General features: G+C 65.1%; 60 protein-coding genes, 3 pseudogenes and 1 riboswitch (1 of these 64 only partly in view). Of the genes and pseudogenes, 31 read left to right on the forward strand and 32 right to left on the reverse strand.

From position 1 onward, the window contains the following. Positions 1-259: 259 nt before the first annotated feature. The 4 genes from J7I92_RS02925 to J7I92_RS02940 all read right to left on the reverse strand — a co-directional run bounded on the left by J7I92_RS02925 (position 260) and on the right by J7I92_RS02940 (position 2,720). A complete protein-coding gene (locus tag J7I92_RS02925; protein WP_214837127.1) occupies positions 260-532 on the reverse strand; it encodes a DNA gyrase subunit A in 273 nt (90 codons plus the stop codon). Positions 533-1,012: 480 nt separating this feature from the next. Further along, on the reverse strand, positions 1,013-1,597 hold the full coding sequence (locus J7I92_RS02930; RefSeq protein ID WP_214837130.1) for a hypothetical protein: 585 nt from the start codon (positions 1,595-1,597) through the stop codon (positions 1,013-1,015). Between the two features lie 267 nt (positions 1,598-1,864). Next, entirely contained in the window at positions 1,865-2,068 is a 204-nt protein-coding gene (locus J7I92_RS02935) for a hypothetical protein (RefSeq protein WP_214837133.1), read from the reverse strand. 457 nt (positions 2,069-2,525) lie between these two features. Further along, complete coding sequence (locus tag J7I92_RS02940) at positions 2,526-2,720, reverse strand: hypothetical protein (protein ID WP_214837135.1); 195 nt, start codon at positions 2,718-2,720, stop codon at positions 2,526-2,528. 2 nt (positions 2,721-2,722) lie between these two features. Between J7I92_RS02940 and J7I92_RS02945 the strand changes: the two genes are divergently transcribed. Both J7I92_RS02945 and J7I92_RS02950 read left to right on the forward strand, forming a co-directional pair. Then, positions 2,723-2,863, forward strand: coding sequence for a DUF4235 domain-containing protein (locus J7I92_RS02945; protein ID WP_214838116.1), 141 nt, complete (start codon positions 2,723-2,725; stop codon positions 2,861-2,863). A gap of 298 nt (positions 2,864-3,161) precedes the next feature. Then, positions 3,162-3,392: a hypothetical protein gene (locus J7I92_RS02950; RefSeq protein WP_214837138.1), complete on the forward strand. Its 231-nt coding sequence runs from the start codon at positions 3,162-3,164 to the stop codon at positions 3,390-3,392. Between the two features lie 877 nt (positions 3,393-4,269). On the opposite strand, the gene J7I92_RS02955 is transcribed toward J7I92_RS02950, so the two are convergent. Then, positions 4,270-5,082, reverse strand: a complete 813-nt coding sequence (locus J7I92_RS02955) for a DUF2382 domain-containing protein (protein ID WP_214837141.1) — start codon at positions 5,080-5,082, stop codon at positions 4,270-4,272. A gap of 328 nt (positions 5,083-5,410) precedes the next feature. On the opposite strand from J7I92_RS02955, the gene J7I92_RS02960 reads away from it, so the two are divergent. Further along, entirely contained in the window at positions 5,411-5,587 is a 177-nt protein-coding gene (locus J7I92_RS02960) for a CsbD family protein (RefSeq protein WP_214837144.1), read from the forward strand. Positions 5,588-5,776: 189 nt separating this feature from the next. On the opposite strand, the gene J7I92_RS02965 is transcribed toward J7I92_RS02960, so the two are convergent. From J7I92_RS02965 to J7I92_RS23700, 4 genes are all read right to left on the reverse strand, one after another. Continuing rightward, positions 5,777-6,874: a YihY/virulence factor BrkB family protein gene (locus J7I92_RS02965; protein ID WP_214837148.1), complete on the reverse strand. Its 1,098-nt coding sequence runs from the start codon at positions 6,872-6,874 to the stop codon at positions 5,777-5,779. A 69-nt stretch (positions 6,875-6,943) separates the two neighbouring features. Continuing rightward, a complete protein-coding gene (locus tag J7I92_RS02970; protein WP_214837151.1) occupies positions 6,944-7,579 on the reverse strand; it encodes a DUF3618 domain-containing protein in 636 nt (211 codons plus the stop codon). Next, positions 7,576-8,007 carry a phage holin family protein gene (locus tag J7I92_RS02975; RefSeq protein WP_214837154.1) on the reverse strand — a complete coding sequence of 144 codons (432 nt, stop codon included), beginning with the start codon at positions 8,005-8,007 and terminating at the stop codon, positions 7,576-7,578. Before J7I92_RS02975 ends, J7I92_RS02970 begins: the two co-directional genes overlap by 4 nt. After that, positions 8,004-8,807 carry a hypothetical protein gene (locus J7I92_RS23700; RefSeq protein WP_251039395.1) on the reverse strand — a complete coding sequence of 268 codons (804 nt, stop codon included), beginning with the start codon at positions 8,805-8,807 and terminating at the stop codon, positions 8,004-8,006. The genes J7I92_RS02975 and J7I92_RS23700 overlap by 4 nt, the downstream gene beginning before the upstream one ends. Before the next feature lie 375 nt (positions 8,808-9,182). Here J7I92_RS23700 and J7I92_RS02985 point away from each other — a divergent pair, with 375 nt between their 5' ends. After that, positions 9,183-9,767, forward strand: a complete 585-nt coding sequence (locus J7I92_RS02985; RefSeq protein WP_251039396.1) for a MarR family winged helix-turn-helix transcriptional regulator — start codon at positions 9,183-9,185, stop codon at positions 9,765-9,767. A 297-nt stretch (positions 9,768-10,064) separates the two neighbouring features. Further along, on the forward strand, positions 10,065-10,505 hold the full coding sequence (locus tag J7I92_RS02990) for a phosphatase PAP2 family protein (protein ID WP_311380057.1): 441 nt from the start codon (positions 10,065-10,067) through the stop codon (positions 10,503-10,505). Between the two features lie 372 nt (positions 10,506-10,877). On the opposite strand, the gene J7I92_RS02995 is transcribed toward J7I92_RS02990, so the two are convergent. The 3 genes from J7I92_RS02995 to J7I92_RS03005 form a co-directional block, all read right to left on the reverse strand. Beyond that, on the reverse strand, positions 10,878-11,084 hold the full coding sequence (locus J7I92_RS02995) for a hypothetical protein (RefSeq protein ID WP_214837160.1): 207 nt from the start codon (positions 11,082-11,084) through the stop codon (positions 10,878-10,880). Between the two features lie 267 nt (positions 11,085-11,351). Then, the gene (locus J7I92_RS03000) at positions 11,352-11,789 is read right to left on the reverse strand and encodes a VOC family protein (RefSeq protein WP_214837162.1); all 438 of its coding nucleotides are present in this window, start codon (positions 11,787-11,789) and stop codon (positions 11,352-11,354) included. A gap of 609 nt (positions 11,790-12,398) precedes the next feature. Beyond that, positions 12,399-12,782: a DUF1801 domain-containing protein gene (locus J7I92_RS03005; protein ID WP_251039397.1), complete on the reverse strand. Its 384-nt coding sequence runs from the start codon at positions 12,780-12,782 to the stop codon at positions 12,399-12,401. A gap of 779 nt (positions 12,783-13,561) precedes the next feature. On the opposite strand from J7I92_RS03005, the gene J7I92_RS03010 reads away from it, so the two are divergent. After that, positions 13,562-14,377, forward strand: a complete 816-nt coding sequence (locus tag J7I92_RS03010; protein WP_214837165.1) for an MBL fold metallo-hydrolase — start codon at positions 13,562-13,564, stop codon at positions 14,375-14,377. Between the two features lie 784 nt (positions 14,378-15,161). Here the strand turns inward: J7I92_RS03010 and J7I92_RS03015 are convergent. Genes J7I92_RS03015 through J7I92_RS03025 form a run of 3 tightly spaced genes read right to left on the reverse strand, consistent with a single transcriptional unit; the run spans position 15,162 to position 17,856 of the window. Beyond that, on the reverse strand, positions 15,162-16,217 hold the full coding sequence (locus tag J7I92_RS03015; protein WP_214838125.1) for a DNA polymerase IV: 1,056 nt from the start codon (positions 16,215-16,217) through the stop codon (positions 15,162-15,164). A 32-nt stretch (positions 16,218-16,249) separates the two neighbouring features. Further along, on the reverse strand, positions 16,250-17,266 hold the full coding sequence (locus J7I92_RS03020) for a hypothetical protein (RefSeq protein WP_214837168.1): 1,017 nt from the start codon (positions 17,264-17,266) through the stop codon (positions 16,250-16,252). Continuing rightward, positions 17,263-17,856 carry a DUF2867 domain-containing protein gene (locus J7I92_RS03025; protein ID WP_251039398.1) on the reverse strand — a complete coding sequence of 198 codons (594 nt, stop codon included), beginning with the start codon at positions 17,854-17,856 and terminating at the stop codon, positions 17,263-17,265. The genes J7I92_RS03020 and J7I92_RS03025 overlap by 4 nt, the downstream gene beginning before the upstream one ends. Positions 17,857-17,940: 84 nt before the next feature. On the opposite strand from J7I92_RS03025, the gene J7I92_RS03030 reads away from it, so the two are divergent. Then, positions 17,941-18,507 carry a TetR/AcrR family transcriptional regulator gene (locus J7I92_RS03030; protein WP_214837170.1) on the forward strand — a complete coding sequence of 189 codons (567 nt, stop codon included), beginning with the start codon at positions 17,941-17,943 and terminating at the stop codon, positions 18,505-18,507. A 331-nt stretch (positions 18,508-18,838) separates the two neighbouring features. Here the strand turns inward: J7I92_RS03030 and J7I92_RS24490 are convergent, their stop codons facing one another. Next, entirely contained in the window at positions 18,839-19,291 is a 453-nt protein-coding gene (locus tag J7I92_RS24490) for a nucleotidyltransferase domain-containing protein (protein ID WP_396020345.1), read from the reverse strand. Positions 19,292-19,788: 497 nt separating this feature from the next. Here J7I92_RS24490 and J7I92_RS03035 point away from each other — a divergent pair, with 497 nt between their 5' ends. From J7I92_RS03035 to J7I92_RS03045, 3 genes and pseudogenes are all read left to right on the forward strand, one after another. Next, entirely contained in the window at positions 19,789-20,145 is a 357-nt protein-coding gene (locus J7I92_RS03035; protein ID WP_214837173.1) for an FAD-dependent monooxygenase, read from the forward strand. Positions 20,146-20,163: 18 nt separating this feature from the next. Beyond that, positions 20,164-21,021, forward strand: a pseudogene (locus J7I92_RS03040) (FAD-dependent oxidoreductase); the annotation flags it as partial. An 81-nt stretch (positions 21,022-21,102) separates the two neighbouring features. Further along, positions 21,103-21,862, forward strand: a pseudogene (locus J7I92_RS03045) (class I SAM-dependent DNA methyltransferase). Positions 21,863-21,899: 37 nt separating this feature from the next. On the opposite strand, the gene J7I92_RS03050 reads toward J7I92_RS03045, so the two are convergent. Continuing rightward, entirely contained in the window at positions 21,900-22,826 is a 927-nt protein-coding gene (locus tag J7I92_RS03050; RefSeq protein ID WP_214837179.1) for an AraC family transcriptional regulator, read from the reverse strand. Between the two features lie 274 nt (positions 22,827-23,100). Between J7I92_RS03050 and J7I92_RS03055 the strand changes: the two genes are divergently transcribed. From J7I92_RS03055 to J7I92_RS03085, 8 genes and pseudogenes are all read left to right on the forward strand, one after another. After that, entirely contained in the window at positions 23,101-24,450 is a 1,350-nt protein-coding gene (locus J7I92_RS03055) for a sugar ABC transporter substrate-binding protein (RefSeq protein ID WP_214837181.1), read from the forward strand. A 62-nt stretch (positions 24,451-24,512) separates the two neighbouring features. Next, the gene (locus J7I92_RS03060) at positions 24,513-25,481 is read left to right on the forward strand and encodes a carbohydrate ABC transporter permease (protein WP_214837183.1); all 969 of its coding nucleotides are present in this window, start codon (positions 24,513-24,515) and stop codon (positions 25,479-25,481) included. After that, positions 25,478-26,395 carry a carbohydrate ABC transporter permease gene (locus tag J7I92_RS03065; protein WP_214837185.1) on the forward strand — a complete coding sequence of 306 codons (918 nt, stop codon included), beginning with the start codon at positions 25,478-25,480 and terminating at the stop codon, positions 26,393-26,395. The genes J7I92_RS03060 and J7I92_RS03065 overlap by 4 nt, the downstream gene beginning before the upstream one ends. Before the next feature lie 39 nt (positions 26,396-26,434). Continuing rightward, positions 26,435-27,496, forward strand: a complete 1,062-nt coding sequence (locus J7I92_RS03070) for an NAD(P)-dependent alcohol dehydrogenase (protein ID WP_214837187.1) — start codon at positions 26,435-26,437, stop codon at positions 27,494-27,496. Between the two features lie 66 nt (positions 27,497-27,562). Beyond that, positions 27,563-27,766, forward strand: a pseudogene (locus J7I92_RS24330) (carbohydrate kinase); the annotation flags it as partial. Positions 27,767-27,794: 28 nt separating this feature from the next. After that, the gene (locus tag J7I92_RS03075) at positions 27,795-28,571 is read left to right on the forward strand and encodes a PfkB family carbohydrate kinase (protein ID WP_311380058.1); all 777 of its coding nucleotides are present in this window, start codon (positions 27,795-27,797) and stop codon (positions 28,569-28,571) included. Positions 28,572-28,980: 409 nt separating this feature from the next. Next, positions 28,981-29,340 (forward strand): antibiotic biosynthesis monooxygenase family protein, encoded by a 360-nt coding sequence (locus tag J7I92_RS03080; RefSeq protein ID WP_214837189.1) that lies wholly within the window; start codon positions 28,981-28,983, stop codon positions 29,338-29,340. Between the two features lie 89 nt (positions 29,341-29,429). Then, complete coding sequence (locus J7I92_RS03085; RefSeq protein WP_251039400.1) at positions 29,430-29,744, forward strand: dihydrofolate reductase family protein; 315 nt, start codon at positions 29,430-29,432, stop codon at positions 29,742-29,744. A gap of 22 nt (positions 29,745-29,766) precedes the next feature. Here J7I92_RS03085 and J7I92_RS23705 read toward each other — a convergent pair whose 3' ends face one another. Further along, on the reverse strand, positions 29,767-30,450 hold the full coding sequence (locus tag J7I92_RS23705) for a hypothetical protein (protein WP_251039401.1): 684 nt from the start codon (positions 30,448-30,450) through the stop codon (positions 29,767-29,769). Positions 30,451-30,592: 142 nt separating this feature from the next. Between J7I92_RS23705 and J7I92_RS03095 the strand changes: the two genes are divergently transcribed. Next, complete coding sequence (locus J7I92_RS03095; protein WP_214837197.1) at positions 30,593-30,769, forward strand: hypothetical protein; 177 nt, start codon at positions 30,593-30,595, stop codon at positions 30,767-30,769. Positions 30,770-30,777: 8 nt separating this feature from the next. Here J7I92_RS03095 and J7I92_RS03100 read toward each other — a convergent pair whose 3' ends face one another. Together J7I92_RS03100 and moeB are read right to left on the reverse strand one after the other, a co-directional pair. After that, the gene (locus J7I92_RS03100; RefSeq protein ID WP_214837200.1) at positions 30,778-31,227 is read right to left on the reverse strand and encodes a hypothetical protein; all 450 of its coding nucleotides are present in this window, start codon (positions 31,225-31,227) and stop codon (positions 30,778-30,780) included. Positions 31,228-31,939: 712 nt separating this feature from the next. Next, positions 31,940-33,139, reverse strand: a complete 1,200-nt coding sequence (gene moeB / locus J7I92_RS03105; RefSeq protein WP_214837203.1) for a molybdopterin-synthase adenylyltransferase MoeB — start codon at positions 33,137-33,139, stop codon at positions 31,940-31,942. Positions 33,140-33,223: 84 nt separating this feature from the next. On the opposite strand from moeB, the gene J7I92_RS03110 reads away from it, so the two are divergent. The 3 genes from J7I92_RS03110 to J7I92_RS03120 are packed head-to-tail and all read left to right on the forward strand — an operon-like array spanning position 33,224 to position 34,518. Next, positions 33,224-33,892: a TetR/AcrR family transcriptional regulator gene (locus J7I92_RS03110; protein ID WP_214837206.1), complete on the forward strand. Its 669-nt coding sequence runs from the start codon at positions 33,224-33,226 to the stop codon at positions 33,890-33,892. Between the two features lie 51 nt (positions 33,893-33,943). Further along, positions 33,944-34,168, forward strand: a complete 225-nt coding sequence (locus tag J7I92_RS03115) for a DUF3107 domain-containing protein (protein WP_214837209.1) — start codon at positions 33,944-33,946, stop codon at positions 34,166-34,168. 47 nt (positions 34,169-34,215) lie between these two features. Then, positions 34,216-34,518, forward strand: a complete 303-nt coding sequence (locus J7I92_RS03120) for a hypothetical protein (protein ID WP_214837212.1) — start codon at positions 34,216-34,218, stop codon at positions 34,516-34,518. 66 nt (positions 34,519-34,584) lie between these two features. Here the strand turns inward: J7I92_RS03120 and J7I92_RS03125 are convergent, their stop codons facing one another. From J7I92_RS03125 to J7I92_RS03140, 4 genes are all read right to left on the reverse strand, one after another. Continuing rightward, a complete protein-coding gene (locus J7I92_RS03125) occupies positions 34,585-35,250 on the reverse strand; it encodes a 4a-hydroxytetrahydrobiopterin dehydratase (protein ID WP_214837217.1) in 666 nt (221 codons plus the stop codon). 91 nt (positions 35,251-35,341) lie between these two features. Continuing rightward, entirely contained in the window at positions 35,342-36,163 is an 822-nt protein-coding gene (locus J7I92_RS03130; RefSeq protein WP_285290055.1) for a thiazole synthase, read from the reverse strand. Between the two features lie 5 nt (positions 36,164-36,168). Then, positions 36,169-36,405, reverse strand: coding sequence for a sulfur carrier protein ThiS (gene thiS / locus J7I92_RS03135; RefSeq protein ID WP_214837220.1), 237 nt, complete (start codon positions 36,403-36,405; stop codon positions 36,169-36,171). After that, positions 36,402-37,769 (reverse strand): FAD-dependent oxidoreductase, encoded by a 1,368-nt coding sequence (locus tag J7I92_RS03140; RefSeq protein ID WP_214837224.1) that lies wholly within the window; start codon positions 37,767-37,769, stop codon positions 36,402-36,404. Before J7I92_RS03140 ends, thiS begins: the two co-directional genes overlap by 4 nt. Next, positions 37,756-37,875, reverse strand: a riboswitch (TPP riboswitch). (Overlaps the previous gene by 14 nt.) 26 nt (positions 37,876-37,901) lie before the next feature. On the opposite strand from J7I92_RS03140, the gene thiE reads away from it, so the two are divergent. The 4 genes from thiE to J7I92_RS03160 all read left to right on the forward strand — a co-directional run bounded on the left by thiE (position 37,902) and on the right by J7I92_RS03160 (position 43,116). Further along, positions 37,902-38,582 (forward strand): thiamine phosphate synthase, encoded by a 681-nt coding sequence (gene thiE / locus J7I92_RS03145; protein ID WP_214837227.1) that lies wholly within the window; start codon positions 37,902-37,904, stop codon positions 38,580-38,582. A gap of 65 nt (positions 38,583-38,647) precedes the next feature. Beyond that, positions 38,648-40,135, forward strand: a complete 1,488-nt coding sequence (locus J7I92_RS03150; RefSeq protein WP_214837229.1) for an RNB domain-containing ribonuclease — start codon at positions 38,648-38,650, stop codon at positions 40,133-40,135. A gap of 321 nt (positions 40,136-40,456) precedes the next feature. After that, on the forward strand, positions 40,457-42,235 hold the full coding sequence (locus J7I92_RS03155; RefSeq protein ID WP_214837231.1) for a DEAD/DEAH box helicase: 1,779 nt from the start codon (positions 40,457-40,459) through the stop codon (positions 42,233-42,235). Between the two features lie 8 nt (positions 42,236-42,243). After that, the gene (locus J7I92_RS03160) at positions 42,244-43,116 is read left to right on the forward strand and encodes a site-specific DNA-methyltransferase (protein ID WP_214837233.1); all 873 of its coding nucleotides are present in this window, start codon (positions 42,244-42,246) and stop codon (positions 43,114-43,116) included. A 13-nt stretch (positions 43,117-43,129) separates the two neighbouring features. On the opposite strand, the gene J7I92_RS03165 is transcribed toward J7I92_RS03160, so the two are convergent. Then, positions 43,130-43,978: a PHP domain-containing protein gene (locus tag J7I92_RS03165; protein ID WP_214837235.1), complete on the reverse strand. Its 849-nt coding sequence runs from the start codon at positions 43,976-43,978 to the stop codon at positions 43,130-43,132. A 96-nt stretch (positions 43,979-44,074) separates the two neighbouring features. Between J7I92_RS03165 and J7I92_RS03170 the strand changes: the two genes are divergently transcribed. Further along, complete coding sequence (locus tag J7I92_RS03170; protein ID WP_214837237.1) at positions 44,075-45,664, forward strand: aminopeptidase P family protein; 1,590 nt, start codon at positions 44,075-44,077, stop codon at positions 45,662-45,664. A gap of 93 nt (positions 45,665-45,757) precedes the next feature. Here the strand turns inward: J7I92_RS03170 and J7I92_RS03175 are convergent, their stop codons facing one another. Beyond that, the gene (locus tag J7I92_RS03175; RefSeq protein WP_214837240.1) at positions 45,758-46,654 is read right to left on the reverse strand and encodes a general stress protein; all 897 of its coding nucleotides are present in this window, start codon (positions 46,652-46,654) and stop codon (positions 45,758-45,760) included. A 76-nt stretch (positions 46,655-46,730) separates the two neighbouring features. Between J7I92_RS03175 and J7I92_RS03180 the strand changes: the two genes are divergently transcribed. The 3 genes from J7I92_RS03180 to J7I92_RS03190 are packed head-to-tail and all read left to right on the forward strand — an operon-like array spanning position 46,731 to position 49,850. Beyond that, the gene (locus tag J7I92_RS03180) at positions 46,731-48,014 is read left to right on the forward strand and encodes a magnesium transporter MgtE N-terminal domain-containing protein (protein WP_214837243.1); all 1,284 of its coding nucleotides are present in this window, start codon (positions 46,731-46,733) and stop codon (positions 48,012-48,014) included. Further along, positions 47,995-48,711, forward strand: coding sequence for a DUF1003 domain-containing protein (locus J7I92_RS03185; RefSeq protein ID WP_214837246.1), 717 nt, complete (start codon positions 47,995-47,997; stop codon positions 48,709-48,711). Before J7I92_RS03180 ends, J7I92_RS03185 begins: the two co-directional genes overlap by 20 nt. 11 nt (positions 48,712-48,722) lie before the next feature. Beyond that, entirely contained in the window at positions 48,723-49,850 is a 1,128-nt protein-coding gene (locus tag J7I92_RS03190; protein ID WP_214837249.1) for an Mrp/NBP35 family ATP-binding protein, read from the forward strand. 69 nt (positions 49,851-49,919) lie between these two features. Here the strand turns inward: J7I92_RS03190 and J7I92_RS03195 are convergent, their stop codons facing one another. From J7I92_RS03195 to sigE, 3 genes are all read right to left on the reverse strand, one after another. After that, entirely contained in the window at positions 49,920-50,321 is a 402-nt protein-coding gene (locus J7I92_RS03195; RefSeq protein ID WP_214837252.1) for a Sec-independent protein translocase TatB, read from the reverse strand. Between the two features lie 81 nt (positions 50,322-50,402). Further along, positions 50,403-51,362, reverse strand: a complete 960-nt coding sequence (locus tag J7I92_RS03200; protein WP_214837254.1) for a hypothetical protein — start codon at positions 51,360-51,362, stop codon at positions 50,403-50,405. A 161-nt stretch (positions 51,363-51,523) separates the two neighbouring features. After that, positions 51,524-52,153, reverse strand: coding sequence for an RNA polymerase sigma factor SigE (gene sigE, locus J7I92_RS03205; RefSeq protein ID WP_214837257.1), 630 nt, complete (start codon positions 52,151-52,153; stop codon positions 51,524-51,526). Positions 52,154-52,454: 301 nt separating this feature from the next. On the opposite strand from sigE, the gene J7I92_RS03210 reads away from it, so the two are divergent. After that, positions 52,455-53,087, forward strand: coding sequence for an O-methyltransferase (locus tag J7I92_RS03210; RefSeq protein WP_214837260.1), 633 nt, complete (start codon positions 52,455-52,457; stop codon positions 53,085-53,087). A gap of 46 nt (positions 53,088-53,133) precedes the next feature. Here the strand turns inward: J7I92_RS03210 and J7I92_RS03215 are convergent, their stop codons facing one another. From J7I92_RS03215 to J7I92_RS03225, 3 genes are all read right to left on the reverse strand, one after another. Beyond that, positions 53,134-53,301 carry a DUF3117 domain-containing protein gene (locus J7I92_RS03215; RefSeq protein WP_083435355.1) on the reverse strand — a complete coding sequence of 56 codons (168 nt, stop codon included), beginning with the start codon at positions 53,299-53,301 and terminating at the stop codon, positions 53,134-53,136. A 263-nt stretch (positions 53,302-53,564) separates the two neighbouring features. Then, positions 53,565-54,797: a hypothetical protein gene (locus J7I92_RS03220; protein WP_214838136.1), complete on the reverse strand. Its 1,233-nt coding sequence runs from the start codon at positions 54,795-54,797 to the stop codon at positions 53,565-53,567. Between the two features lie 50 nt (positions 54,798-54,847). Continuing rightward, positions 54,848-54,954, reverse strand: partial view of a DivIVA domain-containing protein gene (locus J7I92_RS03225; protein WP_214837263.1) — the end only. Its footprint extends 253 nt past the window's final position; 107 of the gene's 360 nt are visible here — the last part of the coding sequence; its start codon lies off the right edge, out of view — the gene reads right to left on this strand; its stop codon occupies positions 54,848-54,850.

A 54,954-nucleotide genomic window follows, 5' to 3' on the forward strand; every position in this document is an offset into this window, starting at 1 on the left:
GACGATCCGTCCGGATAGGGATCCCTCAACGGACACTTTGGGGGCGGGTCTAGCACGCCAGGGCTGCCATGGTCCGTGGCCCAACAGTGAGAGGGACTTGGCAGTGGCGCGTAGGTGCTGCGCGGGTAGTCGTGTCGAGCGTGCGTCGTGCCGGACGCGGACTAATCGCCGCCACGGAGTTCATAATGCACTTCATGGCGCTGAAAGCTGGGGAGCGAGACCAGGACGATCAACCGTAAGCGGATCGCACGCGACAAGTTCAGCGCCCATCGGGCAACTTTGATCTAAGTTCTTCTGCATAGGAAGCGATGGCCTGACGCTGGCCTCGGGTGAATCTTCTGGCCTGCAGGTCGAGGACTGCCCGGCTGCGCACTTCTCCCACGCCCAACAGTTGACCCACGCGACGGATTGCTTCGTCCAGGTCCTCTGAATCCTCAATCACCTGGAAGACCTCGTCCCGCCGATCCATCGCCTGCACCAGAGCCTCGTGGATCATCAATTGTTTCCTCGTCTGCCGCTCATCCTCATCCATGCCGCGATTCTTGCACGACCGGCAGTCTTGGGGCATTTCCGTCCAGTTTGGGGATCCTCAGGCGGGACAACACTGAGTACAGCGAATCTGTCCCGCTCAACGCGTTCCACAAAGGGGGACCCCGCTATTGGGACGGTTTCAAGCGTCTATACGGACGCCCCTTACCGGACGTTGGCAATGAAACCGACCACCACTCTGGGCCGGTTTGCGGGATCTCCTTGTGGTCAATCTGGGAGTACTCTCATCCCGTAAGAGGCCGTGGGAGGACGCTCGATGAAAAAATGGCAGCCGCCTATCATCACACTCCTTTTCGTCGCGGCAGTTGTCATTCTCTATTTCAACGGGCTTTTAGGAAACACGGCGGTCCCCTAATCCGCACCTACCCGTTCCGTTTGCCCCGATGAGGTCCTTTCCCTATGCGAGCACTGGCGCAGGCTGCGCTATTGACGCCCGATTCAGGCTATCGGCTAACTGGTCTCGTTACTCGGGCGGGGAATCCCGGGTTATCAGTCGTGGTTCGGCGTGGGCGGTGGCAGTGGGCGGTCCCTGCCACATCTTGATGAAACGTGGCAGGCCTTTGCCTCGCTCTGATTCGGAGGACAGGACAGACACCGGTGATGGCGGTTCCTTCCAGAACTGGACCAGGTGCCGCTCGGCCGGCGATTCCACGACCTCGTCAAAGGCTGTGTCCCGGCCGGTGGCATGAAGCCGGGCACGGTAGCTGCCCTTCTCATCGCCCATAACCGTGCCGATATCCTTCGTCTCCCAGCCTGTGGGCTCATTGAAGTAGGCCCGCCCCTCGGGGAACATCAGGGACACCTCGTGGATGTCTTCCCATCCGGACGCGGGTACCTCCGGTTTCGCACCGAGGATCTCCACCGTCAAGTCGATCGGCCCTGAATACACGCCGGTGGAAACCAACGGAATCCTCAGCGACAAGTCCTGCCTCTCGCCACGCATCGACGCTTGCAGGGCAGCTACAGGGTCTGCCGGAGGAAAAGGCTCCACCACGAAATCCACGACATGGTGCCATGCCCTGATCACGAAAGCTGCCGATTCGATCACAGGCCCTGCCTTTCAAGCAGTATGGACACGGAACGTGCCTGCTTCAATTACCCGCATTGGAACATAAAGGACGCTGGCCAGTACAGAGCAAGTTCCGAGCGTCTCAGGTTCCAAGAAGGTGACAAGACTGGACCTAGCGTTGCATCTGAGGGCCGTGAACGGTCGGATCAGGATGCACCCAGGAGATGGCGGCAGCCAAAACCGTCCCCTTCAGCGTTCCCCTTTTCGGGACATCTCTTCGTAGGACCTCGGCATGGCGGTTGTCTGCTACTGACCGGCAAGTTCCAGCGCGGCCCGTATCCTGATGCTGTGGAGCGGGTGCTGTTGGACCGAATTGTCGAGACCGACTACGGACAGCTCGATCTCGTGTGGAGTCCAAGCGGTGGTTTCGATGGAAACTTCGACCGCTTCTTCGCTGGTCAGGTCAATGGTTTGGTCGGCGCTTCCGACCCCGATGGGGTGTACATCCATCTCGCCCGCCGGTCAGGTGGGTCGCCCCTACGCATAGTTCTATTGGGCGCGCCACCCACGGGCGACGATGTCTCTTGGGAGGACGTCGTCGAGGTATCGTTCATCCTCCCCGAAGGACCCCAAATGCGGTGGAATACCTGGGCGGGCGAGAGCTGGGGAATACTGGGCGGCCTCCCACACGGCAGCTACCGATTGCGAGTCAGCGCCAAGGGACGAGATCAGGGGCACGCCGGTGAGTTTTCCGAACACCCGGTCGATGCCTATCTCCTCCAGATGTGGCCCGCACCTCCACAGTCAGACGCCGTTTTGCGCACTGGGAGCGAGGACGGGCGATACTGGCACAGCGAGGTAGGTAATCGTCGATAACCAAACGCCCCACCAGAAATTGGAAACGAATGACGGCCCCAAGTGGCCAATTTTTTTGTTCGTCCTACTGGCAGTCGCCTTCCTGGTAGTGCTAGAACAGCAATTCGACGTCGAACTCGTCGGACGGGTCACCGGTAAGCTCCCACGCCGCGTCCCGGACGACGTCTTGGATTTCTTCGGCGGTAGTGACTGTGCGCAGGCTGGTCGACCCGCTGGCGACACTGCCCAGTGTGACGGTGGCGACCGTTCGGGGGACGCCGCTGACCCTAACGGTGTCGGCGGTCATCCCTGTCCACCGGCTACGCCTTAAAAGAGATCCTGATCGCCGCCGCCATCCAGGGCGCTATCTTCGCCGTGGTTAAGACGGTCCTGGACCGCGGCGGCGCGCGGCTCTTCGAGCGCTGGACCGGAGAACGGCCCGGCGAGTGAACGCCGGCTTCCGCCAGGACCGAGGCTGCAACAGGGCGGGTCGACTGACGCCTGCTGACCTCCATGAACCCGGAGGCGACGGTTGAGAACGTGAAGCGCGATATTAATGAAGTCACGACCACAGACACCCATGAGCACTCTGATCACCCCCGACCTCGGAACGGCCCAAGGATGCCCGGCCTGAGGAAATTCAGCAGGATATTGAGCGTACCCGTGAGGAGTAGGGAGAAACCGTAGGGGTCCTGGCCTGGCCTCCAAGCTCGACTTCAAGGCACAGGCCAGGAACAAAGCTGATGCCGTGAAGGCACGCGCCGGGAGCGCCGCTGCCGCTGCCCGAAAGCGGGTATCGGACACTGCAGCCTTGGCAAGCGGGCGGTTCAGCGAGATATCGCGCAAGGAATCAGAATACGCACCCAAGAACGGCGGGCAACGGGCACAGCTGATGATTGCCGCCACCGGTGTTGCCGCAGCGGCGATCGTCGCCTTGATATGGCGCGCCTGCACGCGGTCCTCAAGACCATCCAAGTGATCGGCGGCCAATAGGCTCCGCCGGGCACCGGCGGCCGCAAGAACGCCAGCAAGTCCACTGGTGTTCTTGCTGCTCTTCAAGGCCTGGTGTTCGGGTTGCGGCGCGTGGAGAACCTGTCTGGGACATTTCGTCCATCATCCAGGTCTGTGTCTGCGCGGATAATGATGTGGTTCTCTTAGATGGCGGACTGGGTGGCGGCTGGATCGTTGGGGATCGCCCCGTTTCCAATCGCCCCGTTCTCAGGTGTCTGTTCCATTGGAGGCTCGACTGGGGCTTCCCCGACTGGGCGAAGGGCGCGCCAGAGGCTGGCGCCACAAAGCGCAGCGGCTGCCGCGATTCCGGTAATCAACCACGGCTTCCGAGACGGCTTTTCAGACCGGGCCAACTCCGCGCCCAGGTCCGGCGCGGAAGAGTTAGCCTTCGCTGTGATCCGGGTTATCCGCTCATGGACCCGGGGAGTCACGGCCCCCACTCCCCCGGCGAGTTCGTCGGCAATCGTGCGCAGGCTAGCTTGAATCCGCGGAGAAGCTGCCTCGAGGCCGCTGTCGATCCCGGTCAGTGCCCGGTGTAAGGCGGCTTCGATTCCGGGTGTTGCCCACTCCCTGCCCTTGGCCAGCTGGGTAAGGAGATTTTCTTGGAGATGGTGGGCGCGAGCGGTGGGGACGGAATTTTGTGATGTATGCACGGTTGCCTCCATGGGGTGGGTGTCAACGGAAAAAGCTGATGTTTCCCTACAAACAGTCTTGTTTTGCAGGAATGCGCGAGGCGGATCGCCGAACGTTTGCAGCGCCTAGATGGCCGCTGGGAGGGGTCTACTGGGGGCACACCGGGGTCATGGGCAGAGGCCCTGGCCCCGGTGCCTGCGCCGTCGGGGGTGCTATCTGCGGGTTTCGCCAGTGTCGGTATCGGTGTCGATGTTTTCCTTGCGGACTTCCTCCTGGACGGTGACGTCATCGGTCACGGTGTCCTTGTCGAGGCGGACCCGTTCGACCGGGACGGTTTCCTTCTCCACGACGGGGCGTTCCTCGTGCAGGGTGACCTCGTGTTCGTCCTCGGTGAGGTCCGGGCCGGACATCGCGGCGCCGCGGTTTTCCTCGGTGATCGGTTCGCGTTCGAGCCGGGCTTCCTCACGTTCCACCGGAACGGTCTGGGTGACGTTTTCGGTGGTGACGTACTTGCGCAGCCGCGCCCTGCCCGTGGCCTGCTTCTCGGTGCCGACCCGGAGGCGTTCCTCCGAGCGGGTCATCGCATCATCGGTCCCGCCGGCAGAGGTGTCCCTCCCCATCGTTCCGGTCGTTTCCCTGGACGCGTACGTGTCGGTGCCGGTGTCGGTCCTGCCGGTGTCGCGGGTGGTGTCGGTGTAGGTGGTGCCTCCGCCGAGACCGTAGTGCCCGTAAAGGCGGTCTTCCTCGCCCGGCTCCAGGTGGCCGTCCTCGGCGACCCTGGGTGCGTCTTTGACTTGGTCCTTGGTGTACGGGACGAGGATGTCGTTGCCTTCGATGCGTGCGCCTTCGAGCGGGACGAACGATTCGGACGTGCCGAACAGCCCGGTCTTGACCGTCACGAAGGTGGGTTCGCCGCTGTTGTCGTCGGCGTAGACCTGGCCGATGGAGCCGATCTTGTCCCCGTCGGTGGTCAGGACGTTACCGCCGGCGTTGAGCACACCGTCAATGTTTTCCCTGGTGAACATGATGTCTCCCTTGGATCTTGTTTCGGTTCGTTGAACTTGGCTACCGGGTTTCTTTGTATAAGGATCCCGTGCGGTGGTGACTGCTCCGTACCGGTGCGGGTTGTCACCACCGGGGGTGTGATGTGAGGGCATTCTGGACTCGGTGAAAGAGGGGCGGCCGGCAGGACCCGCGGCGGAAGCTCTCTGACCGGCCTTTCCATACTTATCCCATAAGCATACTTACTATTGGGCTGGCGGGCACAGGAGAATTTTCGGTTGTGGTCGCTAGGAAGGAACAGTCAGCCGCCGGCGGCAGGCCGGCGGGGCGCGAACCGTAGGGAGAAACGCCATGGGTTTGGATGACAAGATTAAGAACGCCGCAGACAAGCTGAGCGGCAAGGGCAAAGAAGCCGCAGGCGAAGCGACCGGCGATGAGAGCCTCAGGGCCGAGGGTAAGGGCGACCAGGCCAAGTCGGATCTGAAGCAGGCCGGTGAAAAGATCAAGGACGTCTTCAAGAAGGACTGACTGCGACAGCCGCTGAGATAAGTGAACGACACTCTGCATAAATGAGTGGGTGTAGCCTCGCCAGGGAGCTGCACCCATTTTCCTCATCCTTCCCGGACGGTTTTCCCGAAGCCGTGGACCACACTGCCGTCCACGGGATAGGGACGTCCAGCCGGGACGGTCGGGGGGACCCCACGGTGCCGTGCGTGATCACTGTCGCCGGTTCCGGCCGTCAGGCCTGTCTTTGTCCTGGCTGTGCTGCTCGCGCAGTTCCCGGCCGCGCTGGATGTCTTCCTCTTCCTGCTCGTGAAGTTTGTCGCTCTTCTTCGTGCCGCGTGGCGGCAGCTGAAGGGTTTCCTCCGCCTCGATGCCCCCCTGCAACTCCCGGCCGCGCTCCATCTCGGCGTCGAGCTCCGCACCGAACAGCAGCGACATGTTCAGGATCCAGAGCCACAGAAGCATGACGATCACGCCGCCGATCGCGCCGTAGGTCTTGTTGTAGTTGCCGAAGTTGGCAACGTAGAATCCAAATCCCAGCGAGGCCAGCACGAAGATCATCAACGCGATGAAGGAGCCGACGCTCATCCAGCGGAACTTGGGCTGTTGGACGTTGGGGGTGGCGTAGTAAAGGATCGCTATGACCACGATGACCAGCAGGATAATGACCGGCCACTTGGCAATGTTCCAGACCGTCAGGAACACCCCGCCCAGTCCCAGGACGCCTCCGACTGCTTCGGCAACAGGGCCGCTGATCACCAGCATGGCCGCGAGCAGCGCAACGATGACCACGGACAGCACCGTCACACCGAGCATGGTTCCGCGGAGCTTGACGAAGCCGCGGCCTTCATCGATTTCATAAACCCGGTTCATGGCACGGCCGAACGCGCCCACGTAGCCCGAAGCGGACCAAAGGGCCGTTGCGAGGCCGATGACCAGGGTGAAGCCGGCCGCCGGTGACGTGGTGAGTTCTTCGATGGGCTGGCGGATCACATCCACTGTGGAACCAGGTGCAATGCCGCGCACAATATCCAGGAGTGCTGCCGTCGTTTTGTCCGCCTGGCCAAAGATGCCGAGCAGGGACACCAGGGCGAGCAGCGCCGGGAAAAGGGAGAGGACAGCGTAGTAGGTCAGGGCCGCGGCGAGGTCGGGGCATTGATCCTGGCTGAACTCCCGAAGGGTTTTCTTGGCGATGTATTTCCAGGACGGCTTGGTGACATCCGTGGGGCTGTCGGGTTTGCGTTCGTCATCGGGCGCGGGCGCGGTGTCCGCCTTGGCTGTGCTGGATTCCGGGGCTTCATTCGTGGCCATGGGACCACCCTCCTCACTGGGGCCATGATGGGCAGGCCAATCCTCGGCTGGCACGCCCGTGATGCAGCGTCAGGTGTTCTGGACGTGGTCCTTCGCCTCCGCCGCACTGTCCTTGACGTCGGAAACGGCCACTTGGCCTTCTCCCTTGACGGTTTCGGCGGCTTCGGTGGCAGTTTCCTTGACGTTCTCCATGGCTTCCTGGGCTGGTTCCTTCAGGCCCTGGGCCATGTCCTTTGCGGTTTCGGTCAGCTGGGTCGTGACCGGCTCCGCAGCGGACTTCAGGCTCTCCGCGGCTTCGCGTTCCTTCTCGCTCGGCGGGATCAGGGACGAGACGAGCAGGCCGGCGCCGAAAGCGATCAGCCCGGCAGCGAGCGGGTTGCCCTGGGTTTTGGCCGCGGCCTTATGCGGGGCTTCGGAGATGGCTTCGCCGGCGTCGTGCATGGTGGAGCTGACGGCGGAGCCTGCATCGCTGATGGCGGATCCGGCAGTGCCGGTGGTCGAGTGGACCTTGGAGGTGGCGCGGCCCGCGGTGCCCATGACTTTCTCCTTCACTCCGAAGACGGCGTCCCTGACCTTGTCCTTGACCTTGTCGGTCTGGCGGTGGACGACGTTGGACGGTGTCACTTTGTCGGCCACGGCGTCCACGTTGGTTCCGAGGCGTGCCCGGGTTTCTTCGATGTCGGCGCGGATGGCGTTTTCACTCATCGGTTCTCTCCATTGGGTTTCAGGGTGGGCGGGATTTCCTGGATTGTCTCGGCGGTCTGGGGCATGCCCTTGATCTTCTTGAGTTCCTTCCGGCCGACCGAGGCGAGGATGGCGGCGATGATGCCCCAGATGACGGCAACGACGACGGCGGACCAGCCCAGGCCCATCAGCCCGCCCAGGGCGTACCAGAGGGCGATGGAGAGGAACAGGAGAACGAAGTGCCCGGCGACGCCGGCGCCGGCGAGCATGCCGCCGCCCTTGCCGGCTCTCGTTGCGGACTGTTTCGCTTCGACCTTGGCGAGCTCCAGTTCCTGACGCATCAGCGTGGAAAGATCCCGGGTGAGATCACCCAAGAGCTCCCCGAGGGAATTGGTGTCCGCCTTGGCATGCGCGGCTGTCGGAGGTGTCTCCGGTATCTGGCTGCTCACAGCTGGCGTCCTTCACCTTCAACATACGGGTCATCGGGATCGCGCAGCGGAACGCCCGCTGACCCAGGAGCGGCGAATCCGCGCCGTGCTGGCTCCCCATAGACGGTCTCGCCGTAAGCGGGAGCGTTGATCGTGGCTTCGTCGTAGAACGGCTCACCGGTTCCCGCTGCAAGGGTGCTTTCCGCCGCCAGCGGGGACTGGACGGGCTGCGCGGGGACGGTTGTGCCGGTTGCCGAAGTGGCGGCCGGGGCGCCTGCCTGAAGACTGCGGCCCAGCCGGCCGGCCAGTACGCCGGCGCCGGCTGCGAGGAGCAGGAACGTGCCGGGACGTTGACGCGCGAAGGTCTTGACCTCGTCCAGCAGCGAGCCCGGATCCCTGTTCTCCAGCCAGGATGCGACGGACTGGGAGCGGTCCGCTGCCTGGCGGATCAGGTCGGAGGCGACACCTTGCTGGTCGGGTGCTTCCGCCATCGTGCGCAGCTGTGAGGAGATGCTGCGGATCCCTCCGGCGGCCTTCTGCTGCTGAGCGCCTGCCTGGCTTGTCAGGTCGGATTTTGCCTGATGAAGAAGATCCCGGGCGTTGGTTTTTACCTCGGAAGCGACGTTGGCAGCCTCGGCCTTGGCCGTCCCGGCCACGTTCTGCGCGGCGCCGGCGGCCTGGCCAGCCACATTCGCCGCTTCTTCCTTGGCGACGTCCTTTTGGGAACTCTCGGGCTCAACGGAGAGTCCCGGCGTTCCGGCGCTCCGGTACTGGTCACTGGTGGTCGGCGGTGCAGCCTCGGGCCATTGGTTCTCAGTCATCGTTGCTCTCTTTCAGGAGGGGGTCAGCTGGCGAAAGAACCAGCACGGCCGGGTTCGATTAGTAAGCAGGGTTACTAACTGAATCGTACGCACACTTGCTATCTGGTGCGCAAGGGCAAATTGGGGGAATTGCTGCCGCGGTTCTCGCCAGGAGTTTCGGGAGGTGTCCTCGGGGCAGTTTCCGAGTCACCGGGCTAGCGTTCATTCCCTCGACGCTTCGAGTTCAGGAGGCGAGCCGGCAATGTCCCCCCGCGGGGCTGCGGCCGGGCTCGGATTAGTAAGCGTGCTTGCTAGCGCGATGCTAAGCAGGTTTATCGTAGTGGGAAGCAATGTCCGTCAGGGAGGCATTGTCCCGCGAGAGCGAACCGATCGCGGATGCCAACCGCGGAGCGGGATGACCGACGAAGTGACGTTGATGAAGAAGTCGAAAAGGAACCCATCGAGACCGGTTGGGTCGAGGACAGGCTGCCGATGACCACCGAGCCTCAGCCGGACCTCCGGGCCAGCTACCGGCTGCTGTCTCTGGCAGCCCGTCTGGTCCAGCGCCGCCAGGACGACGCCTTGGCACCGCTTGGCCTGACGCGGGCCGCCGTCATAGCTCTCGATGGAATCGCTACCGGCCCGCGGAACCAGGAACAGCTTGCCGCCATAGTGGACGTGAAAAGCCAGACGCTCGGGAAGGTCCTGACCCGGCTCCAGGACCGAGGACTCCTCACAAGGACACGGCACCCTTCGGACCGGCGCCAACTCATTGTCGAGTTAACCGGTGCAGGGGAGGCGGCCTTGGCTGCTGCCCGCAAGGCAGAGATCGACGCCTTTCCGGCTGACATGGACCCTGAAGACTGGAGAATACTTCAGGAAGAACTCGCCAAGTTCGTCGCCTCACTTCACGCTCCGCAACGGGGCTCCGAAACATCCCCGGAGCCAACCCGCCTAGTGCCGGGAACTGGGACACCGTGAAAGCGCGCCGCGTCGTAGTCTTACAGGGAAAGAGCGTGTGACAACACACGACATCAGACTCATTAGCCGCCTGCGCCGGTGACCCGAGGTCAATCGGTGAGGCGGGCCGTGGTGAAACGTAAGTAGGCTGGTCACGTGGCGGGAACCCTCCAGGAAGCCGGGAAAACTGTTGGGCCGCTGGACAGGGCCCTGGTCGACCGTGTCAGTCGTCTCCCCGCCGGCGCCGCCGACGATGCGTTTCAGAGGTTGTCTTGGGCCGCAAATTACAGAAAGCTCTGGTTTGCGGCAGCAGGGGCGATGGCCCTGCGAAACGGCCGGCCACGGCGGGCTGCTGCCCATGGCCTGATCGCGCTTGCTCTGGCTTCGGGCACGAACGCGGTATTCAAGGCGCTGCCGCCTTCGCGGCCGCGACCCGAGCAGCTGTCTTTCCTGCGATTCGGGCCTCCGGAATCCGGCAGTTCTTCCCTGCCGTCGGGGCATTCGGCGTCCGCGGCGGCTTTTGCCACCGGTGTCGCCCTGGTGAGTCCAGGACTGGGCGCCGCCGTCATTCCCGTCGCCGCGGCCGTCGGATATTCCCGCGTGCACACCGGCGCGCACTGGCCCTCCGATGTCGTCCTTGGGTCTGCACTGGGAATCGGCGCAGCGCTGCTGACCAAAAATTGTGGCCAGGCCTCCCAGGCCTTGCCCGCGTGCCGCCGATTGATGCTTTTTGGCGGCAGCGGCTCCTGGACCTTTTAGAGGTTGACCGGCCAGAACTCCTGCTGCAGCCTCACCGTCGGAAGCGTGCGGTGGGACGTCCCTAATGGCCCGAATGTCGGACCCGGAACTGCTGGTCGGGGCCGGGCAACGCTCGGGCACCAGGCCGGGTGCGGTGTTATCTGCCACGCCCCTTGCCCAGGCCGGCCGCCTGCCCGGGCGGGGGCGTGTTCCGGAGCCGGTAAGATTCCCTGCATCACATACGTTTCCAGGGCGGCCCCCTTGGCCCGGGCACGGGCGGAGTGTTCGCCTTGGGTGGGGGTGCTGCCACCGCAGGGAAAGGTGGGCAGCATCAGCGGGGTGGTCAGTGCGTCTGGTGGTCTCGGCGGCATGACACCTCCACTACTGGTCCGGCTAGAGCCCGAGTCCCCCGAGCTTGTCGCCGAATCCGCCGGGAAGCTTGCCCAGGAGGCCTGTGGGGTCGATGCCGAGCTTGGACAGCAGTCCCGCGTGCTGGTCGGTATCGACTTGGTCCGGCAGTTCCGTTTCGGCTTGTGCGGCCTTGTCATTGTCGCCCTTGGACCTAAGGAACTCGAGGATCTGGGACTTATCGATCTGCATGGTGTTCTCCTTTGCCGGTTTCCAGAGCTACTAAGTGCACTTACTACCTTTCCGGAAAAAGGCCTCCTGAACAAGTACATGCGAGGCCTGAACAAGTACGCGCTGGGCCCAGTTCCTGTCTAGCGCTCTTTGGCTTGGCGGGCATTGTGTCACCGCCCGATGAAGGAGCACTTTCAGTGCTTCGAAGTGTCCCGCTCAGGGTTCCTTTGCCGGACGGTCTCTCGACCCTGGGCCTAACAATGCGGGCCGATTGGGCCGATTCGGGCGTCAGTCTTTCTTCAGTTCCTCGGCGAGCATCACGAGGATCCCGCTGGGACCGCGGAGGTACGTGAGTTTGTAGAGATCGGCGTACGTCGCCACGCCGCGTAGCGGATAGCATCCGTGCTTTGCAGCTACCTCAAGGGCCTTATCGATGTCGTCTACCGAGAAGGCCACGCGGTGCATGCCAATGTCGTTGGGACGCGTCGGGTTCGACTCGATCGCCTCGGGATGGATGTATTCGAAGAGCTCAAGTCGACCATGACCGTCCGGGGTCTGGAGCATCGCGATGTTGGCGTGGTTTCCATCAAGTCCAACGGCAATATCGGTCCACTCGCCTCTGACCGTGTCACGGCCGATGACCGTAAGACCGAGATCGGTGAAAAAGGCGATTGCTGCTTCGATGTCGCGAACAGCGATACCCACATTCTCAAATTTGATGGCCATGCGTTGAAAGCTACCAAGGCGGAGCGATTAGCTCCAGTGGCGAGGCGCCACTGTCTGTTCGTTGGCCGGGTTCCGAGACCGCGTCGCTGCTCTTGGCCTTTGTCTGCGTCAGTATCCACCGTGTGCGCAGCGCACGCCAGCGGTGGTGCGCCAACCCCACACCATCGCCGCGATGAATGCGGGGAGGACCCGGCCCACGTTCAGCTCTGCTGAGACCGCATCGAGGGTTGACTGCGACTCACCCGCTCGGGAAGACGGTCGAGGAGCGACAGAACGTCCGGACGGTCGTGCATTTGGTCGAGCCAGGGCTGCTTCGTCCAAGGGAATGGGCTCTGCGGCCGGGCTTCGCCATCGAGGGCTTCCGCCAGTACGGCGGGGATGCGCGTTGTCACGGGCCAATCCTCACCCAATACAGGGACAATTTCCCTGTGCACTGGGCATGTCGTTGGCAAAGAACTTAGCGCACCGATCATTCTTGGCCCAAAGGGGCCGTAACTGTCCCAGTGAGGGTTCGCCAATGGACCGGCTTGCGGACACTTTCTCAGTCTCCTCATTTGCCGGGGGCACCCCACGTGAGGCGGCCCCCGACCGGTGTCAGGTCGACGTGGGTCAGAGGTGGCCGGTGGCCTTCCGTACCAGCGCTGCGATCACCTTCTCGTCGGAGGGTGAAATTTCCGTGATCGCGAATCCGGTGGGCCACATGGTGCCATCGTCCAGTTGTGCGGGCCCGAAGAAGGCGAGATTGCCATACCGCGCCTTGAACTTCGCTCGCTCCTGATAAAAGAGGATGATATTGCCCTGCGCATCCGCGTAACCGGGGCTGCCGTAGAAAAGCTTGGGGCTCAGCGACGGTGCGGCCTCCGTGACGATCGCATGGATGCGCTCCGCGTTCGTCTTGTCCGGCTCGTCAAGCGCGGCGATCTTGTCGAGAACCGACTGTAGGGCCTCGGCTGCGCCCTGCTGCTGCTTTAGCTCCTTGGCGCGCTGCTTCATCGCGGCCCGCTCCTCAGCGGTGAACTTGGACCCAGAACTTTCGACTCTGCCATGCGCCCATTCTTGCAAACGTGGTGAGCCGCAGCGCTCCGTAGCGACGTTCCCCAAGGCTGCGTGCCACGCTGGGCGTGCCGTGAGGGGTTCCTTCACCCGTGCGGCAAACTCAGACGCTCGGTGTGGTCAGCGCATGCAAACTCGATTGATAGACCCGCGAGAGATCAGACCACACAAGTGGATGACCCGACATACCGCGTCTGCTTCTGGGCCGACAGCGGCGGCGCAAGGGAAGAATGGGAACTCGCTGGCGCTGATCTCGATGAGGTACTGCACTGGATTCCACTGCAATCTCGGGGACGATCCCACAGCTCTGGGCAGTGATCCGTTCGCCGGGAGACGCCTGCCAGATACGGCTGCGTGGAAATGACCTTGACATCGATCTTAAAACATTGCCGAACTGGGCGAAGCAGGTGCGCCGGCTCGCGCGTCTTCCCGGGTGAGCAATCCCATCGCGACGTGTCGCCTGAGCCGGTCGGCAAGGATATTTGAAGCGATCGCCTCCTCTGAGCCGGACCGCAGCTCTCGGAACTAGCGACGGTCCCCGAAAAAAGACGATGTCGCGGAGGACGAACACGCTCCAGGCGATCACCGAACATCTCGATGCCGGCGCCGATCGGCCCCCCGACCGCGGCTCCCACTCTTCGCCCATACTGCTAGCGATGCACCCCCGCCAGGTACTACAGTCTCGACAAGCGGTTGCAAACCACAACGGAGGGAGCCCCGTGCTGAGGCAGGTCGCGGAGGGTGTGCTGATCCACGAGAGCGAGTTCTGCCAGAGTAACGCCGTTGTCGTGCAAGGCCGGGCTGGCGTGTTGCTCATCGACCCGGGAGTGCACGGCGACGAAATGGCCTGCCTCGCGAACGACCTGTCCGATTCGGGCCAGACCGTTGTGGCAGGTTTCTCGACGCATCCTCATTGGGATCACTTGCTCTGGCACGCCGGGCTCGGCGCGGCGCCCCGTTACGGCACTGCGCGCTGCGCGGCCACCGCCCGAGATCGACTGTCCGGCGGGCTCGATTCACGTCGGCTCGGCATCCCCGAGCAGGTACCGCTGGACCTGCTCGGCCTCATTTCCGGCTTGCCCGCCGAGACGGCGCAGATTCCGTGGGACGGCCCTCTTGTCCGGATTGTCGAGCATCAAGCGCATGCCCCGGGTCATGCGGCGCTGTTGATTGAGGAACGCGGGGTTCTCGTCGCCGGCGACATGCTTTCTGATGTCTTGATTCCGATGCTCGACTTGAACGACACCGCTGACCCGATCGAGGACTACCTCGCCGCGCTGCGGCTGCTCGAGGGCGTGGCGGGCGACGTCGACGTCCTCGTCCCCGGCCACGGGTCCATCGGCGGATCTAATCAGGTACGCGCACGGATCAACCAGGATCGGGCGTACATGCACGCCTTGCGTGACGCCCATGTTCCCAGCGACCCGCGGGTCGGCCCGTCGGACATGCCCGGCTGGGACTGGGTGGCCGGCGTGCACGCACGGCAACTCCAACTCCTCGGCCTAAGAAGCGAGCGCGACGGAACGCCCGGCTAGCGATCACATACCGGCCACTGGCGGCTGTCCCGTACAAGGTTCCCCCTTTCGTATCTCTCTTTGAGCGGTGGGCTTTCCGCCTGAAGTAGGCGTGCAGGGTCCTGGCCGGTGAACGGTACGCGTCAGGTCACGCACACGGCGTGGGGCCGTGCGAATGGAAACAACGCGACAGCGGTCAACAATCTCTACTATGGGTTCTCCAACCAGATCGGCAACGCGTGCAACAGTCGCATGCGTTTAACCAATAGTGAAAATAGTTGCAATTTCTGATGGGAAAAATGACCTCGATAGTTTCTCCAAAACGCAAGCGCATTCTTCTCCAGGTCATCTTGATCGTGGTTGGCTTGGTTCTTCTAGTCGCGTCGACGGTTGCCCTGTACATGGCCGGCCTCGTCATTGATGAGCAAAGAATTGAACCCGGGGACTCGCTCGTACGGTTGTGACTCGGTTTGGCTGGTGGCCTCGTTGTCTCGATCTTCGGAGCCGGTTGGCTGCCGGACGGTAGTTACCCACCGGCCCGACGGGCATAGAACTGGCCGCTCACGGGTTGGCGGATTTCCTCGGCCTGCCAGAGCGGCTCCGGCTCCATCATTTCGGTAGGGCTGCCATTGGCTTCGTTCAGATTTTCGACAAACCGCCGCACGTGTGCGGCTATGCTGGGGCAAACGCTGCGGCGGGGCGATGTACGACGTCGGCACCGGGCTAGCCACCGGCGCACAGGACATCTACGAGCTTTTATCCGCCAAGCGATTCCTCCGCGCTGGTAAGGAAGGCAGCGACGCCGTCACCAACCGCCGCGCGTCGGGGTATGTCCCTTTCTGGCATCGTCGGGCATTGCCATTTCGGCCCGCAGGCCCAGGAGTCGGATCGGACGGTCCGCTTCGATTCCGGCTGCGAGGTCCAAGGCCCGCGCCAGGATTTCGTTCCTGTCGAATGTCTCGGGAATCTTCCTCGCGTGCGTTTTGGTGAAAAACGGCGCGTACCGAACCTTGAGGGTCAGCCCAACCACGGGCCGTCCTTCGGCCACAACATCCTCAAGCACACGCGCTGCCAGCTCCCTCACGGCGCCGTCCACCTGGGCAGGCTCGGTCAGGTCGCGCTGGAAGGTGGTCTCCCGGCTATGCCCGCGGGCAACCCACGGGGTGTCGTCCACAACGCCGGCGCCGTCGCCGCGTCCGAGCTCCGCGTACCAAGGACCCATCCTGGGGCCGAACTCCGGGACCAGGTCTTGTGGGTTGGACGCGGCGAGCTCGGCGACTGTATTGATGCCGAGTTTGGCCAGCCGGCCCGACACTTTGGTTCCGACGCCCCACAGGTCCTTGGTTGGCCGACTGCCCATGACATCGAGCCAGTTCCCGGCAGTGAGACGGAAGACGCCCGCCGGCTTGCCGAAACCGGTGGCGACCTTGGCTCGGACCAGGGTGTCGCCGATGCCCACGCTGCAATGCAGCTGCGTTCGCTCCAGGACCGCAGCCTGCATCTGCCGGGCGTAGGCTTCCGGATCCTCTGTCTCAGTGCCTACAAAGGCTTCATCCCAACCAAGCACCTGCACGGTGGCGCCGGGCTGTGCGCGCAAGGTAGCCATCACAGTTTCAGAAGCTGCGAGGTATGCCTCCTGATCGACGGGCAGGATCACAGCGTCTGGGACTTTCCGGGCCGCAATGCGTAAGGGCATTCCGGAACCCACGCCGAACGCCCTGGCTTCGTAGGATGCGGTCGACACCACAGCTCGTTCCGTGGGGTCGCCCCGACCGCCGACGATGATCGGCTTGCCCGCGAGCTCCGGCCGCCGGAGCACTTCGACCGCCGCGATGAACTGGTCGAGATCGACGTGCAGCACCCACCGGATTCCGCTCACGCCACCAGTCTGCCCTAAACATGGCTGACAAGCATCGCTCTCCACCGAGCTTGACCGCTGAGCCTGCGGCCTCCTCGAACCGTGTAGCTTGCTGCTGACGGCTCTTCCCGGCGGTGCAAACTGGTCTTCAGGCTCGACCTCGTGCTCACACGAGCCACCGCGCGGCGCCGCGCATGGAGGATCGACAGTCCGTAGGCCGTGGCTCCCGGCGTCGCGAGCGCGGCAAGGAGTGCGACAGCGGGCTGGATCTGCGCCCCTTCCGCGAGGAGCAGGTGAGCCGGCCCCTGCAGGGCCGCGCACGCGCATCCCGTCCAGAGCACGGCCCACAACGCATGCGCGGCCCCGATGGCCGGCGCCCTCACGTACGGCGCCGCGAAGACCGCAAGGGCGAGCAGGCCCGTGACGAGAAGACTCACTCGTTGGTCGAGTGATGCGAGGCCCCGCGGCCCGAGCTCCCCCGGACCAGCCGCGCCCCACATCGTCATGGCCGCGCCGAAGGGCAGCAGTCCGAGCGCGCCGACCACCGCAGCCCAGCCAGACGGTCGCCACGGAGGCTCGTCGAGGAGAACGCGCCAGCGTTGCAGCGCGTAGAGGGCCAGAAGGGTCGTCAGCGCGACGGCGAGGACGGAAAACCCAGAGTACACAAGGGCGAACGCCCATGCCGCGAGGCCGCCGTCGTCGGCTGCGGTCGGCGGCGCGCCCGAGACGAGCTGCAGCATTAGGCCCAGGGGCAGTCCGATCAGGATCGGGACGAGCAGCCCGGTCGCGCAGCCGCCGATGGTCACGACGAGCCAGGCGGGGATGCGATGGCCCCATGGTCGCGTGAGGACGAAGGCGAGGGCGATGGCGATGAGCTCCATGGCCGCCGTGACGGCGTTGCCGACCACGAATCGCGGAGTGCCCATCGTCGCGACCGCCGCTTCATCCTCCATCCCGATAGTGGCGCCAGCGAGCCACGACAACTTGAGGACTAGGTACGGCAGGGTGGCAAGCCCCGCCGCCAGGAAGTCGATCCGGCGCAAGGCGGTCATTCGGTGACCACCGTGCTCCGCGATCGCCAGGCCCCTTCCCACTGACGGGTCATCGCGGGGTAAACAATGAGCAGACGGAACGGCAGTATGGCCGCGAGGTAGAGGCGCCCGAACAATCCGTTGGGGCGGACGAGAACAGCCATCCGCAGCTCCCACCCGTCGTTGCCCTCAACCCATCCGAGGTGCATGACGGCGTGCACTGTGCCATTTGCGATCTCCCTCGCGGCCTCCCGCGGCAGTCTATAGAGCGACCTGAAGGGACTCCCCGACGGGTCGGCCTCGGCGGTGCCGCGCAGATCCTCAGGCAATCGGTCGCGGAGTGATCCGACGCGAGCGCCGAGGCCTTCCCGCTCCCTGTCCCACCCGAACAGCCTGCCGAGCCTCCAGCGCAGGGCGAAGAGCGCGCGGCTGATTCGCGAGGAGGATCCGGGGCCTCCTGCGGCGCGGATCGCCGCGAGCATCTTACCGGAGTCATCCGGCCCGGCACCCGGCGCCCGGTAGGACCAGACGTCCTCAATCTCGAAGTCGGGCGCGATCTCATGGATACGCCACGGGACGTCACGGTGGGCGGACTTAGGCAGTCGAGACATGGTCGCCTCCTGTACTTATACGGAACCGTATAGATGGCATAATAGCAACACTGTACGCTGGCGTATAGACCGGGAGGCGAACGGATGGCTCATAAGCGCACGCCACGGGAGGCATGGGTCCGCGCGGCCCTTGAGGCCCTCACGGAAGGCGGCCCTGAGGCGGTGCGCATTGAAGTGCTGGCGAAGCGCCTTGGCGTAACCAAGGGCGGCTTCTACGGGTACTTCGAGGGGCGCGACCAGCTTCTCGCCGAGGCACTCGATGTCTGGGAGCGCGAGGCCGCGCAGGCCGTCATCGACGAGGTCGAGCAGTCGCAGGGCAACGCCCAGGAGCGGCTCCGCTCCCTCCTGGCGAGCGTGAAGGCGCGCGAGGACACCGTACGAACCGAGTTCGCCATCCGCGAGTGGGCGCGACGCGACCCGGCGGTCGCGGCTCGCCTGCGTCGAGTCGACTACGCGCGCCTCGGCTACGTCCGCGAGTTGCACGACGAGCTTACCGGCGACGCCGCAGAGGCTGCCGCCCGCGCAGCAGTGACGATCGGCCTATGGCTCGCGGGCCACTACATGCGCTTCGACACCGAGGGCTTCGACCACGACGCCGTCCTGAAGCTCGTGTTCGATCGGATGACGGGCAAGGCGCAGGAGCTTCGCTGAGGGGGCCGATTCGCTGTGTCGCGCCAGAACGAGGTCCTCAGGATCCGGGCGAACCCGTCGACGTCGGCGAACTCCACGAGCGAGAAGCATTCGCGACGGACTTGGCCGGCGCATGGCAGGAACGGGGTGCGGGCTGCGGACTAGCTGATCCATGTCCCGCAATCCGGCCCGCTCCAGAAGCCGCTTCTCATTCGTAACCCACTCGGCGCGGGCAGTCAGGACCGCATGGGCCGTCATCATGGCGGACGTGGCCAGAGCGCCGGCCAGTTCGGTCAGCTTGCCGCTTCCGACGTAGGCGGCGCGTGCATAGTGCAGCGTCATCGCCGCCCGATCACGCCAAACGGGCGGAGCCGTTTCTTGCAGGCGCGGTGGGTATTCGGGACGAGGCAGGTCGCCGCGGAGGACGCGGTTCGTGGCCGTTTCGGCGACGACCGGGTAGCTGGGTATCCCTGCCAGATGGAACATGAGGGGCTCGATACGAAGCCGGCCTTGCCGGGCCTCCCGGCTCGATCTCCAGCCACGCGCCGCCATTGAAGACGCCGCCGCCCCAGCCGCCGATCTCAGAGACAGTTCCTTCCCAGCCCAGCGCTCTGAGGCTGCCGGGGTCGAAGCGATCCCGGTAGTACAGGGCAAAGTCCCAGTCGCTGGTCGGCTCGTGGGAGCCAGATACCCTGGATCCCCCGAGTGAGACCGACAGTACGCCGGGAAGAGCGGCGAGCTCATCGGCGACGTAATCAACAAGCGCAGAATCATCCACCTGGCACTCCTGTCGTCGGGGAAACACAGCTCTCTCACCGTGCCAAACCTGACCTGAGCTCCATCCACGAAGCCGCAAACCAAATCTCGGGTACAGCAGTGCGTAAAGCTACGGAATTCCTTGTCCTGAAGGCAACCATTCGCTCCATCTTCAGTCCCGGCGAGCCAGGAGTCAGAAGTTACTTTCTGCGGTTGACGATCAGTTCCTGGGCTGCATCAGTCGGTGCAGGCAGGTTGTGTAGGCGGTCATAGTTTGTTCGAAGGTGAGCAGTTGGAGACCGCCGTAGACGGCGGCGGCTGCTCCGCCGCCGTCGTCCTCCGGGGCATCGCAGAGGAGTAGCTCGCAGGTGCCTCCTTTCGCTGTCAGAGTTGCGATTCCCCATGGGTGTTCCGGCGCCGTCACGGCGCTACCCGTCGCTAAGCGTCCCCTCAGCAGATGGGGATCCACTCGCGCGATAGCCCCTCTCCACACCTGCATACTGCCGCTGCTACGCTCGACTTGTCACCTCTTCATCGGAGCTGAGCATGCAGGAGCAGCACGACGTCGTTGTTATCGGGGGCGGCCAGGCCGGGCTCGCGATGAGCAACGTGTTGCAGCAGCGCGGGCGGGAGCACGTCGTTTTGGAGCGTCGGCGAATCGGTGAACGGTGGCGCACCGAAAGATGGGATTCCTTGCGGTTTCAGTTCCCGAACTGGTCACTCCAACTGCCGGGCTACACATACCGGGGAAACGATCCCGACGGGTTCGCACACTACAGCGAGATCCTTCGTCTGCTGGAAGACTATGCCGCGAGCCCAGGGGCCCCTGTGAGTGAGCACACCGAAGTCCTCGCCCTTGCTGAACACCCCACGGGCGAGGGCTTTCAGGTGTCCCTGGCTTAGGGTTCCCTCCACGCGCAACGCATCGTGATCGCAACTGGACCTTTCCAGCTTCCACGTATCCCCCGGCTCGCTCATGACATCCCACCATCGGTGCTGCAGATCGACCCTACGGCCTACCGCTGCCCTGAGGCGCTGCCGGCAGGAGGCGTGCTGGTCGTAGGCAGCGGTGCCTCGGGTTGTCAGATCGCCGAAGAACTGCTGCATGCCGGGCGCAGCGTCTACCTGTCGGTGAGCCGGCACCGGCGCGCGCCGAGGCGCTTCAGAGGCAAGGATGTTTACTGGTGGCTGGAGGCACTGGGCCGTTTTGCGCAGACAATAGAGAGCTTCCCAGCTCGTCAATACCCACCTTCTACCGTTGTAACCGGCGTTAACGGCGGACACGACGTCAATGCTCGGCAACTCGCCCTTGACGGCGTCAAGGTGATTGGCAGAATCATCGGCGCGGATGGCCGGAACCTCGCTGTCCAAGACAACGCTAATCAGGTCCTTGACGAGGCCGACAGGGCCTACGTCGACTTCTTGTCGGCCGCGCGTCAATTCGTTAGCAAGGGGATCAAGGAGGATCTCGCGCAGGACGAGCCGCAGGAGCCGCTCCCTCTCATCACCGTGGAAGAGGTCCATTCGCTGGGTCTCACCAAGGGAGGCATCAACACGATCATCTGGGCGACCGGCTACGCCCACGACTTTGACTGGGTCAGAATTCCGGTGTTCGACGATCGAGGCCGGCCCCTCCAGCAGCATGGTGTCACTCCAATCCCGGGCCTGTACTTCCTCGGGCTGCACTGGATGCACACCTTCAAGTCAGGTCTGCTCTCAGGCGTTGGCGCGGACGCCGAATTTCTCGCCGATCACATGCATAGAACCACGGAGCGATGACTAGCTGGCTGGCAGGCGCTTGGGCCGGACCTTGACGTTGGCCGGTAGATAATCTGCGCAGTCGAGTGCAATAGTGGCGGGATGATCAACCAGCAACAGCTCTGGGACGACGCCGCCGCGAAACAGTATGACAAAGGGAGAAGGCATGTTCTCCCCGGAGGTACTGGCCCCCACGGTTGAGGTCTTATCAAAGCTCGCGGGCGACGGGCCGGCCGTTGAGTTTGCCATCGGCACGGGCCGTGTCGCCATCCCCCTTTCAGAGGCAGGGGTCCAGGTCAGCGGTATCGAACTGTCTCACGCGATGATCTCCCGTCTCCGTGAGAAGGTCGGAGAAGACTGCATTCCTGTCATTCAGGGCAACATGACCGAGGCAGCGGCGGGTGATAACTTCTCGCTTGCATTCCTGGTGTTCAACACCATCGCCAACCTCCTGACACAGGACGAACAGGTCCGGTGTTTCCAGAACGCTGCCCGCCATCTTGCACCTGGAGGGCGCTTCGTCATTGAACTCTGGGTGCCACAACTGCGTTCGCTGCCACCCGGGCACCGCGGGACAGTCGAGGTGAGTGACCCCGGGTATCTCCTGATCGATACCTACGACCTGCTGCACCAGCACGTCGTCTCGCACCACGTGCGCTTCGGCCAGGAACTATCGGACGGCCAAGACGCCAAGATCGGACGGACACCACAGCGATACATCTGGCCCAGCGAGCTGGACCTCATGGCGCGGCTTGCCGGGTTTGAGCTGGAATCCAGGTGGGCGGACTGGGACCGCAGTGAATTCTCCGGGGAATCCCGCAGTCATGTGTCGGTGTACCGGCTCACGCGGAGGAATACCTAAAGAACGCCCCAAGGAGAACGTTCCGCAAGCCGGTCGATCACGTGCTTTGGAGGCGTTGACGGTATTGCCGCGGGGTTTCCCCTGTGTCGTTGAGGAAGTGCCGGTTGAAATTGGACAGGTTGGAGAACCCGGTTTCGTAGCAAATCTCGGAGATGGGTTTGTCGCCGCGCTCGAGGAGGCGTCGCGCGTGGGCCAAGCGGAGTTTCCGTACTAGATCGCTGAAGTTCTGGCCGGTGGCCCGCTTGAAGTATTTCGAGAATGTCGGTTCGGTCATTCCGACCATGCCTGCAGCCTCGGACATCTTGACGTTGCCGGCGTGATTGCTGAATACATATTCGAGGACGATGTCGACCACGGCCGCTGCTTGGCCGTCGAGTTGCGGTCTGAACCATTCCTCGGCAAGGTAGCGCCGTTCCTGCTGTGGTGCCCGTGCCAGAATCACAAATAGCTCCAAGAGGTGGTGGAGTCGCTCCAATCCAGTTGAGGCGCCCATCGCCTCGATGGAGGCGGCCGCTTTTTTGGCTGAGCTCCCAAGAAACTCGATGCCGCGTGCGGACTGCTCCAGCACGGGCTTTAGCTCGGCCAGTTCAGGGACAAGGGAAGCCGTCTGCTGGACCCACTTTCCGTCGAACTGGATGACGGCGTCCCGGTTCTCCAGTACCTCGCCGGGTTCCAGGTCACTGACCCAGTCGTGCGGCAGCCCCGACCCCACGAGGGATACATGACCGGCCTCGAAGGTGCCGATGTGGTCTCCTACGATGAATTTTCCGGTGCCTTTCCGGATGAGGTGAATCTCATACTCAGGATGGTAGTTCCAGCGCGCCAGGGGGCTGGGGTAGTCGTGCTCGTGCCATCGGACGGAATGGTTTGGATCCGGCGGAATGACCTCCCTGTTGGCGCGCATTCCCAACAGCCTTTCAGCCAGCCGCGCCGTTGCGCCGTCGCTCGGGACAGCAGCACTCATTAGTTCTCCGGGTATGAGTATTTATGAAATATGGACAGCACCTTTAGCGCCTGTCCCCAGCCTAGCGGGTCCCGCCGGAGAAGGCGCCGGAAAATTAGTATCAGAAAAAGGCAACCACGGCGCTAGTTGCGCAGTATCCCCCACACCTAAAGTTGAGGAACATCAGCGCGGCACATCGGATCCCAGATCGTACGCCCCGCTCCAGTCCGGTATCTCGACGCAGCAGTCGAGGTGCGGCGGCTGTGCATCCCCATGAAGAACAAAGGAGTCCTCAATGCGCCCAAAAACTCGCGCTGCCGCACTGGCTGCCGGCGCCCTCTGCATCGCACTTTCCGCCTCTGCCTGCTCCGGTGCCGGCGGAGGCACAGCAGCAGGAGATCAGAACAGCATCAACGTCCTGATGGTGAACAACCCGCAAATGGAAGACCTGCAGAGGCTCACGGCGGATAACTTCACCAAGGACACCGGGATCAAGGTCAACTACACCGTTCTGCCGGAGAATGATGTCCGCGCCAAGATCAGCCAGGAGTTCTCCAGCCAGGCCGGCCAGTACGACGTGGCCTCGCTGTCGAACTACGAGATTCCGTTCTATTCGGAGAACAAGTGGCTGGCGCCGTTGGACAATGTGGCCAAGGACGCGGAGTTCAACCAGGCTGACATCCTCCCGGCCTACACAGCTTCCCTGACCGGCAAGGACGGCAAGCTCTACGGCGAACCGTTCTACGGAGAGTCCTCCTTCCTGATGTACCGCAAGGACATCTTCGATGCCAAGGGCCTGACGATGCCGGAGAAACCGACCTGGGACGAGGTCGCCGACCTGGCTGCCAAGGCCGACGGCGCGGCGCAGGGCATGAAGGGCATCTGCCTGCGCGGCCAGCCGGGCTGGGGCCAGGTCTTCGCGCCGCTGACCACCGTGGTGAACACCTTCGGCGGCACCTGGTTCGACAAGGACTGGAACGCGAAGATCAACGCCCCTGAATTCACCGAGGCCACCGAGTTCTACACCAAGCTGGTGCGTGAGCATGGCGAGGCAGGCGCAGCCCAGGCAGGGTTCACCGAATGCCTGAACAACATGAGCCAGAGCAAGGTTGCCATGTGGTACGACGCCACGTCCGCCGCCGGCGCCCTGGAAGCGGACGCCTCCCCGGTGAAGGGCAAGATCGGTTACGCCCAGGCACCGGTAAAGAAGACGAAGTCTTCCGGTTGGCTGTGGACCTGGTCCTGGGGTGTCCAGACCGCGTCCAAGAAGCAGGATGCAGCAGGGAAGTTCATCGCCTGGGCCAGCTCGAAAAAGTATGAGGAACTGGTGGCATCGAAGCTGGGCTGGGCCAAGGTCCCGTCCGGCAAGCGCATCTCCACCTATGAGAACGCCGAGTTCCAAAAGGCCGCGCCGTTCTTCGAAGCGGAGCGCTCCGCCATCGAAAACGCCGATCCGAAGAACCCCGGCGTGCAGGAACGCCCCGTCGTCGGCATCCAGTTCGTCGGCATCCCCGAATTCGCCGACCTCGGCACCACGGTCTCCCAGGGTGTCAGCTCCGCCATCGCCGGCCAGGGCACCGTGGCCGACGCGCTGGCCAAGGGCCAGGACGCCGCACAAAAAATCGGCGACAAGTACAAGAAGTAACCACCCACCAAACGGTTCCGTGGCCCGCCTGCGGGCGGGCCACGGAACCGCAGGAGATCATCATGACTACAGCAACAGCGCGCGTCGCCGGCACCGGGCACAGCGCAACCAAACCTTCCAAGAACGCCAGGTCCCGTGAACGCGCCCTGGCCTGGGCACGGCGTGCGCCGCTGCTGCCGGCCCTGATCTTCCTCATCATTGTCACCCAGCTGCCCTTCGTGGTGACCCTGATCATCTCGTTCCTGAACTGGAACAGCCTCCGCCCCGACCAGACCGGCTTCGCCGGCTTCGAGAACTACATCGAAGTCCTCACCAACGCGGACCTGCGCCAGGCGATCTTCACCACCATCATCCTCACCGTCTCCGTGGTCCTGGCCAGCCTGGTCATCGGCCTCGGACTGGCCCTGCTGCTGGACAAGAAGTTCATCGGCCGCGGTCTGGCCCGAACCCTGCTGATCGCCCCATTCCTCGTCGTGCCGGTGGCCGCTGCCCTGATCTGGAAGCATGCCCTGCTCAACCCGACCTACGGGCTGATCAACGGCATCCTGACCTGGATCTGGTGGCTGTTCGGCAGTAACACCCCGCCGCAGCCGGACCTGCTCTCCCAAGCGCCGCTCATGGCCGTCATCGTCTCGCTGGTCTGGCAGTGGACGCCGTTCATGATGCTCATCCTGCTCGCTGGGCTCCAGTCCCGGCCCATGGACACCGTCGAAGCCGCCCAGATGGACGGCGCCACCCCGTGGGCCATCTTCCGGCACCTGACCCTGCCGCACCTGCGCCAGTACCTGGAACTGGGCGGACTGCTCGGCGCGATCTACATCGTGCAGAACTTTGACGCCGTCTTCACCCTCACCTCAGGCGGCCTGGGCACCGCCAACCTGCCCTACGCGATCTACCAGACGTTCTACTTCGCCAACGAATACGGTCTGGCCTCCGCGGCCGGTGTTGTGGTGGTCATCGGCACCCTCATCGTGGCGACCTTCGCCCTCCGCACCGTTTTCTCGCTCTTCAAGAAGGAGGCAGCACGATGAGCACCCTCACCCCTGCCGCACCCCACAGCACACCCCCCGGCCCCACCGCCCTGAACACCGGCACCCGCCGCCGCGGCAAGTCCCGGATGGACCCCACCCGGAATAACACCGCCGCCGGCATCGCCGCCTGGCTGCTGGCCCTGCTCTTCGCAACGCCGGTCCTGTGGATGATCCTGACCTCGTTCCACTCCGAAACGGACGCCGCGACGAACCCGCCATCCGTTGCCGCGAACCTGACCCTGGACGCGTACAAGGAGTTCTTCGGCGCCAGCTCCGGAGTCAGCCCCTGGCCGCCGCTGATCAACTCCGCCACCGCCTCGATCCTCTCCACCGTCCTGGTCCTCGTCCTGGCCATCCCGGCGGCGTACGCGCTGTCCATCCGGCCGGTGAAGAAGTGGACCGACGTCATGTTCTTCTTCCTCTCCACCAAGATGATGCCGGTCGTCGCCGCGATCCTTCCCCTCTACCTGTTCGCCAAGACCACCGGCGCGCTGGACAACATCTGGTTCCTGGTCCTGATGTATACCTCGATGAACCTGCCCATCGCGGTCTGGATGATGCGCTCCTTCCTCGCCGAAGTCCCCGAAGAAATGCTCGAAGCAGCCCAGATCGACGGCGCAGGACTGCTGCTGACCCTCCGGAAAATCGTCGCTCCCGTGGCCATGCCCGGCATCGCCGCCACCGCCCTGATCTGCTTCATCTTCAGCTGGAACGAGCTCCTCCTTGCCCGGGTCCTCACCGGCGTCATGGCTGGAACCGCGCCCGTCTTCCTGACCGGCTTCGTCTCCAGCCAGGGACTGTTCCTGGCCAAAGTCTGCGCCGCCGCCGTGGTGATCTCCCTGCCCGTGCTGTTCGCCGGCTTCGCCGCCCAGGACAAACTCGTCCAGGGCCTCTCCCTCGGCGCCGTCAAGTAGCCGGCCCCTTCCACTTCGATTCTCAGAGGATCTACTTCAATGACAACACCAACCGCCCAGTCTTCGTCGCTTCAACAGCCTGAGCTGCCGGCCACCATGCGCGCCGCCATCCTGAAACGACAGGGCGACATGGTCCTGGAAACACTTTCCGTCCCGCAGCTCGAGCCCGATCAGGTCCTGGTCCAGGTCGCCGCCGTGGGCGTCTGCGGCAGCGACGTCCACTACTACGAACACGGCCGGATCGGCGACTACGTCGTGGACCACCCGCTGATCCTCGGCCACGAACTCTCCGGCCGGATCGCCGCCGTCGGAAGCGCCGTTGACTCCTCCCGCATCGGCAAGCGCGTCGCCGTCGAACCCCAGCGGCCCTGCCGAACCTGCAAGCAATGCAAGGCCGGACGCTACAACCTCTGCCCAGACATCGAGTTCTACGCCACCCCGCCGATCGACGGCGCCTTCGCCGAATACGTAACCATCCAGGCCGACTTCGCCTACGACATCCCCGACAGCGTCAGCGACGAGGCAGCCGCCCTCATCGAACCGCTCTCCGTGGGCCTCTGGGCCTGTGAACGCGCAGAAATCAAGCCCGGCAGCCGCGTCCTGATCGCCGGTGCCGGACCGATCGGCATCATCGCCGCCCAGGCCGCCCGCGCTTACGGCGCCACGGAAATCTACATCACAGACATCGCCGATGACCGGCTCGCCTTCGCCCTGGAACACGGCGCGACCCACGCCCTGAACGCCAGGACCGACACAGTGGAAGGGCTCGACGTCGACGCCTTCATTGACGCTTCCGGCGCCCCGCAGGCCGTCCGGTCCGGCATCAAAGCCGTAGGCCCCGCCGGGAAAGTCATCCTGGTCGGACTCGGAGCCGACGACGTCGAACTCCCCGTCTCGTACATCCAGAACCGGGAGATCTGGCTCTCCGGCGTCTTCCGCTACACCAACACCTGGCCCCTGGCGATCCAGCTCATCGCCGACGGCAAGGTAGACCTGGACATCCTCGTAACCGGCAAATTCACCCTCGCCGAATCCGAGGACGCGCTTAAAGCGGGCAAACAGCCCGGCCAGCTCAAGGCGGTCGTCTACCCCGGCCGCTGAGCCGCGCGGCCCAGGGACTTCAGCACTCAGCACCCACGTTCAGCCCCGACCTGCAAGGAAGCAGCCATGCCATCACACGAGACCGGTCCCCAAGCAGAGCTCGCCGACGACGCACCCCTGGTCACCGTCATCGGCGAGTCACTCGTTGACATCATCGATGACCCCCGCCAGGGAAACACCGCGCCGGAGACGCATGCGGGCGGCAGCCCACTGAACGTGGCCGTCGGCTGCGCCCGCCTGGAGCTGCGGACCAAACTCGTCACGCATTTTGCCGAGGACCCGCAGGGGCAGATGATCATTGACCATCTGCAGAGTAACGGCGTCGATACGATCGTCGGCGGCTCCCCTGCCAACCTCAACCGCACTGGCATCACTGGACGCCACCGGAGCCGCGCAATACACCTTCTCCATCAGCTGGGACATCAACGGAGCTTCCATCCCGGCTCTGGCAGCGGCGGAGAGCTCCCGCCATGTCCACACCGGATCCATAGCGACGGTGCTGCCCCCGGGCAACAAGTCCGTCCGCGGCCTGCTCGAGGCGGCCCGGCCCCATGCCACCATCAGCTTTGACCCCAACTGCCGGACCGCGATCAGCCCGGATACGGCGGCCGCTGCCCGGGAACAGGCCGAAGACTTTGTTGCCGCCAGCGACATCGTCAAAGCCAGCGACGAGGACCTCCGCTGGCTCTACCCCGACAGGACCCTGGAGGAATCGATAGAGGCCTGGCTGGCCCTAGGGCCGGCCATGGTTGCACTGACCCGCGGCGCCCAGGGGCCAGTCCTCCTCAGCAGGTCTGGCCGGGTCGAAATGATCGGTGAAACGGTCACGGTAGCAGACACTGTCGGGGCAGGAGACTCCTTCATGGCCGCGCTGATTTCCGGCCTCGCACAACTGAATGCGCTCGGCGCCCCCGCCCGGGAGCGCCTCCACGGGATCACACAGGACCAGCTTCATGCTTTGGCCCGCTACGCGAACAAAGCAGCCGGCATCACGTGCTCCCGGCCGGGCGCGAACCCGCCAGTGCTGGCCGATCTCGGCCCGCTGACGATCCCGTCCTCGGTCCTCGAAAGTTAGCCAGTCCATGCCAATCCGACGTGTGACCGCAACGATTGCCACTGCTCGGACACGTCTAATACTTTAAGTATGCCCGCGACAACTGCTCCTAGAAGGAAGAACCAGAGTAAGCCCCAAACCAGGAGCCTCCGACGCTTTGGCCGCATTCCATCAAGCGATTCCGGCGGCCAGGACTGCCACGCGTATTTCTTGCTGCCCTCGCCAGCGTCACCCGTCATACCCAAACCCCACTTGTATGAATCTTGGACAGCCCTACAGGCGGCGAAACGGAGAAACTCGGACCAAGTGACTCCGACACTGCAGCAACATATCCTGATTTCGCCAATTCCGACATCCCTGTGACGAGTACAAGGAGCAGCTGATGACTGTGCCACCACCGCCGAGCGATGACCCGCCCGTAGGTTCTGATGTGCCCACCCTCGGCGGCCGGCCTGCCGCCGGAATCTTTTATACCTCCGGCCGCTGGTCAGTGAAGCCGGGCCATGAGGAGGCATTCGCGCGGGCGTTTGCGGAGTCGGGCGTAAAGGATGTGGACCCTCCAATTCGGGGGCTTCTTCAGCGTCCACGGCTACTTCGCGATCTCAGTCAGTCCCGGAGTTATCTCAGCTACGCCGTGTGGGAGAGCCGGGAAGCGATCGATGAGTTCAGATCACGGCCGGATTTCCCGGCAATGATCGCGCGAATGAAAGAACATCTGGAGGACATGCAAATCTCCACTCTGGAACTGGTCCTGGGCAAGGGGCTGACGGACACGGAGCTGGATTCCTAAGTCGTGTTGGGCCGTTGATGCCCGGTCGGCTGGCAGGCGCTTCTCATAGACGAGGTCATCGGCGAGCAGGTCGCTCAGGGATGGCGGGGATGGACGCGCTACTGCTTGGGCGCCGAATCTGCGACACTCTGCACGAACTGCGCAACCGGCACGCGAACATCCACGTCATCGCCAGTCTCAACTTCGTGCAGACCCTGTCCGCCGAGCGGCTCTTCGATCGGCTCACGCTCTGGGTGTATCCGATCCTGCTCGGCGGTGGAAAGAAGGTCTTCGCCGACGGCCTGGTTCCGACGAATCTCAGACTCATCGAGCCGGTGGTCGCCTCACCGAAGGGTGCAGTACTGCAGCGCTACGCCCTCGCCGCTGGCACGCCTGGCGTCGGCGAACTGTCGGCCGGCGACTAGGAACGCTAGGGCGCACTGGCCGCTAACGGATGATGCTAAGAATCTCTATTCGTGCAGCACATGACGCCCGTTCCAGAGCTACCACTGCCCCTCGGACACGGTTGTTCCTGCCAGTGTCATCACACCAATCGACGCCGTACGGCGTTGCTTCCACTGCCGCCTTGCCGACAGCCGTTTGCGACGGGACGTCAAAGGTGTAGATGAAGCCGCCGGCATCATTCATCGGCGCAGTTGTGTCGATGACCTTCGTGCCAGTTCCGTCCGTAACCGTCACATGGATACGGGCGTTCTCGCCGTAGCGGGGATTACAGTTCGCGTTTTGTGCCTGGACTGTCACGGTCTGCCCGGCTTTTGCACTCTTCGGGCTCACTGAAAAGGCGGGCGGTAAGCAGGGCGGTTCTCCGTCGCCGGAGGAAACAACACAGCCAGGCGAAAACGCAACTGCCAGGATCACAATGATCGGAGCGCACAACGAGAACAGCCTGCTGCGATTTCGAGCAACATCTCTAGAGGGGAGTGCCACTTTCTCAGTATCGTGGCCCCGGACACGTATGGCTCCGGAGGCGAGAAAGTTGTCCCCAGATCGTTGCCCGAGCGACTGCGGAACCGGCCCTGCGAGCATCTGCCCGAGCTGGGCGGTCATGCCGGGGTCGCGGTGGTCGAAGAACAGGGACGCGCCGGTGTCCAGGCCTGCGACGTGGTCCATCTCGTCCTCGGTTTAGGGAGAAGCCGAACACGTCGATGTTCTGCGCGATCCGTTCGGGGTTGACGGGCCCATTCCTCCTGCGCCCGGAGGCGGGGTCGGTAACGTCCCGGGCGTCCCGGCTGGTGGGGCGGGACAGCAACCAGTGCCACAGGGGAACGAGGCTCTCAGGGGTGCCGGCGAGTGCGGCCGTGTCCTGGCCGTCGGCCACCAGGCGCTCCCGGAGCCGCGTCAGCGCCGGGCCGCGTTCGTCGAGAAACTCTACGAGGGCGGCGCCGGCCTCGGCTTTGGTCAGGTGGAGATAGTCAGTCATGGCAGATGAAGCAGTTCTCAGTCCTCTACGACGGACATCGGCAATCCGCCGCCGTGCACGGAAGGGACGATGCTGTCCAACTGCCAGCCCTCCGCGCATGCCAGGAACGTCGCCGTCTGCGGCAACGAGTAGCCCGTCGGGACACTGCTCACCCCATTCGCTGTCGAGCTGAGGTATTCCTCAGTCGCTTCCTCGAAGTCCACGCTGGCCTTCACACCGGTCACGTCGACCGACACCACAGTCACCGTCGTCGAAAAGGACACGTACCAGAAGCCTGCTGACTTGAATCCGGCCTTCGCCCGGGCCACCCCGGAGAGGTCCCGTTCGCGCTTGGCCCGGTACGCCGCCGTCGTCTGCGCTTCGGCCAGGTGAGGGGCGCGGGGAGCGTCGAGGACTGTGCCATTGCGATCCTCGACGGCAGCCAGGACGATGGCCGCGAGCTCGGACTGCGATGGCCCCCTTGCCACGGATTTACCCACAGCCTGCCTTGCCGGCCCACACCTGGTCAACGGGTGGTGGCTCAGACCGTGCAGGCGACGTCGACAATGACAACCGATAGGACGGCCAAAGGCCCGCTCTCCCCGCGCACCTAACAGCGTCGGTCAGCGCCCTGCGTTTTCCTTCTGAGGGTCACATCGCCCAACCGGGAGCGGCCCTTCTGTGACTCGGGCCAAAACAGGCGATGGATTTGTTGACAGAGCGGCAAAACAGAGCACAGGTGCCGAACTGCACGGTGGTCCAGGTGCAGCGAGTTCATGGCCTGTCCACTGGTGAGCTTGCGTCGCTGCGTTCCACAGCGCCGCCCTGGCCTTCTTTGGGCCGCTGCTCCGCAGGATGAACGACGGCCAGCCGCGGGCGGCCCTCAGCGACTTCGACGTGCCACACCGCCAACATCGCGGGCCAGCCGGAGTCGCCGACGACGTTGAGAAATCGTTTGGCGGAAAGCAGGCGTCCCGCCAAAGGTTCCTCATCTAGGAAGTGCACCCCTTTAGTCGTATCGTGGCCACATGTCGTTCCTTTTGGAGGCGATCGGAGCTGTAATCCAGGCCGCCATAGAGATCGTGGTTGAGGTGCTCTTCAAGAGCGCGGAAGACAAACAGCAGGACGACGTCTCTGACGAATAGGCGCCAACGACACAGGTCTGGGATCTACGACGCCCCGTCAGCATCCACCCGGGCCTCAGTACACCGGCTTTCCCGGCTCCACTTCCCGCACCCAGGCGAGGATGCCGCCGTCAAGATGGCTGACCCGCTGGTAGCCTGCCTTGCGCGCCGCGGCCAGGACCGCCGCCGAGCGGGTGCCGGCCTTGCAGTGAAAGACGATGTCCTTGTCCTGGGGCAGCTCGGCCCAGGCCTCCCCCGCCAGGATCCGGCCCTGCGGGATAAGGACCGACCCGTCAATGCTGACGATCTCGTGCTCCCCCGGCTCCCGGACGTCCACAAGGTCGAAGTCCTTCAGGCCGGCTTTCCGCGAAGCCAGCATGGTGGCCAGCTCCGTGGCCGTGATGGTGTTCTCCTTGGCGGCGGCGGCCTCGGGAACTATGCCGCAGAACGCCTCATAGTCGGTGAGCTCTGTGATCCGCTCAGCGTCCGGATCCCGCGCCACCTTGATCTCGCGCCAGCTGCCGCCGAGGGCATCGAACAACGCCACGCGCCCCAGCATTGAACGCCCGACGCCGGTAATGAGCTTAACTGCTTCGGTCACCATCAGCGAACCCACTGCAGCGCACAGCATGCCGAACACTCCGCCTTCACCGCAGGACGGCACGGAGCCTGCCGGCGGCGCCTCCGGGTAAAGGTCGCGGTACGTGGGGCCGTGCTTCTCCCAGAACACGCTGACCTGGCCGTCGAACCGGAAGATGGAGCCCCATACGTAGGGCTTGCCGAGGATGGCGGCGGCATCGTTGACCAGGTAGCGCGTGGCGAAGTTGTCGGCACCGTCGAGAATCAGGTCGTAGTCCGCGAACAGCTCCAGCGCGTTCGAAGCGTCCAGCCTGACGTTGTGGAGCCGGACATCCACCAAAGGGTTCAGGGCCGCAATGGAGTCGCGGGCCGATTCGATCTTGGACCGGCCCACGTCCGCCACTCCGTGGATGACCTGGCGCTGCAGGTTGCTGAGGTCAACGGCGTCGTCGTCGATGATTCCCAACGTCCCCACGCCCGCGGCGGCGAGGTACAGGAGGGCAGGCGAGCCGAGTCCTCCGGCCCCGATCACCAGGACTTTGGCGTTCTTCAGCCGGCGTTGGCCCAGCGTCCCGATTTCGGGAATGATGAGGTGGCGGGAGTAGCGCTCCACCTCCTCGGAGGTCAGCGCGTCCGCCGGCTCCACAAGCGGATCCAGGGTTGCGGGGACAGCAGTTGCGGTGAACGTGGAAGCCATACCTCAATGTATGCCCGAAGATGCCGCCAGGTCATATTACCCGCGCGTAAAGTGTAGGTAACTGCAATTGAAAGTAGGCCAACAGTGGCTCATCAAGCACCCGTTGATCGGACACAGGCCGGGAAGGCAACTGCGGGACAAACGCGTTCCGGCGGTGCGCGTTCGGCGCGGCTTCCCCGTGATGAACGCCGTGCCCAGCTTCTGGCGGCTGCCCAGGAAGTCTTCGTCGCCAACGGATACCACGGCGCCGCCATGGACGAGATCGCGGAAACCGCCCACGTCAGCAAACCGGTGCTCTACCAGCACTTCCCGTCCAAACGCGAGCTCTACCTGGCCCTCCTGGACAGCCATCTGACCGCACTGACCGACCTGATGCTCGGTGCCTTGAACTCCACCACGGACAACAAAGAGCGCGTCCAGGCCGTTATGCGCGCCTATTACCGCTTCATTGCAAGCGACGACCAGGCCCACCGGCTGGTGTTCGAATCGGACCTTATCAACGATCCCGACGTCAGCTCGCGCCTGGAAACGTTCAACAAAACCTTCGCCAACGCGGTGGCCCGCGTCATCGCCGAGGACACCAAACTTCCCCCTCTGGAGGCCCAGCTGCTGGGCCGCGGACTCGCCGGGATGGCGCAGGTCAGCGCCCGCTACTGGCTCGAAACCCACGGGAACCTGGACCTCGATGTGGCCAGCGACCTGATCTATCGTTTAGCTTGGCGCGGAATCTCCCGCTTTCCGAAGGAAACCTAGACTACAAATAGAGAACACCTTTTTAACTTTGATTGGCTGGGAGGCCTCGCTGTGGAAGTAAAGATCGGCATTCAGAACATAGGCCGCGAAATTGTGCTGGAATCGGCTCAGGATGCTGACGCTATCGCCAAGGTGGTGGCGGACGCCATCGCCAAGGGCACCGAACTGCGTCTCTCCGACGACAAGGGCCGCCAGGTCATCGTTCCGGGCAACGTCCTGGGCTACGTGGAGATCGGCGCCGAGGAAGCCCGCCGGGTCGGTTTCGGCCAGCTCTAGGCAACAGCTCACCCCGTCCCTACCGCTCTGCGCAAGGAGTTCACCGAATGCTTTCCCTGGTAATCGTGGCCCTGGTCACCGTGGCTGCGGGTCTTATTGTCTGGGCCAACGACAAGCGGCACGCAAAGTACGGCATCGCCGTGCCGGCGGGCGTGGCCACGGCCGTGGGAATGCTGAGCTGGATCATCTTCATCGCGGCCGGGCTGGGATACCAGCCCGGCCTGACATGGATTCCCTGGGTGCTGCCCATGGTCCTGGGCACCGGGGCGGCCTTGGCCGCCGCCGTCTACCTGGGCCGCAAGCGGGCGTTGCACGACACGAAACGGCTGACGGCCGCGCTGAGGCTCTAACCCGCACCGCGTTGAGGCTCTACCCGCGCCGCCCCTGGCAGGAGGCGTGCCACGGCAACGGACAGGCTACAGCCCCGGTTGGTTGCCCTCTTCGGTGCAGAGGCACAGCCTGTTCCCCTGCGCATCCGTGACCACCACCCAGTCGGGTGCGTGGTCATGGTTCATTACCGCCCCGGTCGCAGCGGTTTTCTCGAGCACCGGGCCGGATTCCGCCTTGCTCCGGTGGATGTCGAGGTGGAAGCGGTTCTGGTTCGGCGTGGCTGTTTCCTGGAACCACAGGTTGGGCCCCCGGCCATAGGGGTCGATCAGGTCGCCGTTCTTGTTCTTCCGGTAGCCCAGGGCGGTCCGCCACACCTCGGAAATCTCGTCCGGGCTGGCAGTGTCCAGCGCAAGCTCCACTGTCCGGTACAGGCCCGGTTCCGCGGTCGCAGCAGCCGCGGCAGCTGCCTGGCTGACGGCAGCCGCGGCGGCGACGTCGCGTTCCGTAACCTCAGTGCCCGCGTCGTGCGACGTGTAGCGGATGAACACCCTGTTGTAGCGCCAGTCCAGGTCCGGGTGGTGGTTTTGTTCCTCGGCCTGACGCCCGACGGCGGCAATCAGCTCAAGTGCTGCGGCCGCCGTCGGCGTCTTATACGCAGTGACCAGGCCGCCCAGCCGGTACCTCCAGTCCGGCAGGTCCGCCAGGGCGGCATCGATCTGGGGTCGGGTAAGAATGTCTTCCTTGCCGGTCACCGGTGGCTCCTTGGATGGTACGGACAGGATGCTTCGGACAGAGCCTGCCCTCACCTGCCGTGCGACGGGAACCTGGAGCTCCGGGAACTCCCTACAGGAACTCCGCCCGGCCCTCCATGGCCGAGGATGCAAGGGCGTGCTCGCGGCGCGGAATCCGGCCGGCCGCTTTCGCCAGCCTACCGGCGATGACCGCGTGTTTGAAGGCCTCACCCATGAGGGCCGGATTCTGCGCCCTGGTGACCGCGGTGGCCAGCAGGACGGCGTCGCAGCCCAGCTCCATGGCGAGCGCCGCGTCCGACGCCGTGCCGATGCCGGCGTCGAGCACCACCGGAACGGACGCCCGCGAAACAATGAGTTCGATGTTGTGCGGGTTCAGGATCCCCAGCCCGGTGCCGATGGGTGAGCCGAGCGGCATCACGGCCGTCGCTCCGAGGTTTTCCAGCCGCAGCGCCAGCACGGGGTCGTCGTTGGTGTAGGCAAACACCTTGAACCCGCGGGTCACCAGCTGCTCGGTGGCGTCCACCAGTTCGACTGCGTCCGGCAGGAGGGTGTGTTCGTCGGCAATGACTTCGAGCTTCACCCAGTCCGTTTCCAGCGCTTCCCGGGCCAGTTCCGCCGTCATTACGGCGTCCTTGGCGGTGAAGCAGCCGGCGGTGTTGGGCAGGACCCGGATGTTGCGGTCCACCAGGAGCTGGAACAGCGAACCCGTTTCGGCCGGCGAGTAGCGGCGCATGGCCACGGTGGTCAGCTCCGTGCCGGAAGCGATCAGCGCCGCCCCCAGGCCGTCCAGGCTGGGCGCACCGCCGGTGCCCATGATCAGCCGCGAACCCAGCTCCACGCCGTCAACGACGAAGGGGTCCGCTGCCGCCTGCTGTGCTGTTCCGGCCACGCCGGCAACCGTTGTTCCTGCCATGATGCTCAACCTCCCTGTACCGCTGTAACGAGTTCGACGTCGTCGCCCTCGGCGAGTGCCGTGACATACCACTGGCTGCGCGGCACCACCTCGGAGTTCCGTGCCACTGCCACGCCCAGTTTTTGGCCGTCCGCCGTCTGCCCGTTGGGGGCAAGGTTCCGGCCCGTGACCTGGCTGACGAGGGTGGTGACGGACGCGCCGTCGCTGACCGCGTGGACCGCGCCGTTCAGTTTGATGTTCATGCTGTTTCCTTGTTCGGGTCAATTGTGACGGTGCCCACCGGCGTTGCCGGTGTTGCTGTTGCTGCAGAAAGGTTGGAGAACCGGTCGGGCCGGAACGCGGCCCAGCGCGGGTCGGCGTCGCCGTCCATGAGTTGCCGGCAGATGGACGCTGCCGCAGGAGTCAGCAGGACGCCGTGCCGGAAGAAGCCGGTGGCAATGATCAGTCCTTCTATGTCCCGGCCGATGTGCCGGCCGGTTCCGGCATCCGAAACGCGCCCCAGCAGCGGTGCGTTGTCCGGCGTCCCCGGACGGGCCCTCGCCGTGGCCTCCAGGAGTTCCAGCTCGGCAACGGCAGGCACCAGGACCTGCGCATCGCGCAGCAGCTGGTAGACGCCGCCGGCAGAGATGGCCGCATGGGCCGGAGTTCCGTGTTCCAACCCGGCAGTCTCCGGGCCCGCACCGGCCGTGCCCGCGCCGGCTGTGCCCTCATCGGACAGGGCGTCCTCGCGCTGGGTGGCTCCGATCACCACCGTCCCGTCCTGCCGGGGAACTATATAGACGGGAACGCCGTGGACCAGGCCCCGGACAGTGGATGTGACCAGCGGCTGCAGGTAGGCGGGGACCCGGAGACGCAGGATGTCGCCGTACACCGGGCGGAGCGGCAGCTTCAGCCCGGCGGGCAGCCCGCCCAGGGCTCCGGCTCCGAGCCCGTTGGCAACGATGGTCTCCCCCGCGTTGATAGTGCCGCCCCCGGCCAGGCTGACGCCGGTGACCCTGCCGTCCTCCCAGAGCAGGCCGGCGGCCCGCTCACGGACCGCGGAACCTGCCAGGGCTTCCGCAATCCGGGCCAGGAGCCTGCGGGGATCCACCTGGTGGTCCGCGGGGATGTCGAAGGCGCAGGAGATTCCCGGGCTTAGCAGCGGTTCCCTGCCCCGAGCCTCGCGGACGGTCAGTGCCTCGACGGTCAGCCCGCTGGCCTGCTGGACGCTCCGCAGGTCGGCGAGCGCGCGGCGGTCGGCGGCGTCGGCACCCACGGCGAGGGTCGACGCCGTGAGGTAGCCGGAGTCGGAACGGGAGCTATCCGCTTCCTGTCCCTCGAGTCCGGCCGCGAACGCGGGCCACAGCCCTGATGAGTGGAGCATGAGCTCCAGGAGCTCTTCCTCCTGATAGTGGAGTTCGCTGACGGGAGCCAGCATGCCGGCGGCGGCCCAGCTCGCGCCCGTTCCCGGGGCGTCGTCGATGATCACTACTGACCTGCCGGACTGCCGGGCTTCCCAGGCGATGCCGTGGCCGATGATTCCGCCGCCGATGACGGCGACGTCCGTGCTGATGTCCCGGCCGGGCGCAGAGGCACCGCCGGCTGGAGATTGCGGATTCATTGTCATCCTTCCCTACGCCGGTACTAACCGGATCAGGTCAAGCGGTCGGCTCTGACGCCCTCTCAGCCCTGCAGCTTTATGACAGCTGCAGCAGGCTCCCGCGGTACCACCCCAGTTTAGAGGAACTAGGCTGGTGCCATGACCCAGCAAGCCCTCCTCAGCAACGCCCGCCTGTACCTTTGCACCGACTCCCGCGCGGACAAAGGTGATTTCGAAGACTTCGTTGATGCCGCCTACGCGGGTGGCGTGGACATCATCCAGCTCCGGGACAAGAACCTGGAAGCCGCCGAAGAGCTCGAACGCCTCGAAGTGCTCCAGGCTGTTGCCCGCCGCCACGGCCGGCTCTGGTCCGTCAACGACCGCGCGGACATCGCCTCGCTTTCCGGCGCGCCGGTGCTTCATATCGGGCAGAAGGACCTTCCCCTGCCGTCGGCCCGGAAATTCCTCGGCAACGACGCCGTGATCGGCCTGTCAACACACAGCACCGCCCAGATCGATGCCGCCGTCTCCGCTGCAGCGGGCCCCGGCGGACTGGACTACTTCTGCGTGGGGCCGGTCTGGGCCACTCCCACCAAGCCGGGCCGAGCCGCCGTCGGCCTTGACCTGGTCCGTTATGCCGCCGCGGCCAGCGCTGCCGGGGAAACCGACGGATCCACGCTCCCGTGGTTCGCCATCGGTGGCATCGACCTGGGCAACGTTGAGCAGGTGGTGGCTGCCGGAGCGCAGCGGATCGTGGTGGTGCGTGCCATCACCGAGGCCGCCGACCCGGCCGGCGCAGCCAAATCCCTGCTTGAGGCGCTCGACGCCGGCCCGTCCTGACGATACGGCCCTGATCGCCGCCGACGGTCAAGACTAATGGCGCAAATCGAGCTAACCTGACTTTCGTGTCACATCATCGCCTGACTCCGAGTGTCCACGAACAGACCAACCGTCTGGCCGAGGCGCTGAACGCGCTGCGCACGGAGCTTGAGCTGCCCGGGCCTTTCCCGGAAGACGCACTCCGGGATGCGTTGGCCGCCGTCGATGAGCACAGGATGCCGGACCTGGACTTCACGCACGTGGAGTTCGTGACCATAGACCCGGCGTCCTCCACGGACCTGGACCAGGCGCTTTTCATCGAACGCACGGGCGAGGGCTACAAGGTGTTCTACGCCATCGCCGACGTCCCGTCCTTCGTGGCACCGGGCGGACCGCTCGACGCCGAAACGCGCCGCCGGGGGCAGACCTTCTACGCCCCCGACGGCCGGATTCCGCTCCACCCGGAAATCATCAGCGAAGAGGCCGGCAGCCTGCTCGCCGGCCAGCTATGCTCCGCGTTCGTCTGGGAGTTCGAACTCGATGCGGCAGCCCGCGTTCAGTCCGCGGTGCTGCGCCGGGGCAGGATGCGGAGCCGGGCCAAGCTCAGCTACAAGGAAGTCCAGGCCGATCTTGACTCCGGCCGTGCCGCTCCGGTCCTTCAGCTCCTGAAGGAGGTGGGACTGAAACGCGTCGAGCTGGAACGGCTGCGCGGCGGCGCCAGCCTGAACATGCCGGAGCAGGAAATCCAGCAACTGCCCGACGGCGGCTACCGCATTGTCGCCGCACCCTCCCTTCCGGTGGAGGACTGGAATGCCCAGATTTCGCTCATGACCGGCATGGCGGCTGCGGAACTCATGCTGGAGGGCAAGGTCGGGATCCTGCGCACCATGCCGTCCCCGGATGAACGGTCGCTGCTGCACTTCAAGCGGCAGACCAACGCGCTGGGCAGGCCCTGGGACGGTGAGGTGAGCTACGGGGATTACCTCCGCACCCTCGATCCCACCGAGCCCCGGCAGCTGGCCATCATGCACTCCGCCGGCATGTTGTTCCGCGGCGCCGGCTACACGCCCTTTGACGGCACGGTGCCGGAGGACGCCATCCAGTCCGCCATCGGGGCGGCCTACGCGCACACCACGGCCCCGCTGCGGCGGCTCATCGACCGCTTCGTCCTGGTGATCTGCGAGGCACTGAGCAACGGCGGCGCCGTTCCCGGCTGGGCCCGTGAAGCGCTCCCGTCCCTGCCGGAGATCATGGCGGCTTCGGACCAGCTGGCGTCAAGAATGGAACGCCTGGCCCTGGATACCGTGGAAGCCGCGCTCCTGGTCAACCACATCGGGCAGGAGTTCGACGCAGTGGTCATCAGCGGTTCGAAGCCGGGCAAAGCGAACGGAAACGGCGGCAACGGGAACGGCAACGGACGGAACGGAAACGGACCGTCCGGCACCATCCAGATCGCAGACCCGGCCGTGACCGCCCGCTGCCCGGGTGAACTCGAATCCGGCACTACGGTGCGGGTCAGGCTGATCTCGTCCGACATCGCGACCCGCGAGATCCGTTTGGAGCTCGTGGACTGATTCCTGGCCTGTTGCGGGCTGCCTGCGGGCAGATTGTGCGCCGTGGCCCGGGCGTCAGTCAGTGGTGACTGCGGTCAACGGCTAGACTAAAGGGGTAGTAATGGATGCCCGGTCGTTGATTTCCATGATTTTCGAATTCAACAAGCCCGCCCCTACGCGATCTTGAGATACACCCGTTGGTCCCCAGTGCCAGCAATTAGATAGCCCGCGATCGGCTTCCACTGGATTTGCTTGCGCGCCCGAGCGTGCTCCGGAACGGCCTTGCGGCCGGCCCCGTTGAGCAGGCAGCGCCAATGCCCAAATGAATAAGGAAACTCCACTGTGAGTGAATTGCACACGCACCAACTGCTGACTGACGACACCGGCACGGAAACGATCGAGCCGGAAGAGACCATCATCTCGGACGAAAAACCGCACGAGATCGCGGAGAAGTCCTTCGCCGACTACAACGTCCGCGCGGACATCGTGGAATCGCTGGCCGATGCCGGGATCACCCACCCCTTCCCCATCCAGGCGATGACACTGCCCGTGGCCCTCAGCGGCCACGACATCATCGGCCAGGCCAAGACCGGTACCGGCAAGACCCTCGGCTTCGGCATTCCCGCCCTGCAGCGCGTGGTGGGCCGGGGCGATGCGGGCTTCGAGAAGCTGGCAGTCCCCGGCGCCCCGCAGGCGCTGGTCATTGTGCCGACCCGCGAACTCGCAGTCCAGGTGGCCAAGGACCTGGAAAACGCCTCCCGGAAGCGCAACGCCCGCATTGCCACCATCTACGGCGGCCGCGCCTACGAGCCGCAGGTGGAAGCCCTGCAGAAGGGCGTCGAAGTGGTGGTTGGCACGCCCGGCCGCCTGATCGACCTCTACAAGCAGCGGCACCTGAGCCTGAAGAACGTCAAGATCGTGGTCCTCGACGAGGCCGACGAAATGCTGGACCTCGGCTTCCTGCCCGACGTTGAGACGCTCATTGCCGGCACGCCCCCGGTCCGCCAGACGCTCCTGTTCTCGGCCACCATGCCTGGTCCGGTCATCGCGATGGCCCGCCGCTACATGACCCAGCCCACGCACATCCGTGCTGCCGATCCGGACGACGAGGGCCTCACCAAGCGGGACATCCGCCAGCTGATCTACCGAGCCCACAGCATGGACAAGATTGAAGTGGTGGCCCGCATCCTGCAGTCCCGCGGCCGCGGCCGCACCATCATCTTCACCAAGACCAAGCGCACCGCCGCGAAGGTTGCCGAGGAACTCGTGGACCGCGGGTTCGCCGCGGCCGCCATCCACGGAGACCTCGGCCAGGGCGCCCGCGAGCAGGCCCTGCGTGCCTTCCGCAACAACAAGGTCGACGTCCTGGTGGCCACCGACGTCGCGGCACGCGGCATCGACGTCGACGACGTCACGCACGTCATCAACTACCAGTGCGTGGAAGACGAAAAGATCTACCTGCACCGCGTGGGCCGCACCGGCCGCGCCGGCAACAAGGGCACCGCCGTGACCTTCGTCGACTGGGACGACATGCCCCGCTGGGGCCTGATTAACAAGGCACTGGGGCTCAGCGTTCCCGAGCCGGTGGAGACGTACTCGTCCTCGCCGCACCTCTTCGAGGAACTGGACATCCCCGAAGGCACCAAGGGCCGCCTGCCCCGCGACAAGCGCGTTCTGGCCGGCGTGGACGCCGAGGTGCTTGAGGACCTCGGCGAGACCGGCAAGAAGACTGGGCGTGGCAGCGCAAGGGACGACGGGCGTGACAGCGGGCGTGACAGCGCCCGCGGCGCAGGCACCGGCGGCGGGCGTTCCGGCGGCCGTACTTCCCGCCGCAGCGACTCCGCTGGCAGCCGCGAGGGCGGCAATCGCGAGGGCGCACGCTCCAGCGAGGGTGCCCGCTCCGGTGAGCGCCGCCGTCGTACTTCCGACAGCAGCGCAGCAGCCGCTCCGTCCGCCGAGGCAGCCCCCGCGGCCGCAGCATTTTCCGCACCGGCCGAGGCCGCGGTTGACCGGGCCACCCGTGCCCGCCGCCGTACCCGCACGCGCCGGCGCAACGGCGAGGTAGTGGGCGGCGGCAGCGCGGCGCAGGACGGCTCGCAGCCGGGCAACGCCGAGGCCTAAACCCCTCAATGACTGACACCGTCTGGGCGCCGGACGGCAGCAACCTGGTGGTACACGCGGACAACGCCGAGTACCTCCCCACGCTGCCGGACGGCGCCTTCACACTCATCTACGTCGACCCGCCCTTCAACACGGGCCGCGCCCAAAGCCGCCAGCAAACCACCATGGTGCGCAACGCGGAGGGCGGCGGGGACCGGGTCGGTTTCAAGGGGCGCTCCTACGACACGATCAAGGGCGCCCTGCACAGCTATGACGACGCGTTCAGCGATTACTGGTCCTTCCTGGAACCCAGGCTCGTGGAGGCATGGCGGCTGCTGGCTGAAGACGGCACGCTGTACCTGCACCTGGACTACAGGGAAGTGCACTACGCCAAGGTGATGCTGGACGCCATCTTCGGCCGCGAATGCTTCCTGAACGAAATCATCTGGGCCTACGACTACGGCGCCCGCGCCAAGTTCCGCTGGCCCACCAAGCACGACAACATCCTGGTGTACGTCAAGAATCCGGCCAGGTACCACTTCGACAACGCCGAGGTGGACCGGGAACCGTACATGGCGCCCGGCCTGGTCACCCCGGAAAAGAGGGAACTCGGCAAACTGCCCACGGACGTCTGGTGGCACACCATCGTCTCCCCCACCGGCAAGGAGAAGACCGGCTATCCGACGCAGAAGCCGGAGGGCCTGATCCGCCGCGTGGTGGCCGCCTCAAGCCGGCCGGGCGACTGGTGCCTGGACTTCTTCGCCGGCTCGGGCACCCTCGGGGCCGTGGCCGCCAAGCTGGGCCGCAAATTCGTCTGCGTGGACCAGAACCAGCCCGCCATCGACGTCATGACGAAGCGGCTCGGCACGAAGGCGTCCTTCATCGCCCATCCGCCCAACTAGGTAGCAGCAGGTGTCAGGGGCGGACGACGGCGGTGCCCGTGCCCAGTTCCTCGATCCGTGCCAGGACTTCGGGCGAGGTGAGGTTCTCGCCCAGCAGGTTCGGCTTGCCGGTGCCGTGGTAGTCGGAGGAGCCCGTCACCAGCAGGCCATGCTCTTCGGCGAGCGCACGGAGGTAGTCCCGGCCGTCCTCCGGATTGTCGCGGTGCTCGATCTCCAGGCCAACCAGTCCGGCGTCGATCATTTCCAGATAGGTCCGCCTGCCCACTATCCGGCCGCGGGCGGATGCCACGGGATGGGCGAACACGGGTACGCCTCCCGCCGCCCGGACCAAGGCCACTGCGACGGCGGGATCGGGGGCGTAGTGCTGGATGTAGTAGCGGGACTGTGAGGTCAGGATCGAGCTGAAGGCCTCGGTCCGGTCCGCCACCACCCCGGCGGCCACCAGGGCATCGGCGATGTGCGGGCGGCCCAGGGTTGCGCCCGGTGCCACGTGGTGGATGACGTCGTCCCAAGTCAGCGGGTAGTCCTCGGCCAGGAGGGTGACCATGCGTTCCGCCCGGGTCAGGCGGGCGTCCTTGGCCTTCGTGATCTCCTCCAGCAGGCCCGCATGCGCCGGGTCGTGCAGGTAACTGAGCAGGTGCACGCTGATGCCCTCCGCCGTCCGGCAGGAAATCTCCATGCCCGGCACCAGGGCAACCCCCTTCGCGCGGGCAGCGTCAGAGGCTTCCGCCCAGCCGTCGGTGGAATCGTGGTCGGTCAGGGCCACCACGTCCAGGCCTGCCGCCGCCGCGGCCGCCATCACCTCCGCCGGCGTCTCCGTTCCGTCGGAAACATTCGAGTGCGCATGCAGATCAATCCTCACATGCCCAGCCTAGTAGATCGCCGGTGCGGGGGCCGGTGCAGGGGCCGGTGCAGTGTTCGGTGGCCCCTGCCACGCCGCTGGTGAGACGATGGGACGGTGAACGATGCAGAAAACACCTACAGCGGTGAACCGACAGCTAACCAGCCCCTCGAAGAGCGCGTCAACAACCGCTCGCAGCGGCCCAGTTCCGACGCCTTCAAGGCCTTCATGGCCAGCAACTGGGCGCCGTCGACACAAGAGCTCCCGGACCGGGACGCAGTGGCCGACCATGCCGCCACACGGCGCCGCGCCATTTCGGACCTGTTCAAGGGCGAGCGCCTGGTGGTCCCCGCCGGGCCGCTGAAGGTCCGTTCCAATGACTGCGACTACCGATTCCGCCCCCACTCCGGGTTCGCGCACCTGACCGGCCTGGGGCTGGACCATGAGCCCGACGCGGTGCTCATTTTCGAACCGGCGGAAGAAGGAAAGGGCGACGACGGCGGGAACCACCGCGCCACGCTCTACTTCCGGCCCCTCGCCGGGAGGGATACGGAGCAGTTCTACGCGGACTCCCGCTCCGGCGAATTCTGGATCGGCCCCCGTCCCACCCTCGCCGAGTTCGAGCGGAGGCTGGGCCTCGCCACGGCCCACATCGACGAGCTCGAACTCGCCATCACCAAGAACGTCGGTGCTCCCGAAATCGGCGGCATCTCCATCCGGCTGGTGCGCAAGGTGGACGAAAACATCGACGCCCTGGTGGACACCGCCCGCTACAACACCGCCAAGGACCCGGAGAACCTGGACCTGGGTGTGCTGGATGCCCTCGATGAGAAGCTCTCGGAAGCCCTCTCCGAACTCCGCCTGCTCAAGGACGACTGGGAGGTCGAGCAGATGAAAACCGCCGTGGCCGCCACGGTGGAAGGGTTCACGGAGGTGGTCAAGGCCCTCCCCCGCGCCCTGACCCACGTGCGCGGTGAACGCGTGGTCGAAGGCGCATTCTTCGCCCATGCCCGGGAAGAGGGCAACGAGCTGGGATATGACACCATCGCAGCCTCGGGCAACAACGCGACAGTCCTGCACTGGACGCGGAACACCGGCAAACTGAACGCCGGCGAACTGCTGCTGCTGGACGCCGGTGTTGAAGCCGATTCCCTCTACACCGCCGACATCACCCGCACGCTGCCTGCCAACGGCACGTTCACCGCGGTTCAGCGGAAGGTCTACGAGGCCGTCCTGGACGCAGCGGACGCCGGCTTCGCCGCTGCGCAGCCAGGCACGCGGTTCCGTGACATCCACACTGCCGCCACCACCGTCCTGGCTGAGCGCCTGGCTGAGTGGGGCCTGCTTCCCGTGTCGGTGGAGGAAGCCATCAGCCCCGAAGGCCAGCAGCACCGCCGCTGGATGCCGCACGGCACCAGCCACCACCTCGGCCTCGACGTGCATGACTGCGCCCAGGCGAAACGCGAGCTCTACCTGGACGGCGTCCTCACGCCGGGCATGGTGTTCACGATCGAACCCGGGCTGTACTTCAAGAACGAAGACCTCGCGATTCCCGCCGAATACCGCGGCATCGGCGTCCGCATCGAGGACGACATCCTGATGACAGCCGACGGTCCGGTGAACCTCAGTGCCGCCCTCCCCCGGAAGGCCGACGATGTCGAGTCCTGGATGGCGGGCATCTACCAGGAGATCGACCACCGCCCCTAGCACGTCCGTGCCAGTCGCAGGTCCTTGCAGTGGCAGGACACGCAAAAGGCTTCCGCCGGGATCGTCCGGACGGAGGCCTTTTGTGTTGCCGCGCTACTGCTGAGGGCCTCCTTCGGCAGGCTCCTGCCTGGGGCCGTCCTCCTGTTTCGGGGCGTCAGCCACGCGGATGCCGTACTGCGGCCGGCCGTCGGGGAGGTCCGGGTAACGAACCGCGGATGCCGGCGCCGCGGGGTGCTGGGCGTGGTCCTCCGACGGTGCCTGCGGTCCGTGGCCGGGCGCCGGGGCAGCCTGCGCGCCGGCGGACGGCTGGTTTCCGCCCTCAGGAGTCCTTTGGCCGTAGGGATCGTTCCAACCGGCGGGGCGCTGGGGGCCTGTTCCCTGCTGCGGACCGTACTGGTGTCCGGGCTGCTGGTACGGCTGGTTCTGGGACTCATGCTGGCCGTACGACTGGCCGTAGGATCCGGCACCAGCGGAGGCGTCCGACGTCGTCATGGGCAGTTGCTGCAGCAAGCGCCGCGCCTCGTGGGACGCTTCGAAGGCCACCACGACGTCATAGTTGGTTGCCACTACCTGGCTGGTCGAGGTGAAGTCGCGCTTCCCGCGCTGCATGGCGTAGGTGACGATGCCGAAGAGCATAAAGAACGCCGCGCCCATGAGCACCGACGTCACAATGGAGAAGTAGCCGCCGGTGGGCGAGAAGAAGGACAGCATTACGCCGACAAACAGGCCAAACCACATGCCGCTCAGTGCGCCCGACAGCGCGACCCGGGGGTAGCTGAGCCGGCCGGTGACCCGCTCCACCATTTTCAAGTCGTTGCCCACGATGGACACGAGCTGGACGGGGAACTGCTGGTCCGCGAGGTAGTCCACCGCCTTTTGGGCGTCCAGGTAGGAGGTGTAGGAACCAACAGTGTCACCCGTCGGAACCGTACGGAATTCATCCGGCCCGGTCGGGGCACCAGCCTTGGGAGCACCAAAAATGTTTGACATACCTCCATTCTTGCCCATCCGGCTGTGCGCGGGCTGAAATTCAGCTAAAAGAGAGCAGACTCGGTAGCCTGTACAAGTGAGCACAAATCTTTCGCGGGTATTTGTTGCGCGCCTTCTCGGACTGGATGTATTCGACCCCCTGGGCGACCGGCTCGGCAGGCTGCGCGATGTTGTGGTGCTCTCCCGCGGAACCCGCGGTGCGCCCCACGTGGTGGGCATCGTGGTCGAAGTGCCCGGGAAAAAGCGGGTGTTTGTGCCGATGACCCGGATCACCTCCATCGACCAGACGCAGATCATCTGCACCGGCCTGGTCAACCTCCGCCGCTTCGAACAGCGTGGCGCCGAAACACTGGTGGTGGCCGAAATGTTCGACCGCCGGGTCACCCTGGCCGACGGCAGCGGCGACGCCACCATCGAAGACATCGCGATGGACCGGCACCGTTCGGGCGACTGGTTCGTCAGCAAGCTGTTCGTCCGCCGCGGCCACTCCCTCTCACCGCTGAGCCGGCTCCGCCGCAACGAGACCATGATCATCGACTGGGCTGACGCGCAGCAGGGCGCCAGGACGGAACCGCAGGCCGCCACCCAGTTCGTGGCGACGCACGAGGACCTGAAGCCGGCCGACTTCGCCGAGGCGCTCCAGGAGATGAGTGACAAGCGCCGCTTCGAGGTGGCCAGCGAACTGCAGGACGAACGGCTCGCCGACGTCCTGCAGGAGATGCCGGAGGGCGACCAGGTGGAAATCCTCTCCGCCCTCGACGTCAACCGCGCAGCCGACGTCCTTGAGGAGATGGATCCGGACGACGCCGCCGACCTGCTCGCCGAACTCCCGTCGGCACAGGCCGAGGAACTGCTCCAGCTCATGGAACCTGAAGGGGCAGAGGACGTCCGGCGCCTCCTGGAGTACGACGAAGACACCGCCGGCGGCCTGATGACGCCCGTTCCGGTCATCCTCCCGCCCGAGGCCACCGTGGCCGAAGCCCTGGCCCACGTCCGCCGGGAGGAACTCTCGCCAGCCCTTGCATCCTCGATCTTCATTGCCCGTCCCCCGCTGGAGACGCCCACCGGGCGCTTCCTGGGTGTGGTCCACATCCAGCAACTCCTGCGCTTTCCACCGCCCGAGCCGCTGGGCAACCTGGTGGACAAGAACCTGGAACCCGTGTCTGACCAGGCCCACATCAGCGAAGTGGCCCGCACCCTGGCCACGTACAACCTGAACTCGCTCCCCGTCGTCAACGAGGACGGACGCCTTGTGGGGGCGGTGACTGTTGACGACGTGCTTGATCACCTGCTGCCGGATGATTGGCGCGCCCACGATGATGATGCACCGATAAGGAGACTTGGAGGCCGCATTGGCTGATCTCAGCGCACCCCGGAACTCCACCAACCGGCCGGGCAACAGGACCGGCGGCGCGCTGGACACGCCCCTGAGCGGACGCCAGCGGATCCTGCCGAAGCTCTCACCCAACCCTGACGCCTTCGGCCACGCCACGGAAGGCTTTGCCCGGTTCATGGGCACCCCGCAGTTCCTCGTGTACATGACCGTGTTCTGCCTGTTCTGGCTGGCCTGGAACACGTGGGCCCCGCTGGAGTGGCAGTTCGATTCCCGCGAGCTCGGCTTCACCCTGCTGACCCTGATGCTGTCCCTCCAGGCCTCCTACGCTGCCCCGCTGCTGCTGCTGGCCCAGAACCGCCAGGACGACCGCGACCGCGTGTCGCTGCAGCAGGACCGCCAGCGCGCCGAACGCAACCTTTCGGACACTGAATACCTCACCCGGGAGCTGGCTTCGCTGCGCATTGCGCTGCGTGAAGTGGCCACCCGTGACTACGTCCGGGCCGAACTTCGGAGCCTCCTCGAGGACATGCTGGAGGCGCAGGAGGAACTCCGCACGCATGATCCGTCCGGCGCAGGCAGCCACGAAACCCCCAAGGATAAGGTCAAGGAGCGGCTGAAGGAGCGGCGCGAGAAGCAACGCAACCCGCGGACCCAGCAGATTCCCAAGGTGAAGCCGGACGGTCCCGGTTACCCCGCGCACCTCAACTCCCCCGAAAGCTGAGCACTGACTGCATGAGCACCCCCCTGGCCCAGGCAGTGGACGCTGCACTGGCCACTGTCATCGATCCCGAACTGCGCCGCCCCATCACCGAACTTGGCATGGTGGAGTCCGTTGATATCGCTGCGGACGGCCGTGTCAGGCTTGTCGTGCTGCTCACTATCGCGGGCTGTCCGCTGCGCGGCACCATCACCGCGGACTCCGAGGCCGCGCTGTCCTCGGTCCCCGGCGTCACGGGCGTCGACGTCGAGCTTAGGGTCATGACGCAGGAGCAGCGCGACGCGTTGAAGGAGCAGCTCCGGGGCCCCGGCGGCCAGCGCGGTATCCCGTTCAACCAGGCCGATTCGCTCACCAAGGTCTTCGCGGTGGCCAGCGGCAAGGGCGGCGTGGGCAAGTCCTCCGTCACCGTCAACCTCGCCTGCGCCATGGCTGCCCAGGGCCTTCGGGTGGGCATCATCGACGCCGATGTGTACGGGTTCTCCGTGCCGGCTTTGATGGGGATCGAGCAGGCGCCCACCCGGGTGGATGACATGATCCTGCCGCCGGTGGCCTACGGGGTGAAGGTGATTTCCATCGGCATGTTCGTCAAGGGGAACCAGCCGGTGGCGTGGCGCGGCCCGATGCTGCACCGGGCCCTCGAGCAGTTCCTCACCGACGTCTACTTCGGCGACCTGGATGCCCTGTTCCTCGACCTGCCTCCGGGCACCGGGGACATTGCCATCTCCGTGGCGCAGCTGCTTCCGAAGGCCGAGATACTGGTGGTGACCACCCCGCAGACAGCAGCCGCCGACGTCGCCGAGCGCGCCGGCGCCATCGCCACGCAGACGGGTCAGTCTGTGGCCGGGATCGTGGAGAACATGTCCTACCTGGAAATGCCCGACGGCGGCAGGATGGAACTGTTCGGCAGCGGCGGCGGGACTGTGCTCGCCGAACGGCTCACAGCCACCGTCGGTGCGGAGGTGCCGCTGCTAGGCCAGATCCCGCTGGACATCCTGCTGCGCGAGGGCGGCGACGCCGGTCAGCCGATCGTGCTTGGCCGGCCCGAGACGCCGGCGGCGAAGGCGCTGACCGGAATTGCGGGGAAGCTCGCGACAAAGCCGCGGGGGCTGGCGGGGATGAAACTGGGCCTCCAGCCGCGTTGATATTCCCTTCGCGGGGATTGGGCCTCCGCGAGGGTGGAACCCGGCCAGTGGCCGTGCCGGAATACCGGCCTAGGTGGCCTCGGAGTCGAAAGGTGCCCGGTCGCCTGCGGCCAGCCGTTCAACGAGGCGCGCCGGACGCTCGTCAGCGTAGGACGCAGCGGAAGCAGAGGCGACTGCCGCGACAGCTGCCGGTGCACCGGCGCTCACGGGTTTGGTGTCGTCGTCGAGCAGTGCTTCCTTGATGATCCGGCGGGGATCGTACTGGCGGGGGTCGTACTTCTTCCAGTCAACCTCGTCGATGTCGATGCCGACTTCGTCCTTGATCTGTTCCCGTGCGCCGGATGCCATCCGGCGGACTTCCTTGACCAGGTTCGCCAGTTTCTGGGTGTATTCGGGCAGCCGGCTGGGACCGATCACCAGGACGCCGATGATCAGCAGAAGAATAAACTCCGGGCCGTTGATTCCAAACACTTTAGGAAGATTACCCTCTCCGGCACACTGGTGACGATTCGGACCCGGGCCGCGCAGCACGAGCCGCATCTGGCGGACGGGTCATGGCGTCAAAAGCTCCATGATGCGCCCCAGTCCCCGCTGCAGCCGCGCCGGCAGGCCTTCCGCGGCGGGTGCGGCATTGCCGGCCGCACCCGGGTCAGCGGCTCCCTCGACGCTGCCCGCCGGGGTGGTGGATCCCGCGCGAACCAGCTCGGAGATGCCGTCGTCGGCCGCGGCCGACGGCAGGTCCGAAATGTAAGTGAACGTGACGCCGGGGGCCTGGTAGATGGCCCGCCACGGGGCGGAAGCGTTGATCCACAGGGACCCCGGCGCTGCTGCACCGCCGTCGGACGGCGCAGGTACAAACCCGTCATCCGAGGCCGGATGGCCGGTCAGGATATTGGTGGGCGAAGACACCGGCACCGAGGCTGATGACCCGCCCGCAGGGCTTGCCGCAGCGTGCTGTTCCAGGACAGTGGCGAAATGCGTTCCGTCCGTCAGCCTCAGTTCGAGGACGCCCTGCCCCGCGACCGCCTCCCGTCGGGCCCAAAGCACGTGGAATCCCATCCCGTGCAGTTCCGGGCAGGACCATCCCTGCGTGCGGAGCTCCTCGAGATCCGCTGAGGTCAGCATTCCGGCCGCGCCCAGGGACCCCGCACTCTGGGACCCTGCATCCAGGGATACGGTCCCGGGCAAGGGCTGCAGTCCGAAGGCGGCCTCCTGCTGGAACGCCGGCGCCGAAGCACCTGCCGCCACAGGCCGGGGATCGCCGGCGAGGAAGTAGGCTGCAGCGGTCGCCACACCGGCGGCGGCCACAGCACCGCCTGCCGCCAGGCCCAGCGCTTTCAGGGCCGACGATGCAGTGCCGTAGTTCCCCGTGCCGTGGTTCCCTGTGCCGTTGCTCGCTGCCGCGGTGTTCGACGCCTGAGGTGCAGCGTGCGCCGCGGCGAGCTCCTGGGTCCTCGCCAGCAGCCTGGCCGTGAAGTCATCGCTGGCGGCCGGGATGGCCGCGTTGCGCATGCGCTCAAGATACTGCCGCTGACGCCATTGAAGGGACCTGCATTCGGGGCAGGATTCCACATGCGCAGTGCTGCGCCCGCGCCTGCCCCGCGGCAGGAATCCACGAGTGCAGTTGCCGCCAAGGCCACTCAGCAGCTTTCTCAGCCGACCCATGGAGCCGATCAGAGGATGCCGGCGATGCGGGGCATCTTAAGGCGCGGCTTGAGGGACTGCCTGGCGCGCGGATCGCGGTGCGCCAGCTTCTCGCGGAGCATTGTGCGGCCGCGGTGGATGCGGGACCGCACGGTGCCGAGTTTGACGCCGAGCGCTTCGGCCACCTCGTCGTAGGACAGGCCTTCGAGGTCACAGAGGACGACGGCGGCCCGGAAGTCCGGGGGCAGTTCCTCGAGGGCGGCCTGCACATCGAGGTCCAGGTTGTTGAATTCAAAGCTCTGTTCCGGGCCCGGCTCCCGTCCGGGCAACCGTGATTCGGCGTCCTCGGCAAGGGCGTCGAAGCGGATGCGGCTCTTGCGCCGTGCCTGGTCCAGGAAGAGGTTGGTGGTGATGCGGTGGAGCCAGCCATCGAGCGTTCCGGGCTTGAAGTTCTCCAGCGACCGGAAGACGCGGACGAACACCTCCTGGGTGAGGTCCTCGGCGTCGTACTTGTTGCCCGTCAACCGGTAGGCAAGGCGGTAAACCTTGGCGGAGTGGTTCGTGACCACTTCCTCCCACGTCGGCCTGACCCACTCGGCTTCCGACTGGGCCACCGGACCTTCACTTGCCGGGACAGGTGCCACAACTGATGCTGACATCGTCCACTCCCCTCGTGGATGGTACTAACGCCTGGACTGGTGCTGACACCAGTGCTTCGACGCCGATCACCGTCTTGGATGAGCGGATAACCATCATTTCAAATTTGGCTGGGAATTTCCTGACTATCCGTGGCCTTCAGCCTTGGGCGGAAACCCCGCTGGCGACCCATTCCCGGACGGGTGGTCCACGTCACATCGGCGGACAGCCACAGCTTGCCGCGCCGTCACCTCCGGGCCGGGCACCCCCGGACACAGTACGCTGTTAGAAACAATCCCCCTGCCGCCCAGAAAGCGAATCCTCATGAGCGCCGATAAGTCCACGAGCTGGTCCTATGCAGAAGATCTGCCTGCCGAGGATGAAGTCCTGCTGCACGCTCGCGAGCGCTCCTTTGAGCTGGGCGTGACTCCGGTCGGGCCGGGCGTGGGAGCAGTCCTGACCGTCCTGGCGGCAGCTTCGAAGGCCCAGACCGCTGTGGAAATCGGCACCGGGGCGGGAGTGTCCGGCGTCTGCCTGCTGCGCGGGCTCGGCCCGCAGGCGGTCCTCACCACCATCGACGTCGACGTGGAACACCTCAGGGCTGCGCGGGAGGCCTTCCAGGAGGCGGGAAGCCCCGCCAACCGCACGCGCACCATCTCCGGCCGCGCCGGAGACGTCCTCCCCCGGCTGACCGACAGCGCGTACGACCTCGTGTTCATCGACGCCGACAAGTCGGGCATCCCGGGATACGTCGAGCAGGCCATCCGGCTTCTGAAGCGCGGCGGCCTCCTGATCGTCAACGACGCCCTGGACAAGGACCGGGTGTCAAACCCGGCGGCCCGGGATTCCACCACAGTGGTGCTTCGCCAGGTAGGCAAGGCAATCCGCGACGACGACCGCTTGGCCTCCGCGATGCTGCCCACCGGGGATGGGCTGCTGGTCGCGGTCAAAAAGTAAGGCCGGGTCCGCAGCCTGACGGCCGCGGGCCCAGCCCCAGCAAGATCTATTCAGTAACGCCGACGAGGCATTCCCTGAGGTTTGCCGCCTCTGCTGCGTTCAGTTCGACCACAAGCCGCCCCCCGCCTTCGAGCGGCACACGCATGATCAGGCTGCGGCCCTCTTTGGTTACTTCCATAGGGCCGTCGCCGGTGCGTGGTTTCATAGCCGCCATGAGGAAAATCCCCTCCAATAGTCCCAGGACCTACCAGCCCGGGCGGGCTGTGGCCGCGTCGTCAATCAAGCCGCTATGGCGGCCCAGCAGCTGCCGCCATGACTGAACAGTGTTGAATGCAAAGCTCGATGGTTAATGCAAAGCTCGATGCAATTTGTTCATGCTTAATCCCTATTATCCTGTAATTACCCGCGTGTAGCTAATTGATGGATTTTCTTCATCGCTTGGAAAATTGCGCCCGCCGTCATAGCGCCCCCGCCCGCTCAGGGCGGATAGTCTCCCCCGCCGGGCAGCGGAGCCCACGCCCATAGCCACACAATCCAGACAATCTGCAACAGCAGGAACATGGTGACCACGGCACCGCGGTATGCCCGTGAACGCGAGATCAGGGCCGCGCTCAGCGCCAGCGGAAAGAGCGGCAGCAGCATCCGGAAGGTGCTGGTCTGCGGGTGCAGGAAAACCAGCAGGTAACCCATGTAGCAAACGCACCAGAGCCGCAGTTCGGTCCCGAGCGCCACCACCGGCGCCGACGTCAGGAAAAGACCGAACAGGGCCACAAACACAAAGGGAGCCAGCACGCCCAGCACGGGGCCAAAAAGCTGGATCCCGGTGTCGAACCACGGTTTAAAGGGCACCAGATCATGGCCGCGCCAGACGGTCTCCGTCTTCGTATACGCCGCGGGATCTCCGGTCACTGCCCATGCTATGGCGGGCCATAGCAGTGCGCTGAGTCCGCTCACGACGGTCAGGGCCGCCAGGGTTACAAGCTCGCGTCCGCTGTGCGGCAGCCTCGGCTTTCTGCCCTGAGCGGCTGGACGGCTTCGCTGCCACAGCCGGTAGACCAAGAGCATTCCCACCATGGCGGCGAAGGGCACGCCAGTTGGCCGGGAGAGGCACATCAGGACGACCACCGGCATCGCCCACAGATAGCGCCGCTGAACCACCAGGAGCAGTGCCGACGCCAGCAGCAGGAGGTTCAGGGATTCGGCATAGGGCACCTGCAGGATGGCGGCAACGGGGAACGTGGAAAAGAAGACCGCCGCCCACATTGCCGTGCAGTGGCCGGCCTGATGGCGGAAGAGGCAATACGCCACAAGGGCGGCACCGAGCCCGGCAGCCATCGCGATGAAGGTCAGGGCCACCGCCGGGGGCAGGCCAGTCACCGCCGCGACTGCCCGCCCCAGCATCGGGAACAGCGCGTAGAAGGCCCACGCGTTCTCCTGAACGTTCCCGCTTTCGTCCACGGGAAGCTGGCTCGGGTAGCCGTTCTGGGCCACCTCGCCGTACCAGCGGGCGTCCCAGATGTTGATGAAGTGCCAGTAATCAGGCTTGGGCGGGAACCAAGGGTTGACGCCCTGGTGCACGGCCGCCGCCATGAAAATGCAGGCGCTGACTATGCGGGCGGCCGTATATGCGCACGCAACCTGCGCCCACCACGGCCACCTCGCGGCCCGCGCGGCCGCCGTTCCCAGGCTTCTCCGCACCAAACCGGTCAGCCCGCGGCGGCTTTCCGGGAGCGCCCGGCCGGCGGACGTGTCCGGTCGGCTCAAGACACGCTCTCCCCCGGCTGCGCGTGGGCACGGAGTTCCGCCCTCAGCCGCTCAATTTCGCGGTCCTTGGCGGCAAGCTGATCACGGAGGTCGTCCAGCACCT

The organism is Arthrobacter sp. ISL-72 (genome assembly GCF_018613755.1).
In the GTDB taxonomy this organism is placed as follows: Bacteria; Actinomycetota; Actinomycetes; order Actinomycetales; family Micrococcaceae; genus Arthrobacter.

Bases quoted from the DNA above. Each gene is read 5' to 3' on its own strand.
- J7I92_RS02925 (WP_214837127.1), bottom strand. From the start codon at position 532: ATGGATGAGGATGAGCGGCAGACGAGGAAACAATTGATGATCCACGAG.
- J7I92_RS03085 (WP_251039400.1), top strand. From the start codon at position 29,430: ATGGACGCGCTACTGCTTGGGCGCCGAATCTGCGACACTCTGCACGAA.
- J7I92_RS02995 (WP_214837160.1), bottom strand. From the start codon at position 11,084: ATGCAGATCGATAAGTCCCAGATCCTCGAGTTCCTTAGGTCCAAGGGC.
- J7I92_RS02955 (WP_214837141.1), bottom strand. From the start codon at position 5,082: ATGTTCACCAGGGAAAACATTGACGGTGTGCTCAACGCCGGCGGTAAC.
- thiS (WP_214837220.1), bottom strand. From the start codon at position 36,405: ATGAACATCAAACTGAACGGCGCGGTCCACGCGGTCAGCGACGGCGCG.
- J7I92_RS03060 (WP_214837183.1), top strand. From the start codon at position 24,513: ATGACTACAGCAACAGCGCGCGTCGCCGGCACCGGGCACAGCGCAACC.
- J7I92_RS03020 (WP_214837168.1), bottom strand. From the start codon at position 17,266: ATGACCGCCTTGCGCCGGATCGACTTCCTGGCGGCGGGGCTTGCCACC.
- J7I92_RS02935 (WP_214837133.1), bottom strand. From the start codon at position 2,068: ATGGATGTACACCCCATCGGGGTCGGAAGCGCCGACCAAACCATTGAC.
- J7I92_RS02970 (WP_214837151.1), bottom strand. From the start codon at position 7,579: ATGAGTGAAAACGCCATCCGCGCCGACATCGAAGAAACCCGGGCACGC.
- J7I92_RS03035 (WP_214837173.1), top strand. From the start codon at position 19,789: ATGCAGGAGCAGCACGACGTCGTTGTTATCGGGGGCGGCCAGGCCGGG.
- J7I92_RS03175 (WP_214837240.1), bottom strand. From the start codon at position 46,654: ATGTCAAACATTTTTGGTGCTCCCAAGGCTGGTGCCCCGACCGGGCCG.
- J7I92_RS03070 (WP_214837187.1), top strand. From the start codon at position 26,435: ATGACAACACCAACCGCCCAGTCTTCGTCGCTTCAACAGCCTGAGCTG.
- J7I92_RS03050 (WP_214837179.1), bottom strand. From the start codon at position 22,826: ATGAGTGCTGCTGTCCCGAGCGACGGCGCAACGGCGCGGCTGGCTGAA.
- sigE (WP_214837257.1), bottom strand. From the start codon at position 52,153: ATGTCAGCATCAGTTGTGGCACCTGTCCCGGCAAGTGAAGGTCCGGTG.
- J7I92_RS03200 (WP_214837254.1), bottom strand. From the start codon at position 51,362: ATGCGCAACGCGGCCATCCCGGCCGCCAGCGATGACTTCACGGCCAGG.
- J7I92_RS03000 (WP_214837162.1), bottom strand. From the start codon at position 11,789: ATGGCCATCAAATTTGAGAATGTGGGTATCGCTGTTCGCGACATCGAA.
- J7I92_RS03215 (WP_083435355.1), bottom strand. From the start codon at position 53,301: ATGGCGGCTATGAAACCACGCACCGGCGACGGCCCTATGGAAGTAACC.
- J7I92_RS03065 (WP_214837185.1), top strand. From the start codon at position 25,478: ATGAGCACCCTCACCCCTGCCGCACCCCACAGCACACCCCCCGGCCCC.
- J7I92_RS03210 (WP_214837260.1), top strand. From the start codon at position 52,455: ATGAGCGCCGATAAGTCCACGAGCTGGTCCTATGCAGAAGATCTGCCT.
- J7I92_RS02985 (WP_251039396.1), top strand. From the start codon at position 9,183: ATGCCAACCGCGGAGCGGGATGACCGACGAAGTGACGTTGATGAAGAA.
- J7I92_RS03055 (WP_214837181.1), top strand. From the start codon at position 23,101: ATGCGCCCAAAAACTCGCGCTGCCGCACTGGCTGCCGGCGCCCTCTGC.
- J7I92_RS03130 (WP_285290055.1), bottom strand. From the start codon at position 36,163: ATGGCAGGAACAACGGTTGCCGGCGTGGCCGGAACAGCACAGCAGGCG.
- J7I92_RS03025 (WP_251039398.1), bottom strand. From the start codon at position 17,856: ATGTCTCGACTGCCTAAGTCCGCCCACCGTGACGTCCCGTGGCGTATC.
- J7I92_RS02965 (WP_214837148.1), bottom strand. From the start codon at position 6,874: ATGGCCACGAATGAAGCCCCGGAATCCAGCACAGCCAAGGCGGACACC.
- moeB (WP_214837203.1), bottom strand. From the start codon at position 33,139: ATGGCTTCCACGTTCACCGCAACTGCTGTCCCCGCAACCCTGGATCCG.
- J7I92_RS23705 (WP_251039401.1), bottom strand. From the start codon at position 30,450: ATGGACCACGTCGCAGGCCTGGACACCGGCGCGTCCCTGTTCTTCGAC.
- J7I92_RS03030 (WP_214837170.1), top strand. From the start codon at position 17,941: ATGGCTCATAAGCGCACGCCACGGGAGGCATGGGTCCGCGCGGCCCTT.
- J7I92_RS03190 (WP_214837249.1), top strand. From the start codon at position 48,723: ATGAGCACCCCCCTGGCCCAGGCAGTGGACGCTGCACTGGCCACTGTC.
- J7I92_RS03160 (WP_214837233.1), top strand. From the start codon at position 42,244: ATGACTGACACCGTCTGGGCGCCGGACGGCAGCAACCTGGTGGTACAC.
- J7I92_RS02990 (WP_311380057.1), top strand. From the start codon at position 10,065: ATGGCCCTGCGAAACGGCCGGCCACGGCGGGCTGCTGCCCATGGCCTG.
- J7I92_RS02940 (WP_214837135.1), bottom strand. From the start codon at position 2,720: ATGACCGCCGACACCGTTAGGGTCAGCGGCGTCCCCCGAACGGTCGCC.
- J7I92_RS23700 (WP_251039395.1), bottom strand. From the start codon at position 8,807: ATGACTGAGAACCAATGGCCCGAGGCTGCACCGCCGACCACCAGTGAC.
- thiE (WP_214837227.1), top strand. From the start codon at position 37,902: ATGACCCAGCAAGCCCTCCTCAGCAACGCCCGCCTGTACCTTTGCACC.
- J7I92_RS03140 (WP_214837224.1), bottom strand. From the start codon at position 37,769: ATGACAATGAATCCGCAATCTCCAGCCGGCGGTGCCTCTGCGCCCGGC.
- J7I92_RS02960 (WP_214837144.1), top strand. From the start codon at position 5,411: ATGGGTTTGGATGACAAGATTAAGAACGCCGCAGACAAGCTGAGCGGC.
- J7I92_RS03120 (WP_214837212.1), top strand. From the start codon at position 34,216: ATGCTTTCCCTGGTAATCGTGGCCCTGGTCACCGTGGCTGCGGGTCTT.
- J7I92_RS03005 (WP_251039397.1), bottom strand. From the start codon at position 12,782: ATGAAGCAGCGCGCCAAGGAGCTAAAGCAGCAGCAGGGCGCAGCCGAG.